At 38.9% G+C, this 46,883-nt stretch carries 52 protein-coding genes (1 of these 52 running past the window's edge); 17 read left to right on the plus strand and 35 right to left on the minus strand.

Annotated features, from left to right (window positions below; genetic code table 11):
• On the plus strand, positions 1–568 hold the 3' end of the coding sequence (gene serA, locus U8D43_RS04525; protein WP_335869857.1) for a phosphoglycerate dehydrogenase. It extends 1,019 nt beyond the left edge of the window; 568 of the gene's 1,587 nt are visible here — the last part of the coding sequence; its start codon lies beyond the left edge, outside the window; the stop codon is at positions 566–568.
• A 117-nt stretch (positions 569–685) separates the two neighbouring features.
• On the opposite strand, the gene U8D43_RS04530 is transcribed toward serA, so the two are convergent.
• The 6 genes from U8D43_RS04530 to U8D43_RS04555 form a co-directional block, all read right to left on the minus strand.
• Positions 686–1,819, minus strand: a complete 1,134-nt coding sequence (locus tag U8D43_RS04530) for an HAD family hydrolase (RefSeq protein WP_335869803.1) — start codon at positions 1,817–1,819, stop codon at positions 686–688.
• A 340-nt stretch (positions 1,820–2,159) separates the two neighbouring features.
• The gene (locus tag U8D43_RS04535; RefSeq protein ID WP_335869804.1) at positions 2,160–2,678 is read right to left on the minus strand and encodes a GrpB family protein; all 519 of its coding nucleotides are present in this window, start codon (positions 2,676–2,678) and stop codon (positions 2,160–2,162) included.
• Positions 2,675–2,932 carry a YqkE family protein gene (locus tag U8D43_RS04540; RefSeq protein WP_335869805.1) on the minus strand — a complete coding sequence of 86 codons (258 nt, stop codon included), beginning with the start codon at positions 2,930–2,932 and terminating at the stop codon, positions 2,675–2,677. The genes U8D43_RS04535 and U8D43_RS04540 overlap by 4 nt, the downstream gene beginning before the upstream one ends.
• A 309-nt stretch (positions 2,933–3,241) precedes the next feature.
• Positions 3,242–3,910, minus strand: a complete 669-nt coding sequence (locus U8D43_RS04545) for a 3-oxoacid CoA-transferase subunit B (RefSeq protein WP_335869806.1) — start codon at positions 3,908–3,910, stop codon at positions 3,242–3,244.
• 9 nt (positions 3,911–3,919) lie between these two features.
• Positions 3,920–4,612, minus strand: coding sequence for a CoA transferase subunit A (locus U8D43_RS04550; protein ID WP_335869807.1), 693 nt, complete (start codon positions 4,610–4,612; stop codon positions 3,920–3,922).
• Positions 4,613–4,625: 13 nt separating this feature from the next.
• Positions 4,626–5,813, minus strand: a complete 1,188-nt coding sequence (locus U8D43_RS04555; protein ID WP_442893551.1) for an acetyl-CoA C-acetyltransferase — start codon at positions 5,811–5,813, stop codon at positions 4,626–4,628.
• 143 nt (positions 5,814–5,956) lie between these two features.
• On the opposite strand from U8D43_RS04555, the gene U8D43_RS04560 reads away from it, so the two are divergent.
• Positions 5,957–6,850, plus strand: a complete 894-nt coding sequence (locus U8D43_RS04560) for a hydroxymethylglutaryl-CoA lyase (RefSeq protein WP_335869808.1) — start codon at positions 5,957–5,959, stop codon at positions 6,848–6,850.
• Positions 6,851–6,906: 56 nt separating this feature from the next.
• Positions 6,907–7,035 (plus strand): hypothetical protein, encoded by a 129-nt coding sequence (locus tag U8D43_RS04565; protein WP_335869809.1) that lies wholly within the window; start codon positions 6,907–6,909, stop codon positions 7,033–7,035.
• Between the two features lie 305 nt (positions 7,036–7,340).
• Here the strand turns inward: U8D43_RS04565 and U8D43_RS04570 are convergent, their stop codons facing one another.
• A complete protein-coding gene (locus U8D43_RS04570) occupies positions 7,341–7,544 on the minus strand; it encodes a hypothetical protein (RefSeq protein WP_442893552.1) in 204 nt (67 codons plus the stop codon).
• A gap of 102 nt (positions 7,545–7,646) precedes the next feature.
• Positions 7,647–8,102, minus strand: a complete 456-nt coding sequence (locus tag U8D43_RS04575) for a GNAT family N-acetyltransferase (protein ID WP_335869810.1) — start codon at positions 8,100–8,102, stop codon at positions 7,647–7,649.
• A gap of 597 nt (positions 8,103–8,699) precedes the next feature.
• Between U8D43_RS04575 and U8D43_RS04580 the strand changes: the two genes are divergently transcribed.
• Both U8D43_RS04580 and U8D43_RS04585 read left to right on the plus strand, forming a co-directional pair.
• Positions 8,700–9,626 (plus strand): alpha/beta hydrolase, encoded by a 927-nt coding sequence (locus tag U8D43_RS04580; protein WP_335869811.1) that lies wholly within the window; start codon positions 8,700–8,702, stop codon positions 9,624–9,626.
• Position 9,627: 1 nt separating this feature from the next.
• Positions 9,628–10,530, plus strand: coding sequence for an aminoglycoside phosphotransferase family protein (locus U8D43_RS04585; protein ID WP_335869812.1), 903 nt, complete (start codon positions 9,628–9,630; stop codon positions 10,528–10,530).
• Positions 10,531–10,901: 371 nt separating this feature from the next.
• On the opposite strand, the gene U8D43_RS04590 is transcribed toward U8D43_RS04585, so the two are convergent.
• From U8D43_RS04590 to U8D43_RS04605, 4 genes are all read right to left on the minus strand, one after another.
• A complete protein-coding gene (locus U8D43_RS04590; RefSeq protein WP_335869813.1) occupies positions 10,902–11,669 on the minus strand; it encodes a class I SAM-dependent methyltransferase in 768 nt (255 codons plus the stop codon).
• A 107-nt stretch (positions 11,670–11,776) separates the two neighbouring features.
• The gene (locus tag U8D43_RS04595) at positions 11,777–12,577 is read right to left on the minus strand and encodes an ABC transporter ATP-binding protein (protein WP_335869814.1); all 801 of its coding nucleotides are present in this window, start codon (positions 12,575–12,577) and stop codon (positions 11,777–11,779) included.
• A gap of 27 nt (positions 12,578–12,604) precedes the next feature.
• Positions 12,605–13,663, minus strand: a complete 1,059-nt coding sequence (locus tag U8D43_RS04600; protein ID WP_335869815.1) for a FecCD family ABC transporter permease — start codon at positions 13,661–13,663, stop codon at positions 12,605–12,607.
• Positions 13,660–14,661: a FecCD family ABC transporter permease gene (locus tag U8D43_RS04605; RefSeq protein ID WP_335869816.1), complete on the minus strand. Its 1,002-nt coding sequence runs from the start codon at positions 14,659–14,661 to the stop codon at positions 13,660–13,662. The genes U8D43_RS04600 and U8D43_RS04605 overlap by 4 nt, the downstream gene beginning before the upstream one ends.
• 172 nt (positions 14,662–14,833) lie before the next feature.
• Between U8D43_RS04605 and U8D43_RS04610 the strand changes: the two genes are divergently transcribed.
• Positions 14,834–15,811, plus strand: a complete 978-nt coding sequence (locus tag U8D43_RS04610) for an ABC transporter substrate-binding protein (RefSeq protein WP_335869817.1) — start codon at positions 14,834–14,836, stop codon at positions 15,809–15,811.
• 740 nt (positions 15,812–16,551) lie between these two features.
• Here U8D43_RS04610 and U8D43_RS04615 read toward each other — a convergent pair.
• Together U8D43_RS04615 and U8D43_RS04620 are read right to left on the minus strand one after the other, a co-directional pair.
• Entirely contained in the window at positions 16,552–16,899 is a 348-nt protein-coding gene (locus U8D43_RS04615) for a hypothetical protein (protein ID WP_335869818.1), read from the minus strand.
• A gap of 884 nt (positions 16,900–17,783) precedes the next feature.
• A complete protein-coding gene (locus tag U8D43_RS04620) occupies positions 17,784–18,116 on the minus strand; it encodes an iron-sulfur cluster biosynthesis family protein (RefSeq protein ID WP_335869819.1) in 333 nt (110 codons plus the stop codon).
• Between the two features lie 146 nt (positions 18,117–18,262).
• Between U8D43_RS04620 and U8D43_RS04625 the strand changes: the two genes are divergently transcribed.
• Positions 18,263–18,472 carry a CDGSH iron-sulfur domain-containing protein gene (locus tag U8D43_RS04625; RefSeq protein ID WP_335869820.1) on the plus strand — a complete coding sequence of 70 codons (210 nt, stop codon included), beginning with the start codon at positions 18,263–18,265 and terminating at the stop codon, positions 18,470–18,472.
• Between the two features lie 296 nt (positions 18,473–18,768).
• On the opposite strand, the gene U8D43_RS04630 is transcribed toward U8D43_RS04625, so the two are convergent.
• From U8D43_RS04630 to U8D43_RS04645, 4 genes are all read right to left on the minus strand, one after another.
• Positions 18,769–18,909, minus strand: coding sequence for a hypothetical protein (locus U8D43_RS04630; RefSeq protein WP_335869821.1), 141 nt, complete (start codon positions 18,907–18,909; stop codon positions 18,769–18,771).
• A 152-nt stretch (positions 18,910–19,061) separates the two neighbouring features.
• On the minus strand, positions 19,062–19,376 hold the full coding sequence (locus tag U8D43_RS04635; protein WP_335869822.1) for a hypothetical protein: 315 nt from the start codon (positions 19,374–19,376) through the stop codon (positions 19,062–19,064).
• Between the two features lie 481 nt (positions 19,377–19,857).
• Positions 19,858–20,862: a GTP 3',8-cyclase MoaA gene (moaA, locus tag U8D43_RS04640; RefSeq protein ID WP_335869823.1), complete on the minus strand. Its 1,005-nt coding sequence runs from the start codon at positions 20,860–20,862 to the stop codon at positions 19,858–19,860.
• Between the two features lie 103 nt (positions 20,863–20,965).
• The gene (locus tag U8D43_RS04645; protein WP_335869824.1) at positions 20,966–21,556 is read right to left on the minus strand and encodes a molybdenum cofactor guanylyltransferase; all 591 of its coding nucleotides are present in this window, start codon (positions 21,554–21,556) and stop codon (positions 20,966–20,968) included.
• Positions 21,557–21,711: 155 nt separating this feature from the next.
• On the opposite strand from U8D43_RS04645, the gene U8D43_RS04650 reads away from it, so the two are divergent.
• Positions 21,712–22,437, plus strand: a complete 726-nt coding sequence (locus tag U8D43_RS04650; protein ID WP_442893555.1) for a Crp/Fnr family transcriptional regulator — start codon at positions 21,712–21,714, stop codon at positions 22,435–22,437.
• Positions 22,438–22,888: 451 nt separating this feature from the next.
• Positions 22,889–24,193, plus strand: a complete 1,305-nt coding sequence (locus tag U8D43_RS04655; RefSeq protein WP_335869826.1) for an MFS transporter — start codon at positions 22,889–22,891, stop codon at positions 24,191–24,193.
• A 76-nt stretch (positions 24,194–24,269) separates the two neighbouring features.
• Here U8D43_RS04655 and mobB read toward each other — a convergent pair whose 3' ends face one another.
• On the minus strand, positions 24,270–24,794 hold the full coding sequence (mobB, locus tag U8D43_RS04660; protein WP_335869827.1) for a molybdopterin-guanine dinucleotide biosynthesis protein B: 525 nt from the start codon (positions 24,792–24,794) through the stop codon (positions 24,270–24,272).
• 164 nt (positions 24,795–24,958) lie between these two features.
• Here mobB and moaC point away from each other — a divergent pair, with 164 nt between their 5' ends.
• Entirely contained in the window at positions 24,959–25,444 is a 486-nt protein-coding gene (moaC, locus tag U8D43_RS04665) for a cyclic pyranopterin monophosphate synthase MoaC (RefSeq protein WP_335869828.1), read from the plus strand.
• Between the two features lie 276 nt (positions 25,445–25,720).
• Here the strand turns inward: moaC and modB are convergent, their stop codons facing one another.
• From modB to U8D43_RS04680, 3 genes are read right to left on the minus strand one after another with little or no spacing between them, the layout of a single operon-like run.
• Positions 25,721–26,383, minus strand: a complete 663-nt coding sequence (modB, locus tag U8D43_RS04670; RefSeq protein ID WP_335869830.1) for a molybdate ABC transporter permease subunit — start codon at positions 26,381–26,383, stop codon at positions 25,721–25,723.
• Positions 26,384–26,391: 8 nt separating this feature from the next.
• Complete coding sequence (gene modA / locus U8D43_RS04675) at positions 26,392–27,162, minus strand: molybdate ABC transporter substrate-binding protein (RefSeq protein WP_335869831.1); 771 nt, start codon at positions 27,160–27,162, stop codon at positions 26,392–26,394.
• Positions 27,159–27,674 carry a MogA/MoaB family molybdenum cofactor biosynthesis protein gene (locus tag U8D43_RS04680; RefSeq protein WP_442893556.1) on the minus strand — a complete coding sequence of 172 codons (516 nt, stop codon included), beginning with the start codon at positions 27,672–27,674 and terminating at the stop codon, positions 27,159–27,161. Before U8D43_RS04680 ends, modA begins: the two co-directional genes overlap by 4 nt.
• A 195-nt stretch (positions 27,675–27,869) precedes the next feature.
• On the opposite strand from U8D43_RS04680, the gene U8D43_RS04685 reads away from it, so the two are divergent.
• Entirely contained in the window at positions 27,870–28,403 is a 534-nt protein-coding gene (locus U8D43_RS04685) for a hemerythrin domain-containing protein (RefSeq protein ID WP_335869833.1), read from the plus strand.
• A gap of 322 nt (positions 28,404–28,725) precedes the next feature.
• Here U8D43_RS04685 and moaD read toward each other — a convergent pair whose 3' ends face one another.
• The 4 genes from moaD to U8D43_RS04705 are packed head-to-tail and all read right to left on the minus strand — an operon-like array spanning position 28,726 to position 31,752.
• Positions 28,726–28,959, minus strand: coding sequence for a molybdopterin converting factor subunit 1 (moaD, locus tag U8D43_RS04690; RefSeq protein ID WP_335869834.1), 234 nt, complete (start codon positions 28,957–28,959; stop codon positions 28,726–28,728).
• Complete coding sequence (locus U8D43_RS04695) at positions 28,959–29,423, minus strand: molybdenum cofactor biosynthesis protein MoaE (RefSeq protein ID WP_335869835.1); 465 nt, start codon at positions 29,421–29,423, stop codon at positions 28,959–28,961. The genes moaD and U8D43_RS04695 overlap by 1 nt, the downstream gene beginning before the upstream one ends.
• 18 nt (positions 29,424–29,441) lie before the next feature.
• Complete coding sequence (locus U8D43_RS04700) at positions 29,442–30,716, minus strand: molybdopterin molybdotransferase MoeA (protein WP_335869859.1); 1,275 nt, start codon at positions 30,714–30,716, stop codon at positions 29,442–29,444.
• Between the two features lie 22 nt (positions 30,717–30,738).
• A complete protein-coding gene (locus U8D43_RS04705; protein ID WP_335869836.1) occupies positions 30,739–31,752 on the minus strand; it encodes a thiazole biosynthesis adenylyltransferase ThiF in 1,014 nt (337 codons plus the stop codon).
• A gap of 152 nt (positions 31,753–31,904) precedes the next feature.
• Between U8D43_RS04705 and U8D43_RS04710 the strand changes: the two genes are divergently transcribed.
• Positions 31,905–32,441, plus strand: coding sequence for a hypothetical protein (locus tag U8D43_RS04710; protein WP_335869837.1), 537 nt, complete (start codon positions 31,905–31,907; stop codon positions 32,439–32,441).
• A 150-nt stretch (positions 32,442–32,591) separates the two neighbouring features.
• Here U8D43_RS04710 and U8D43_RS04715 read toward each other — a convergent pair whose 3' ends face one another.
• From U8D43_RS04715 to U8D43_RS04735, 5 genes are read right to left on the minus strand one after another with little or no spacing between them, the layout of a single operon-like run.
• Positions 32,592–32,783 (minus strand): hypothetical protein, encoded by a 192-nt coding sequence (locus tag U8D43_RS04715; protein WP_335869838.1) that lies wholly within the window; start codon positions 32,781–32,783, stop codon positions 32,592–32,594.
• Positions 32,776–33,303 (minus strand): QcrA and Rieske domain-containing protein, encoded by a 528-nt coding sequence (locus U8D43_RS04720; RefSeq protein ID WP_335869839.1) that lies wholly within the window; start codon positions 33,301–33,303, stop codon positions 32,776–32,778. The genes U8D43_RS04715 and U8D43_RS04720 overlap by 8 nt, the downstream gene beginning before the upstream one ends.
• 24 nt (positions 33,304–33,327) lie before the next feature.
• Positions 33,328–33,870, minus strand: coding sequence for a 4Fe-4S dicluster domain-containing protein (locus U8D43_RS04725; RefSeq protein WP_335869840.1), 543 nt, complete (start codon positions 33,868–33,870; stop codon positions 33,328–33,330).
• Between the two features lie 33 nt (positions 33,871–33,903).
• On the minus strand, positions 33,904–36,027 hold the full coding sequence (fdhF, locus tag U8D43_RS04730; RefSeq protein ID WP_335869841.1) for a formate dehydrogenase subunit alpha: 2,124 nt from the start codon (positions 36,025–36,027) through the stop codon (positions 33,904–33,906).
• Positions 36,024–37,205 carry an MFS transporter gene (locus U8D43_RS04735; RefSeq protein WP_335869842.1) on the minus strand — a complete coding sequence of 394 codons (1,182 nt, stop codon included), beginning with the start codon at positions 37,203–37,205 and terminating at the stop codon, positions 36,024–36,026. Before U8D43_RS04735 ends, fdhF begins: the two co-directional genes overlap by 4 nt.
• Positions 37,206–37,385: 180 nt before the next feature.
• Here U8D43_RS04735 and U8D43_RS04740 point away from each other — a divergent pair, with 180 nt between their 5' ends.
• The 4 genes from U8D43_RS04740 (at position 37,386) to ric (ending at position 41,384) form a co-directional block, all read left to right on the plus strand.
• Positions 37,386–38,129, plus strand: a complete 744-nt coding sequence (locus tag U8D43_RS04740) for an Mrp/NBP35 family ATP-binding protein (protein ID WP_442893553.1) — start codon at positions 37,386–37,388, stop codon at positions 38,127–38,129.
• Between the two features lie 218 nt (positions 38,130–38,347).
• A complete protein-coding gene (locus tag U8D43_RS04745) occupies positions 38,348–39,457 on the plus strand; it encodes a TIGR04053 family radical SAM/SPASM domain-containing protein (RefSeq protein ID WP_335869843.1) in 1,110 nt (369 codons plus the stop codon).
• Positions 39,458–39,715: 258 nt separating this feature from the next.
• On the plus strand, positions 39,716–40,411 hold the full coding sequence (locus U8D43_RS04750; protein WP_335869844.1) for a Crp/Fnr family transcriptional regulator: 696 nt from the start codon (positions 39,716–39,718) through the stop codon (positions 40,409–40,411).
• 271 nt (positions 40,412–40,682) lie between these two features.
• Positions 40,683–41,384 (plus strand): iron-sulfur cluster repair di-iron protein, encoded by a 702-nt coding sequence (ric, locus tag U8D43_RS04755; protein WP_335869846.1) that lies wholly within the window; start codon positions 40,683–40,685, stop codon positions 41,382–41,384.
• Between the two features lie 1,139 nt (positions 41,385–42,523).
• Here the strand turns inward: ric and U8D43_RS04760 are convergent.
• Entirely contained in the window at positions 42,524–42,856 is a 333-nt protein-coding gene (locus U8D43_RS04760) for a YolD-like family protein (RefSeq protein WP_335869847.1), read from the minus strand.
• Between the two features lie 15 nt (positions 42,857–42,871).
• On the minus strand, positions 42,872–44,134 hold the full coding sequence (locus U8D43_RS04765; RefSeq protein ID WP_335869848.1) for a Y-family DNA polymerase: 1,263 nt from the start codon (positions 44,132–44,134) through the stop codon (positions 42,872–42,874).
• Between the two features lie 312 nt (positions 44,135–44,446).
• Between U8D43_RS04765 and U8D43_RS21155 the strand changes: the two genes are divergently transcribed.
• The gene (locus tag U8D43_RS21155; protein ID WP_503626972.1) at positions 44,447–44,539 is read left to right on the plus strand and encodes a YqzH family protein; all 93 of its coding nucleotides are present in this window, start codon (positions 44,447–44,449) and stop codon (positions 44,537–44,539) included.
• 250 nt (positions 44,540–44,789) lie between these two features.
• Here the strand turns inward: U8D43_RS21155 and U8D43_RS04770 are convergent, their stop codons facing one another.
• Positions 44,790–45,572 (minus strand): SDR family NAD(P)-dependent oxidoreductase, encoded by a 783-nt coding sequence (locus tag U8D43_RS04770; RefSeq protein WP_335869849.1) that lies wholly within the window; start codon positions 45,570–45,572, stop codon positions 44,790–44,792.
• A 17-nt stretch (positions 45,573–45,589) separates the two neighbouring features.
• On the minus strand, positions 45,590–46,555 hold the full coding sequence (locus U8D43_RS04775; protein ID WP_335869850.1) for an MBL fold metallo-hydrolase: 966 nt from the start codon (positions 46,553–46,555) through the stop codon (positions 45,590–45,592).
• Between the last annotated feature and the right edge of the window lie 328 nt (positions 46,556–46,883).

The following is a 46,883-nucleotide window of genomic DNA, read 5'->3' on the forward strand; positions in this document are numbered from 1 at the left end:
TCAATTATTAAATACCGCTCCAGATCGAATTGACATTGCTTATTATGGCGATCTCCTTGAAGAAGATACCGATTTGTTAACTAGATCCATGGTGAAAGGCTTGCTCTCCCATCATTTGAGTGATTCTGTGAATTTGGTCAACGCCTTCCACCTCCTCAACGAACAAGGAGTCACCCATAATATTCAGAAAAACACAGGAAATAACGGATTTGCAAATTTCATTCTCTTAACGCTTCAACATGGCTCAGAGAAGGCTGCCATTGGGGCGACGGTCTTAAATGGATATGGCGGCCGGATTATGAAAATCAATCATTACCGAATCGATATTAAACCGGAAAACTATTTATTAGTAATACAACATCAGGACGTTCCCGGCATGGTTGGAAAGGTCGGCTCCATGCTAGGCATGCACAAGATTAATATTGGTACGATGCAAGTTGGTCGAGCTGATATTGGTGGAGAAGCCATTATGGTTCTGACACTAGATAAAAAGATTGGTAGTGAAATATTGGCATTACTGAAAGAAATAGATGGACTTGAAGGGGCGCAACTACTTGAACTGACTTAATCACCCACCTTCCAAAAAATGATTATTTTTTGCTATCAAAAACCCACCGCTTGAAAGCGATGGGTTTTTGATATTTAAATGAGATTGCGTAAAAATCCAAGCACACCATAGCCTTCCTCAGTTGTTATCTAAAAGAACCTCTTTCACTTCTAAAACATCATTGAGGATAAAATTCGCTTCTTTCTCTTCAAATTGTGCTCTCGCTTTTTGTCCAGAAAGTCCCGTTAATACAGCAGCGAACTTACAGCCCATTTTCCTTGCTGCCAACAGATCAGCTAAAGAGTCACCCACGATTAAAATCTCCTCTGCCCCCTCAACCGGGAGTTTGGTATTCAGACTTTCAATAGCTCCGGAACTTCTACCTTTCAGGCCCAGAACATACGTAAACGGGTTCGGTTTAGCCAATGGTCTATACTCAGGAAAGGCACGCTCCGCCTTTAAGACATCATCCGCTGTCACAATAAAGTTTTCATCGAAATGGTTGATCCAACCAAGATGAGTAAACGGTTGAATCGTTTCGAGCTCTGGTCGTCCCGTTCCAATTCCTATCTTGATTCCTCCGGCCAATAAATTGTGGAAGAGCTCGTCAATTCTTTCTGGTGCGCATATGGTTTTTTCATTTGCTAAAAATCCCTGCTTACCGGTTTGCACAGAAGGTCTTCCTGTTGATTTCTGAACGTGATCATCCCCGACGTACCATTCTTGAGAGATGTGCTCTCCTACCGACCACAATGTACGATCCTCTGAAAAAACAGTCGTTTCGACACCTAGTTTTTTCTTAGCAAGTGTATTTAAATGTTGAAATAATCCCAGTTTAGTAGGCTTAGATCGGTTAAAGGCTGAGACAAACCCACTAAAATTAAGCAGCACCCCTTCTTTTCTAAAAGCAATGCCCATTTCCTTCAATGCATTCCGATCGATTTCTGCCTGTAGCCACTTATTCACTTGACTCTTATCACTCAATTGCGCAAGTAAATGCACGAGCTGATAGCTTACTGTTAAATAAATCATATCCCAATTCGCGTTCAAGCCATTCGCTTTTAACATTCGGAGTATACTATCTTCTTCAAAAACCTTTGATCTAATTTCGCCAATCTCCTGCAGACTATAGTCGGTTTTAAATGCTTCAGGTAAGAGTCCCACATATTTTTCACTTATCAACAATTCCCATACCGTAAGAGCCGATGCATCAAAGTAATGTTCTTCACTTAATAAAACACCATCGACATCAAATAATATTTTTTTAATCATCACTTCTCCCCCATTGCCAATTAATCTTTCAATCACTTTATCATAATAAAGCAGAATAATCCAAATATTTCGGTTTGAGTCGAGGTTCTTTTTCCATACGGCTTTTAAGGAATAGATTATCATATGAATTTTTAACAATTTGCTTAGAGAATCTTTTCAGAATTAGTAAGAAATAATTACGGGCGGTAGGGCAAAGGGAGACAAAGGAATATATCTTGATTCGACTAATATCTCTAAGGAGTTTCCAACAAAAAAGGAAAAGAGCCTATTTTACTCCTTTCCTATCTTGTCTAAAGTACTAGAATTTATGGGTCTGTAACCTATCTCGTATACACTGAATTTAGTAATTTTCTAGCCACTGTAACGCACGTCGCTCAAGAGCCTTCACAAACTGATCTTTCCCCTCGATATACGAATCCATGTCATTGGGGAATTTCCGGGCAAGATTTACTTTGATTTCCCCATAAGCCTTAGCCTCTTCGGAATGATTGCGCAAGTAGTCTCTAAAAGCTAAGTGCCTCGTTAGGTTCGAATCACCCGATTCAAAGAAGTGAAGATGCGATTCCCTAGCTCCTTTTACATTTCTATAAAAGAATCTGCGATTTTTTATGCCATTTTCACCTTTCGCAATAAAGCATATAGTCTCTAAGGCTGCTTCTTGCTGATCAATTAATTTTAAGGAAGGAACTTCAATGAGAAAATCAATAATCGGCTTGGCCGTTAACCCTTCCACAGAAGTTGAACCGATATGATGAAAAATAATCGTAGGATCCGGGAAAATTCTACGGAGTTCTTCTTCTACATTTAGAAAGTTTGCTTTCCATTTTTCTTGATACTGTATAACTTCTACTTTTCTCATGAATCCTTAAACGTTTTCCAGCTAAGATTACTTTCATTTAGCAATTCTTCAAAACTCTTATTTTTTTCTTTTTGTTTTCGTTCTTCTTCTTTGCGTTTGGCTTCGGCTCGTTTCTGTTCGTTTTCTTCTGTTTCTAACGCCTTTTTAGTTTGTTGTAGTTGCTCTAGTAAGGAAGCATCTAGAGTATCTTTCAACGTCGCGCCTTTGTCTTCTTTTGCTTTTTTTGGCTGGGCATTCTTTTTCTTTTTGCTCATTTTCATCGTCCTTTTGCTTTTCTATTTCTCGCAGTGGAGTTTACTTCCGAATACGGCTATTGTAGCAAAATTCATTTTAATCAGTCAAAATCAAGCAAAACGGATAGAAAAAACAGCCCTCAAAGAGCTGCTTTTATTCTAATAGGCTGTTTTCGCAAAGATTGTGGCTTTTCGAAATAGTTCTCAATTCGTGATGAAGATTGACTTCGGGCATCTTTTCACATCATTTTTAACACGGAATGAGGAATGAAATTAGTGTTTCCATCCTTTTTTGTATGCTACAGCAACAAAGCATGCGAAAAGAGCCTTCTAATAAGCTTCTGTTAGTACACTCTCGCACACAGTTAGTTCTGGTTCAGTAGACGTGATGACATCTTCAACTTGAAATCCTTTGGCTACTTCTTTTAGTAATAATCCTTTTTCAGTTACGTCAATAACCGCTCTTTCCGTAATAATTCGATGAACCACGCCTTTTCCCGTCAAGGGAAGCGTGCATTTTTTTTTGATTTTTGGCGAGCCATCCTTACTTACATGGTCCATGATGACAATGATTTTCTGGGCTCCATGAACGAGATCCATTGCTCCACCCATTCCCTTAATCATTTTTCCGGGAATCATCCAGTTGGCAAGATCTCCATTTTCAGCGACCTCCATGCCTCCAAGAATAGCAAGATTAATATGCCCACCTCGAATCATCGCAAACGACTCAGCACTATCGAAGTATGCAGCACCCTCAATAGCCGTTACCGTTTCTTTCCCAGCATTGATTAAATCGGCTTCAACCTCCTCTTCCCTTGGATAAGGTCCAATTCCGAGTAGTCCGTTTTCTGATTGAAGGACAACTTGCTTGTTTTCTTCGATATAATTAGCAACGAGTGTTGGCATTCCAATTCCTAAATTGACATAGAATCCATCTCTAATTTCTTTTTCTGCTCTTCTAGCAATTCTCTCTCTTACTTGTGCACGATCCATAATCATCTCCCCCTTCTACGCTTTTTGTACAGTTCGTCTCTCAATTCGCTTTTCTTGCGTTCCTTGAATGATTCGCTGAACATAAATACTCGGGGTATGAATCTCATTCGGATTTAATTCGCCCGTTTCATAAAGCTCTTCTACTTCAGCTATGGTAACTTTCCCCGCAGAGGCAATCATCGGGTTAAAATTGCGAGCCGTTTTGTTGTAAATGAGATTCCCCATCCTATCTCCTTTTTCTGCCCGTACAATGCTGTAATCCGCTATTAACGCTTCCTCTAACAAATATTCTTTGCGTTGGAAGACCCGCGTTTCTTTTCCTTCTGCAATAGGTGTCCCCACCCCAGCTGGCGTATAAAATGCTGGTATCCCAGCTCCACCTGCTCGGATTTTTTCAGCAAGGGTCCCTTGTGGAATTAATTCCACTTCAAGTTCTCCTGAAAGCACTTGTCGTTCAAACTCTTTATTTTCCCCAACATATGATCCGACCATTTTTTGAATTTGTCGATTTTTCAAAAGCAGTCCTAAGCCCCACTCATCAATTCCACAATTATTACTAATGACGGTTAAATTTTTCACTCCTGATTCAGCCAAAGCTAGAATCGCTTTTTCTGGGATTCCACATAACCCGAAGCCACCAACCATCAGTGTACTACCGTCTTTAATATCAGCAACCACGTCTTGAAAAGATGTAAAGATCTCCTTCATCTCGATTCCTCCTTTACTTTGTTCGTTCAACTACCGTGGCAACACCTTGTCCACCACCTATACAGAGCGTGGCCAGTCCCCTCTTGGCGTCACTCTTGATCATCTCATGAATAAGGCTAACTAAAATCCGCGCCCCACTTGCTCCAATTGGGTGTCCAAGCGAAATCGCTCCTCCGTTAACGTTTAATTTCTCTGCATCAAATACAAGCTCACGACCGACTGCTAACGACTGAGCAGCAAAGGCTTCATTCGCTTCAATGAGATCCATTTCTTCCAACGACATGGCCGTTTTCGCAAGCACTTTTTTGACTGCCGTGACCGGTCCGATCCCCATCACACTTGGATCGACTCCACCACTAGCATTGCCTTTAATGGTGACAAGAGGTGTTACTCCTAGTTCATCTGCTTTTTCTTTGGACATGACAACTAGCGCCGCAGCACCATCATTGATCCCTGACGCATTTCCAGCCGTCACACTTCCATCTTTTTTGAAGGCTGGACGCAATTTTCCTAATCCTTCTGCAGTCGTTCCTTTTCGTGGAAATTCATCTTCTTTAAAGAGGATTGGCTCTCTTCTACGTTGAGGAATTTCAACTGCTACAATTTCCTCTTCAAATTTCCCCTGTTCGATCGCGTTTACTGCTTTTTGTTGAGAAGCTGCCGCAAATTCATCTTGCTCCTCTCTCGTCAGTTCATAGCGACTGCATAGGTTTTCAGCTGTTACGCCCATATGATAATCATTAAATGCACACCATAATCCATCCGTAACCATACTATCGACGATTTTTTGATCGCCCATTTTAAAGCCACTTCTTGCTCCATTTAATAAATAGGGAGCTTGGCTCATATTTTCCATTCCACCTGCTACAATGACATCCGCATCACCTGCTAAGATTGCTTGAGTTGCCAAGTGAACGGCCTTTAGTCCTGATCCACATACTTTATTAATTGTCATCGCCGAAACGCCTACAGATAATCCAGCTCCGAGTGCTGCTTGACGGGCCGTATTTTGTCCCAAACCAGCTTGGAGAACATTGCCCATAATCACTTCATCGACCGTGTCGATCGGGACCCCTGCTTTATGTAGAGCTTCTTTAATTACGATGCTGCCTAATGCAGGTGCCGAAATATCCTTTAAGGCACCGTTAAAATTTCCTATTGCTGTTCGAACTGCACTTACAATGACAACTTCTTTACTCATTATGTATTCCTCCCCTAAATCTGCTAATCTTCTACTGTATTCGATGTAAGCGCTTTAAAATCCTTTTTGAATTTTTTAAAAATTTCAGTTGCTTATTGCTCAGTCTCTTTCTACAATAAAAGAGACTACGGGGAGGGAGAAGTATGAATCTACCACAAAAAGCCACGATTATTGAGGTTGGTCCGCGGGACGGACTGCAAAATGAGAAGCAGTTCGTACCAACAGAAGTCAAAAAAAACTTTATTTCTTTACTAAAAGAAGCGAATATCGAGGAAATGGAGCTCACATCGTTTGTGTCACCGAAATGGGTACCACAAATGCAAGATGCGAATGAAATAGTGACTTCTTGTATAGATAAAAATCGAAATATCGTCCTTGCTCCTAATACTAAGGGCATCTCACGTGTGATGGAAACCGACTGCCGGGCGGTTGCTGTCTTTGTTGGGGTCAGCGAAACTTTTAATCAAAAAAATATTAATAAATCGACAACAGACAGTTTGCTTGAGCTTGAACCATTGATTGATTCATTAAAACAACAAAACTATTTTGTGCGAGCCTGTGTCTCTACCGCCTTTCATTGTCCTTATGAAGGGAAAATGGACCCTAAATCCACACTTCATTTATGTAAGGCATTCGCAGACATGGGAGTCGATGAGTTAAGTGTCGCTGATACAATTGGCATGGCTACACCAACAGAATCCTTTTCACTCTTCTCTTTCTTAAGAGAGTCCCTAACGTCCGTACTCTTAACCGCTCACTTCCATGACACACGCAAAATGGCTATAGCAAATGTATTGGCTTCGCTACAGGCTGGGATCACTCGTTTTGATACTTCAGCTGGAGGTCTAGGCGGTTGCCCATTTGCTCCGGGAGCATCTGGAAATGTGGCAACTGAAGATGTGGTCTATATGCTTGAACGAATGGGCGTATCAACAGGCGTAGACCTTGAAAAAGTTTGCGAAGCTATCGATATCATTCAACCGCATCTGTCCAGACCAATTGAAAGTGGCTATTATTCCTTAAGATCTCGTACATAGCCGCTCCTCTTTTCGCGTAAGCTATGGTTACTCTTCAGAAGAAAGGGGGAGTTTCCATGAGTAAACGTGATAAAGGATATAGCCAAAAAGGACAACCCAATGCCAATAACGTGAAGCAGGTCATGGCGGCTGAAGATGTAGAAACAGCTACCCATCCAGCTAAAAAGCAAAATGCTCGTTCGTAAAGACAAGGAAAAGGTCGTGCTAAGTTGCACGACCTTTTAAAGTGGAACAGAGCTCTAAGTCACTCGACACATGTTATTGGGTCCTTGCTCTTATTTCTTAGGGTTTCTTATTGAAAGACTGTCTTCGCAAAGATTGTGGCTTATCATATTAATTTATCATCTATGATATAGCTCTATTTCGGGCATCATTTCGTCTATTTTTGAAGAAAATCAACAGTGAAATAGAGGATTTAGTCAAAAACCAGATGAAATAGCCACAATGAATACGAAAAGAGCCTTCACAAATGATGAGCTATTTAGATATTCTATGTCTTTAGCCCAACTTCTTCAAAGATTTCACTTTCGAGGGTTCTCTCAAGAATATCCGATGAATCACCTTCTTTTCCAACTTCCCCCCCACCCCAACTCAAAGAAGGGGTTCCACCTTCATGCTCCTCTTTAAAGCTACGTTTGATTAATAGCCATTTTCCCGCTTTACTAATAGTTGCTTCCACATTATCAAGAAACATTTTGTCCCCCACCTTTAATCATGGCTGTTTTTCGAACGAAAAAAAAAGAAAGTTATCCTTATATATAGATTAAAAAGCCACAGTGTTTACAAAGAGCCTTAATCATTTCAATTCTAGAGATAACTGGACTCTGTCTCGACACCAAATTCCGTTTTCGAAGATTTTTTCCTCATAATGATTAACGAAATAATTAGCCTCCACACCTGTGATCCTAAATCCGCATTTTTGATACAAAGCTAGTTGCCCTATGCTAGAATTTCCTGTTCCGATTTCAATCTTGTTAAAGCCTACTTCTGTAGATTTTTGAATCGCATGCAGGATTAACTGTTTCCCTATCCCTTTACCTTGTTTATTCTCAGAGACCGCAACATTCACTAGTTCAATCGTCTCTGGCCCTGTCGCTAACAACATATAAACGCCGATTATTTCATTCCTGCAAACCATTACATAGCAGTCTCCACGATCTAGATACTCTTTTACCTTCATCCGCGAAGGATCTGCCGTTAATAATAAATCCATAGGTGGGTTCTCATGAACATCCAATTTTCTAATTTCCATGTCGTCTCTCCTCAATAAATCATTCACATTTAATCAAGCGATTTCACATTTTTCTCCAAAAACAAAGAATCTGCCCTCTGATTTACCGAAGAAATGCATTCATTACAATTATTTCAAATTATCAAAATTCACGCAATTATTTTTTATTGATTATGGGGGGAGCACAAACATTACCGCATTGAAATAATGAATTTCTGTGTTCTTTTTGCAAGGCTGTTTTCGCAAAGATTGTGGATTTTCGAATTGGAAAATATCCCATAATTTCTATGACTTCGTGCTCTTTTCCTCATGAAAACTTCTCCATTTCTAGATAAAAAGTAAGAGATCAGTCAAAAAAAACTTACTGCCTGTTTTTTCTTTGTGCCAATAGCAACAAATAATACGAAAAGAGCCTTTCGCAAAAACAAATGGTAACCCTTCTTGCATTTCGTAAAATTTAACTCTAAAAAAACAATATTAGATTTTCCCTAAACTACTGCAATAAACATTTAAACAGAGAGTAGATTAAAAAGAGATATATAAAGGAGTAGGTTATAATGGTTATAATCGGATTTAGGGACATGGTATCCCTTCGTCCCACAAAAAGGAGTGGCTCTAATGAAAAAGTGGAAGGCGATTACGAGTGGTGCCTTAACGGCTGCTTTGCTGACAGCATTTGGTGTTTATTCGACGAATCGATTATTACATATTCAGAAAAAAGATGAAGAAGAAATCATTAGGCGTGAACGAGTAGCAAAGCGACTGAATCAAGAAGAGTTTGATGCCCTTCCAAAAGAAGAAATGACGATTCCTTCTGCTCAAAACTATCCAATACATGCGTATTTTGTTCAGCCACATGATACGAAGAAATATGTAGTATTTTGTCACGGGGTAACTGAAACGAAGTGGAATTCCATTAAATATATGAACCTTTTCCTTAAACGCGGTTACAATGCCGTAATTTATGATCATCGTCGTCACGGATTATCCGGCGGCGACACTACCTCCTATGGACATTTCGAAAAACAGGATTTAAAAGCGATTGTAGATGAAGTACGTCATCGTGTTGGTGAGGATGCGTTTATCGGCATTCACGGAGAATCTATGGGTGCTGCAACCCTACTTTTATACGCCGGTAGTGTGGAAGATGGAGCTGACTTTTATATCGCTGACTGCCCTTACTCTGATTTCCAAGAACAATTTTTGTATCGGGTAAAAGTGGATACGAAATTAAACATGAAATGGCTCGCACCGGTTACAGATCTCTTTCTCAAGCATCGAGGCGGGTTTACGTTTAAGCATATTGCACCTCTAGCAGTAGTCGATAAAATCTACAATCCAGTGTTGTTTATCCATAGTAAGGATGATGACTTTATCTTACCTTCGATGACGAAGGCACTTTTTGAAAAAAAACAAGGCGAAAAAATGCTGTATATCTCAGAAAAAGGCGCTCACGCTCAATCTTACAATGAAAACCCTACTGAATATGAAGAGGTCATAGAGGAGTTTCTCTGCACCTATGTCCATGAAAAGGAATTTTCTTAAAATGATTTCATCTGATCTCAAAAAGACATTAATAGGCGTTCATGGGGAGCAAAAAGCTTTGAAATGGGTGAAGGATTTCCCTCGACTTGCCTCGACCATTGAAACCACCTATGAAGGGAAAATAGGCACCCATTTTGAGTTGAGCTATCATTTTGTAGCACCCTTTCACTTAGATGAAGTCCGCTCACTTGTTATCAAAGCAGGTGTGCCATCACATGCTTTTAACCTCGAGGTTCAGGCGTTAAAGGATTTTGCATGCAACTCGATTGTTCGTCTTTTCGAAGAAGATTCGTCAGAAGGATGGATGCTGATCGAGCATCTCACACCAGGATATTCTCTCCGGGAAGTGAAAGAAGAAGAAAAGAGGTTAGATATTACCGCTCGTCTGCTTCAGGAATTATGGCGCACCCCGCCAGAACGTCATAGCTATCCATTAATGAAGCAATGGGCATCTGGATTTGAGCGAATGAGAAAGACATTTGATGGTGGAACCGGGCCATTACCCGCTTCAAAAATAGAAAAGGCTGAAAAGCTATTTCGGCAACTGCTACACTCTACTGATACACCTACTCTTCTCCATGGGGATTTGCATCACGGAAATATACTCTATTCCGAACGTCGCGGATGGATAGCGATTGATGCAAAAGGGGTCGTTGGTGATCCTGCCTCTGACTTATACCCCTATCTTTCTAATGAACTGTTGAATGTAGAAAATCCGCTGACACTACTGCAGCAACGGATCGCATTTTTTTCTTTTGCGCTTACCATTGATCCTAACCGTATCATTCAGTGGGGATTTGCGCGATCCGTACTTTCTGCCGTTTGGTGTGTAGAAGATCAGGTGGATTGCTGGAAAGACAGTTTAATTATGGCTAATTTATTCGAGACACTAAACGAGCACTAGGACACCTAGTACTCGTTTTTTTGATTGCTTTCGACTGGCGATTTCCGCAAAGTTATTGCTTTTCGAAGCGATATATAGTTTGTTAAAAATGCCCGGTTTTGAGGCATATTTTCGTCTATTTTCAAGGCTCTTTTCGCATCATTTGTTGCTGTAGCATACAAAAAAGGATGGAAACACCCTTTTCTTTTTCCTCATTTCGGGTTAAAAATGATGCGAAAAGATGCCCGAGGTCTTTCTTCATCACGATAGGGAGGGCTAATTCGAAAAGCCGCAATCTTTGCGAAATCAGCCAATTTGAAAGGTATCAGTAGAAAAAAGAAGATTCCGCCGATTATTTATTTGTTCTACAACAATGTATACGAAAAAAGCATTTATTTTTTAGCCACAATCAACACTGATTGCCCATTGAAGCTCGTCACTCTCCCATTCTCTTCCTGGATCTGAAAATGGTGCTTCGTGTCTCCTGATGCATTCAGCATATATTCTTCTAATTCCTCCTTGTCGTTTTCTGGCATCCTCATTCGTGCGAACCATGATTCGAATGAAAAGGTTTTGGAGAAAACAATTAGTTGCTTTACTTGAAACTCTTTTTCCTCGATTAGCTTCAGCCATTCTGTTTTTTTCCATGCTCGGTAATGACTAGGGTCACGTTTTTTCTCCACAGTATTATAAAAAACGTCCCACTCTTCTTTTTCAGGAGCGACATTATCAATCAATAGTAACGTACCTTTCTCTTGGAGAACACGTATACTTTCAGCAATGAATTGTTCAATGTTTGGGAAATGATGCGGAGCGATTCGACAAGTAACTACCGAAAAGGCTTCATCAGGAAAAGGAAGTTTTTCAGCATCTCCCACAATGAAACTCACATTTGTATAGCCATTCCCTCTAATAAACGCCTCCGCCTTCTGTAACATTCTTTCTGTCAAATCAAGCGCAACGACTTCTTTCACCAGTGGTGCAAGTCCATTGGCTACATGGCCTCCACCTGTAGCAATATCTAATACTCGATCTTTTTTGGTCACATTAGCCAACCGAATTAATTCGTGCAAATCTTCGCCATTTGCATGAATTTCACTCTTCACATAACTACCAGCAGACTGACTAAACTGCTTTTGGACTTTTTTCTTAATATCCATTCGTATCCTCTCCCAACTCTTCGATACTTATAGGATATGCTACCTCCGTCCATAAGAAAATTCGATATATCTTTTCACTAATAATAAGATTTTCTTATCACTCTGCACTATCTCTCTCCAATACATCTTCCTCTACCAAAAGGAATACACAGCGGCGTACCGAAAATCGGATCCTTCGCAAGCTTGCAATTCATCCCAAAGACTTCTTTGACTAGTTCACATGTGATAATTTCTTCAGGTTTACCTTGGGCATAAATATTTTTATTGCGAATGGCGACAATATGATGTGCATAGCGGCAGGCTAAATTTAAATCATGAAGAACCATCACAATCATTCGATTCTCCGTTTCATTTAATTGGAATAATAAATCCAAGATATCGATTTGATGAGTCATGTCTAGATAGGTAGTCGGTTCGTCGAGCAAAATGGTTTCAGTTTGCTGAGCAAGGGTTAACGCAATCCAGGCCCTCTGTCTCTGTCCACCAGATAATGAATCCACTCTTCTGTCCGCTAAATCCATTAAACCCGTTGCATTTAAGGCGTCCTTTACAATCTGCTCATCTTCTCGGGTCCACTGTTTTATCCAGCTTTGATATGGATATCGACCTTGTTTTACGAGCTGAAGAACTGTAATTCCTTCTGGAGCAATTGGTCCTTGTGGCAAAATGGCCAAATTCCGGGCAATCTCTTTTGTCGATTGTTGATCAATCGACTTTCCGTCCAGTAAAATAGAACCTTCCTTTGGTTTCAATAACCGGGCAAATGACCGGAGGAGTGTCGATTTTCCACAGCCATTACTCCCAATGAACACGGTAATTTCTCCTTTAGGAATATGTAAATCCAAATTCTCAATAATGGTCGTTTCTCCATAGCCTATCGTGAGGCCTTTTCCTTCCAATGCATGCATATTTCTTCCTCCCATATTTCTTAGGTGTTAGGCTGATTTCTTCGATTTCACTAGCAAATATATAAAATAAGGTGCCCCAATAGAAGCCGTAAAAACTCCAGCCGGAATTTCAAGAGGAGCAAACAACGTTCGGCCGATCAGGTCTGAAATGAGGACCAAGATGGCACCAATTAAGGCCGCGGTAGGCAAAAGCAATCCGAATGCTGACCCGACCATTTTCCTTGCAATATGAGGAGCCATTAATCCGACAAACCCTATCCCCCCCGCCATGCTGACTCCAACTCCAGTAAGCGCTGTACATAAGACTAGGAGAGAAATTCGTTGCTTTTGAACGTTACTTCCAACTCTAATGGCAACCTCTTCACCTAGATCTTGAACGTTCACATGACGAACCATTATAAAGCTAAGAATAAGCAAAATAAGGGTCACAGGTGCAAACAAAGACACCTCTTCCCAGGACGAGCCATGAACGGTCCCTGTAATCCAAATATTTGCTTGACTTGCGCGGTAAATCGGACCAATTAACATAAATAAAGTTGTTAACGCCTGCATTAACGCTGAAATTCCAATGCCTATTAAGACAAATCGAAGTGAAGATATTCCATTTTTCCACGCGAGCATATAAAGAAGCAAAGCCGTTAGGGCTGCGCCAACGAATGCACTTAATGGTAACCACTGAATACTAACCGTTAATGCATTGTTTTCATCACTAAATAAAGCTAAAAAAGAAACCACTGCAACCGAAGCACCGCCTGTTAATCCAATAATATCGGGAGAGGCAAGGGGATTTCGAATCATTCCTTGTAATAATCCACCCGCCACCGCAAGACTCATTCCGACTAGAATAGCAATAAGAATTCTCGGTAAGCGAAAGGCTTGAACCACCAGCACTTCTATTTCTGTTCCCCCTCCAAAGAAAACGGATAACACGGTTAGTGGACTGATTTTCATCTCGCCCATTCCCATGCTAATGATTGTGAATAGTAAAAGGATACAGCTTAGCCCTATCAACACAATACTCCCTTTTACGTCGAGTAAAAAAGAAACTCGCTTTTTTCCCATTCTTACGGCTTTATACTTCTTCACGATGAAAAACCTCCTTTACGCGCAATGAGAATAAAAAAAGGCACGCCTAGAAAGGCGGTAATAATTCCAACCGGTACCTCTTGAGGCATTATGATATAGCGGGACCCAATATCAGCCACCACTAATAAACTCCCGCCAAGTACCCCGCAGTAGGGAATGACCCACCGATAATCATTGCCAACAAAGAAGCGCGCCAGATGTGGAACGACAATGCCAATAAATCCAATTGGACCTGCTATTGCCACACTTCCACCCGCTAAAAGTATGACTATGACAGCGGACAATGCTTTGACCCAAGCCGTTCGTTGTCCTAACCCTTTTGCTAGATCTTCCCCCATAAGAAGAATATTGATTTTTCCGCCGATCAAGAGTGCACCCAACCAGGCTACTGCTAAATAGGGTAAAACCGATTGTAATATGTCTAACTTTCTACCTTGAACAGAACCTGCTAGCCAATACAGTACTACATCAAGAGCCGATTCATTCAACACTAAAATGCCTTGTGTGACTGATGAAAGCAAGGCGGCAATAGCCGCTCCTGCTAAGGTTAATGTTACCGGAGTGACTCCTTGTTTTCCTGCGGCTCCTATGAGGTATACACATACTGCCGCCACGCCTGCTCCAAGAAAAGCAATCCATGCGAATGATTGCAGCGAGGTTATGGAAAAGAACGAAACGGCGATCACAATGGCCAAGCTGGCTCCTGCATTCACACCAAGTATTCCAGGTGAAGCCAACGGATTTCTGGTTAGCGCTTGCATAATTGCCCCTGCAATTCCTAAACTGGCACCAACTGCCGCACCAATTAGGGCCCTTGGAAGTCGTACAGTCTTAATAATAATATGTTCGTTGGATCCATCGAAATGGCGAAACGCATCAATAGCCAACATCCAGGGGGTTTGTGTATAGCCATACACGACACTCGAACAAATAAATATAAATAAGAGGATTATCCCGGAGCCTAACCCTATGTATCTACTCTTTTTCGTTGTTAACATCTATTTGTACTCCTTCTCTCTATTTCTCTACCAGTTTATTTTAATTGAGAATAAGTGTCAATGATAGTGAAAATCATTTTCAATTAGTTGTTGACACAATAAGCAAGAGCAATTATTATTTTAATTGCGAGTGAAAATCATTTTCAATTAAACTTAACGGAGGTAGTATTACATGCATTTACGAAAAAAAAGCTCTTACATATCCCTCTTCCTACTTTTGCTGGCAGTGATGTTTGCATTAGCAGCATGTGGCTCAAATGAAAAAAAAGCCACTACTGATGAAGAAACTAGCAACACAGAATCTAGATCTTATACGGTAAAACATGCGATGGGAACAACGGATATTCCCGAAACACCTAAAAAAATCGTGATTTTAACGAATGAGGGGACAGAAGCTCTGTTATCTCTAGGAGTTACCCTAGCAGGTGCCGTTCAGTCTTGGACTGGTGACCCTTGGTATGATCATATCGCTGAGAAGATGAGTGATGTTAAAGTTGTGGGATTGGAAAGTCAAGTGAATGTTGAAGCTGTTGCGGCTCTAAAGCCTGACTTAATCATTGGAAACAAAATGCGCCAGGAAGAAATTTATGATCAACTGAGCCTAATTGCCCCAACCGTTTTCGCCGAAACGCTTCGCGGTAATTGGAAGGAGAACTTTGAGCTTTATGCTGAGGCTGTCAACCGAACGGAAGAAGGCGAAGAAGTCATCAGTGCATATGATGAACGGATTCGCTCACTCCAGGAATCATTAGGTGAGAAAGTAGATATGGAGGTTTCCATGGTTCGTTTCATGGCTGGTGATGTAAGAATTTACCACAAAGACTCTTTTTCAGGTGTAATCCTTGAACAAATTGGCTTTGCTCGTCCTGAATCTCAAAACGTCGATGATTTTGCTGAAAAAGGAGTAACAAAGGAACGGATTCCAGCAATGGATGGAGATATTCTATTCTACTTCACCTATGAGCCAGGTGACGGAGAGGCAACGAAAGTCGAAGAAGAGTGGCTAGACGATCCACTTTTCAACAATCTTGAAGTGGCACATACAGAATCAATCTATAAAGTAAGTGATGACATTTGGAATACAGCTGGAGGTGTATTGGCTGCTAATCTAATGCTTGATGATTTACAAACCTATTTTCTCGAACAATAATCACCCAAAAATTATTCTATAGAAAAGGTTCTTTTCGTAATAATTGTTGCTTTAAGAAGGAATTCTGTATGAAAATCGTTCCTTTTTTATAATGGCTCTTTTCGTATTCATTGTGGCTATTTCATCTGATTTTTGACTAAATCCTCCATTTCATTGTTGATTTCTATCAAAAACAGACGAAATGATGCCCGAAACAAAGCTATATTACAAATGATTAACTGATACGAAAAGCAACAATCTTTGCGAAAACAGCCTTTATAATTTATCTTCCAGGGTATACAAAAAATGTTGGTTTGGAATAAAGTTTGATCGAAAACACCTCACAAACTAGCATTTTACGATAAATAGAAAGAAGCCATTTTGAAAAAAGATTGATCAAAATGGCTTCTTCTCCTGGAAGTTAAATGTTGGCTTTTGTAAAAAAGATTGATCACTTTCACTTATGATCTTCGACAATCGCGCCCAATACTTGAATATTTGAATTCGAGATAAATTTATGGTTTACTTTCGCAAAAGTCACCGTTACTTTAATAACTACTAATGTCATCTTTATTTCTTCTTGAATTGATAATGAAATAATTATATTTTGTAAGAACTGACTACTAACAAAACAGATAAAAACAAGTAATATTTAATACCTTTTAAATCTCGCTATAAAGAACTAATTACTTTTTGAATATTCCTGCCAAATTTCTGAACACTAGCAGATACGTCCATAACCTTGACCTGCAAATTAAGCGTTACAATAACAGATAATAGCATCCCGATAGAATTGATGCCATAAAAAACATTACAAGACTTATCTTTTTACTTACTTTCCAGATTACAAAAGTCGAAGTTAAAAATCCGACTACTACCATACCTAGTCCAACATACTGTAGAAAAGAAATAGAAGGAACAAATCCAGTAAAGAAGGTCGCCATACCAAATAATTTTAGTGCAACAACTACAAAAACTTGAGGCTTTTTTAATAATTCTCCCTTCATTTGTTTCTTTTCCTCATATTCGAGCTTTCGATATGTGTTAACGGTCATAATGGTAGGAACACCCCATAATAATAATATATATACAATATAAATAAGATTCATTTGCATCCTCCGAGAGTGTATAGAGATAATATTTGGTATCATCATTCTATTCTTGTGTACTCACCTTTAACTTAATACCAATTTTTCCAATAATCCATTATTTAGGTAATCTCTTATTCTAGAATTTGAACCAATTTAGGAAAAGACTTGCTATGCAATAAGCGCGCCCTATACTGGAATAAATGAAATCTGGAGATAGATTTCCACATTCTACATAATGTTTAATAATTGAGCTAAAAGGGCTACACATAAACTTATAAACATTGTTATTAGCCAATTTATTTTTTCTGTCATTTTAAGAAGAATGTTTAATATTGTCCCAATACACATACAAAGAATAAAGACAAATAAAAACATAATTAAAAATTCCAAAACACATACCTACCTTCCAAGATATATTACGGATTTATAAAGACTCAAACTCTATTTTTTCTTCCACAATGTTGGTCTTTGGTTTACTACAATCCATCATACTCTCCACTAATTTTAACATATATCAATGTAACTTCTAGATTGTCTCGAATTTAAGTCTTCCATAATCTGGCCCTTTAACAGTACAACTTATTGTCTCTTAATTGTTCTTAATCGAGTTTTCAATTCAGATGTTCTATCCTTTTCACTATAAAAAATCCCCTTTAGACAACCATGTCCAAAGGGGGAAAACGGTGCAACTTTTTTATAAAAGGTATAACTTTATTGTAAACGGTACATCTTTTTTGTGATCGATACAACTTTATTTGTAATCCACAAAAAAATGACCCTTAGTATAGTGATGTCAAAGAAACTAAGCATATGCGAAAAGCTACAATCTTTGTGAAAACAGCACAGCAGAATTGGCTCTTCTTTTCTAGCGTCAATCGCAAACCATACTAAACAAAACAATATTACGCAAAAAGTTTATTGATAAAACTCATACGACCATTTAATATTTGCCCGGGCGATTTTAAGACAAATGTATTCGCAGTTTTCGAGAAATCGATTTTAAGTGTTTCATCTAAGAAAATCATTTTTGATTTTTCTACAAGGATGGGCATAGTATTCATTTCAATCACAACGTCTTCATCTTGATCAATTTCCTCGACAAGCCAAAGTGTTGGCACGCCACTAACCACACACCCACATCCTTCTGTTTCATATTTCAATTTAAGGAAACCATCTTGGTTGGCGATTTTCTCCGTTAATTTTTCTTGTGCTAGCTTGGTAATCGTAATCTCCACCTTAATTCCCTCCTCTAGTAGATTTTTATTTTAGCATAGTTTCTTTTCCATTGTTGTTGGGACGACTTACCTACTTTCTATTGCTTTTTTTATTTCATGCCCTTACTATCAATAAAGGAACCATTTCAGAGAGAGGAGGATTGTTAATGACAAAAGTACAAATTAAAGTAAACGATAACGGATCATTCCGAGTAACTGGAGATATCGAACTTTTAGACGGACAAGGAAATCCGATTGAAACAAAGCAAGCTTTCTCGCTTTGTCGCTGTGGTCTGTCCCAAAAAATGCCTTTTTGCGATGGTGCTCATAAAGGACAGTTTCAATCGATAGTTCGTGCAGAATCAGAGGCTGAGTAAGGGAACAAGCATCTAAGGTCTCTCATCTTGATTTATGGAAACGAGACTTAAAATCGTTCATAGAAACGCTCAGGCAATTTCGCCCTGAGCGTTTCTAAACTTCAAATTAATTAATTATTCTGTAACTTCCCCCGAGAATGGAACTCCTATTATTGCAATATCCCTTAAAGGTAATTACCAAATATTCATAGAATGAAAGCGATTATTGCCCTGTTTAGAGGGATTTATTCCTCATCCTCACATCTATTAGAGAATCATGATATTCACTTATCATCAAATAAATCCTCATCACCATCTCATTCTTTTATCCCATATTTTTCTTCAAAAAATCGACCAACATTTGACTTATTTATCCCCTCTCTAACTGCTCGTTCAATAATTACGTAAAAAATATACAAACTAATACTACTCCCGATGATAATAAGAAATATTTCCACTAAAGAAACCTCCTTGATCACTCTTAATTCCATTTTGATCATACAATGTTTGTCAACCACAAATATATTAAACAGAAAAAATAAATGGACAGCAATTATCCCAAAATCCAAAGTATAAGTACCGTTATTTGCTTCGCGGTACGCAAGAATTCTTATTTTTCTTCAACTTTGTGTTCAGAATGATTAATTGATCGCTTGTTAGTATTTTCAGTATTTTTCGAGAATGTTAATGGTTCTGGTATGTGTGGCGGATTTATGGGGAGAGGCAAAGGATCGATAACAATTGCGTCTTCATTGGGTAATGGGAGTAATCCGTACTTGAATACATCATTTTCAAATTTATTCTTTTCTACATGTTGGACTTTTCCTTTTATTGTAGCGATATTTTCGCCATTTAAAAGACCGATGTAATCAAGAGAAACGAAACTGAGGATAAGTACTGAACTTAAAGTGACTTTTACTTTCAATAAACCCTCTCCTTTTCACCTAGCTATCTAATTTTTGAGAACTTTACTATACATTCGACTATTAGTTGAAGGTTCCTGTCCTTCTTCTGAATACCATTTTCATCAAGAATTCATATTTGAGGCAACCCTAGATTCAAACTTACGACGATAACAGGAAAGGTCAATTAGGAACAGATACGGTCACAATTGGAGTATCTCTCATTCAATCTAACAAAGACTTTGATGAAAAAAATTTAGCAGCTACCAAGGTAGAGTTGCTGAACTATAATCACGGTGAATCATCGAACTAAGAAAAACTAACTATATGTACGATGTGTTTTGCCTGTAACAGAAAAACGCTGTTGATATTGAAATCGACAGCGTTTTCTTATGTGAGTATTGTTGTGATTTTTCTCTTTATGAGCAGTATTTGCTTGGACGCTTGCCTCTTTAAAGGGGAACGCTACAAGTGTATATTATTTATTTCTACTCAATTTTAAACTTAACCACCAATATAAGACATTTCAATTTTCTGTTTTTGCTGACTTGCTTCTGTCCGAATTTCTGAGTAGCGATCGTCTCTTTTTTCCCAAATGTTCACAATTGCTTTAGTTAATTCATCGTCTGTTACCCCGCTTCGGATGAGCGCTTTTAAGTCTGTTCCTTCTGACGCAAATAAACAGGTGAAAAGCTTCCCATCTGTTGACAGTCTTGCTCGTGTACAAGATCCACAGAATGTTTCTGACACTGAGGAAATAAAACCCACTTCTGTGTTAGAACCTTTATACCGATAGCGTTTGGCCACTTCGCCAAAGTAATCTCGATCGACCGGTTCAAGGGGGAAGTGCTCGTGAATTATATGATAGATTTCTTTCTTGGTTATGACATCCCTTAGATTCCAGCCGTTTGAAGACCCAACATCCATGAATTCAATGAATCGTAGAATGATTCCTTCTTCTTTAAAAAACCGAACCATCGGAAGGATCTGGTCATCATTTAATCCTTTTTTCACGACCATATTTATTTTTACTTCAAGTCCTACTTCTCGTGCTTTAAAAATCCCTTTGAGGACAGCCGATACGCCTGTTCCCATATTATTTATTTGTTTAAATACTTCATCGTCTAATGAGTCTAGGCTCACATTAACTCGACTAATGCCAGCATCTTTCAGCTCTTGCGCGTACTTTGGAAGGAACACACCATTTGTGGTTAGGGCAATATCGTTTATTCCTGGTATTTGAGCCAATTGTTGAACTAAATACGGTAAGTTCTTTCGCAGTAAGGGCTCTCCACCCGTTAGTCTTATCTTTTCTACTCCCAGCGCAGCAAATTGGCGCGCCAATCGGATAATTTCTTCATAGGAAAGAATTTCTTGCTGTTTCATAAAGGGATAATCTATCCCGAAAATTTCTTTTGGCATACAATAACTGCAACGAAAATTACAGCGATCGGTGACCGAAATTCTTAAATCACGTAATGGTCGAGATAAGGTGTCTACAACGTTCATCCGTAATCGCACTCCTCGTACTTTTATTTCTTCTCACCTGCTACCATTGTAAGGGGTTCCTAGTAAGAATGTAAAACACAACTAATAAGGAACCCTTCTATGTCTACGATTTTACATAAGTTTCATAATCTTTTACAGTATTAATATTATGGAAATGGCTCCGCTCACCTATTTGATCTTCTGAAACATATTTAGCCGATAATATTGATAATAAATTCATCATTTTCAAGTCATTGTTTACAAGTTGGTCATATACTTTGCTTTGTATTGATTGATGATATAGCGCAATTAAAGGCTGTTTCTTCCCATTAATCTCTGGAATCACCGCTTCAAACTTATTATCAGCAAACTGCATCAAGCGGTGAATGATCTTTTGATCCATCAGCGGAACATCGACCGGTAGGATCATATACCAATCTGCTTCAACCGTTTGCATCGCTGTATATAGTCCGGCTAATGGTCCACACCCTTGATATTCAAAAACATCCTTCATAACTTGTATATTTATTTTTTCCTTGTAAATAGAGTAAAGAGTCGGGTTTGTCACTAAAATTGTTTGATGCACGCATTCTGCTACCGCCTTTATGGAGTGTTCATAAAAAGGTTTTCCTTGGTAGCACGCAAAACCCTTATTTGCACCGAATCGTTTGGATTCTCCACCAGCTAAGATGACACCAATCATTTTCACTTCCATTCTTTCACACAGCTTTCTTTTCTACAAGTCTTGTAAAGCTCATCCTAACATGGTAGTTTTATAGGTAGAGTGATAAATGTCACATGTCGGTATACAGAAAAGATTTCAATGCCCTAGTATTTATGTACACAAATTGCGAGAATCCAGCACTTGGAGTGATGTTCATGGGATTACCCCCTAGAATTTTAAGAGATGCCGAAATGATATCAGATGAGTTAAATCAATTATTAACCTCCATTAGCTCTTCTAGAAAAGTGAAGGCTGAGCACTTCCTCTTTCAAGAGGGAGAGGATGCATGTGAGATGTATTTAATTAAATCGGGTAATGTTCAAATAAGTAAATTAACCTCAGATGGAAAAGAGTTAAATTTGCGGATTTGTACTACAAATGATATTATCGGCGAACTTACGCTATTTACTAATAACCCTAAATATATGTTAAGCGCATTGGCACTACAAGATAGTGAAGTACTCGTGATCAAAAACGATATACTTGAAGAACACTTACTTCAAAATGCGGCGTTAACTCTTGAATTTATGAAGTGGTTGAACAATCACATGCGTAAATTCCAAACCAAAATCAGAGATTTAGTCATGAACGGAAAAAAGGGAGCTCTTTACTCCACTCTAATTCGTTTCTCTAATAGTTACGGTTTAGAAACAGAGGATGGGATCTTAATAGATATTCATTTAACCAACCAAGAGTTTGCTAAGTTCTGTTCTGCTACTCGTGAAAGTGTGAACAGAATGCTCAATGATTTAAAGAAACAAGAAGTCCTTGCTACCACTTCAGACGGAAGGATTATTATTAAAGATTTAGAGTTTTTAAAGATGGAAATTGGTTGTGATGATTGCCCGATTGAAATCTGTAATATCCATTAATTATTTTCTATACTACTTATCAGCCATCTTTCCAAAAAAGATGGTTTTTTTATGTTGCCCTTTCCTATATTGATAATGCTTTCTTTTTTCGTCACCTCTTCATTTGTGATTCCTTTTCTTACCTGCCTTGTACTGACTAGAATTAGGTTCCTCAAATGAACATTTAGTGTGATGTACTTCACACCAAAGGGGTTTTCCCTTTGGTACTATACGGCTATAAAAGATCTTATTTATTTATTTCACAAAGGCTCTTTCGTATACTTTGTGGCTGCAGCCTACAAAAATGAATGGAACCTCTCATTTTTTCATTCATCCAGTTTAAAATTAATTCGAAAAGATCCCTGATGTTTGAACTAATGTGAAAAGCAACACTTATTACGAAAACAGCCTTTACAAAAGAAGAACTTTTGAAACCTTTAATTGAATTCATTTTGATGTAGGAGGAAGTAGTATGGCGAGAATAACCGATTGGAATCCTGAAGACCCCCGCTTTTGGGAGGATGAAGGAAAAAAACATGCAAAAAGAAATCTTTGGATCTCAGTTTTTGCTCTTATGTTAAGCTTTATTGTTTGGCAAATTTGGTCTGTAACTGCCGTTAGATTAAATGATGTCGGTTTTGATTTAACTGAAAGTCAGCTCTTTACTTTGGCTGCTCTTCCAGGATTAGTTGGAGCAACACTGAGAATCTTTTTCACCTTTATGCCTGGTATTGTTGGTGGACGTAATTGGACGGTCATTAGTACCGCTGTCCTTTTAGTTCCTACGATAGGGATTGGTTTTGCCGTACAAGATCCCAATACCTCTTTTATTACGTTAGTTATTTTGGCTGCTCTTTGTGGTCTTGGTGGTGGAAACTTCTCTTCTTCTATGGCAAATATCAGCCCATTTTATCCTAAAAAAGAAAAAGGAACGGCCAACGGAATTAATGCTGGTTTAGGAAATCTAGGAGTCAGTGTTGTTCAATTCGTTACACCGATGATTATTTTCGTTCCATGGTTGGGTATGATCGTAGGTGGTGCACAAACTTTACCTGATGGAAGCGAAATTTTCATACAAAATGCAGCATTTGTCTGGGTGATCCCTATCATAATCATGACCATTCTCGCCTTTTTTGGAATGGATAATCTACCAGGAACAAAACAATCTTTCAAAGCACAATCCGCTATTTTCAAAGAAAAACATATGTGGATTATGGCTTGGTTATACACCATGTGCTTTGGTTCTTTTATTGGCTACGCAGCCGCCTTTCCATTATTGATTAAATCTGAATTTCCTGAAGCAGGAGCCGCTGGATTAGCCTTTTTAGGGCCTCTGATTGGAGCCGCATTTAGACCTGTCGGTGGATGGATCTCCGATAAATTAGGAAGTGGAGCTCTTGTGACATTTTGGGATACGATTCTAATGATGATTGCAACTGCGAGTGTGTTGTACTTCTTAAATATCGATAATTTCACAGGATTCTTAATTTCATTTTTAATACTATTTTTTGCAACCGGAATTGCAAACGGATCTACCTTCCGAATGGTTCCATTTATTTTCACAAATGAAAAAGCCAAGCTAGCTGCGCCAGTATTAGGGTTTATCGCAGCAATTGCCGCTTACGGTGCCTTCTTGATTCCGAAAGTTTTTGGTTGGTCAATTAAATCTACTGGCGGTGCCGATTTTGCTCTTTACTTATTCCTAGTCTACTATTTTATTAGCTTAGTCGTTTGTTGGTATTTTTATTCTCGAAGCAAAGCAAAGATTGATTGTTAGTAAACTAGTAGAAAAGTACACTGCCGCTGGAATTGGACAAAAAAGCCATTTGACCCTGTCAATGGCTTTTTCATTTCTATTCATCCTCTTTGATGTTCATTTTCGACTCAGTGATATATTGCCTAAACCATTGCAGAAAACGTGGGTGATCACTTCGATCAAAGTAATGAATTCCTTCTTGTGGTCTGATGTTACAATCACCGGGCAAAAGAACGCATACCACTTCATTTAATTCCTCGATTAACTTTAGATCCTGTTCATTTCTAATCAACACAATTTTAGGGTAGAGTTCGTTTTTAAAGCCCTCCACAATGACCCAATCTAACTGTATTAATTTATAAAAAGCTAGAATTCCTTGCAAATCCCAAAACTTTTTCGTTATGGACAGATTAAGCACACCCTCTCCTTCCACTCCAGAAATCACCGCTCCGGCTCGTTGATGTGTAAAGCTATCGGTTCCTTGTACAACATCCGGTACACCGTGTCCATGATGTTTACATGACCCTACCGTTAATCCTAGCTCAGTTGCTTCTTTTATCAACATCGATGAAATCGTCGTTTTTCTACTATTTTTATAACCTACAACTTGAATTATATTCAAATCAAATTAGTCTCCCTTAACCTTTTAATGAATAGCCTGTCTTATGATAAGATAAAGATAATTCATTCTTTTAGTAGGCTCTCCTACTGTGAATGACATATGTCACAACCCTACCATTTAACATCGATTATACTAAACATAATGCAAATTCAGAGGTGAATAAATTGAGTGATTTTACACATTTTAACCAGCAAGGTCGAGCGAAAATGGTCGATATTTCCGAAAAAGGGACAACGAGTCGATACGCAAAAGCTCGTTCTAGCATTTTCGTCACTGAAGAAATCTACTCCAAAATTGTGAACAACGATTTTAAAAAAGGAGATGTACTCTCAGTTGCACAAGTGGCAGGCATTATGGCGGCTAAGCAAACGTCTTCGACGATCCCGATGTGTCACCCCCTCCCTTTAAGCGGAGTAAATATCCTCTTTATATGGAAGGATTTAAAAAATTATTCCTACGAACTGATCATTGAGACAGAAGTTAAAACAAAAGGGAGTACAGGGGTAGAAATGGAGGCTTTAACTGCCGCCTCGATCACGGCTTTAACGGTCTATGATATGTGTAAAGCTGTTGACAAAGGAATGGTTATCGGTGAAACCTACCTCTTGCAAAAATCTGGAGGAAAAAGCGGAGATTATCACCGAACATAACGCTTACCTCAGTGGTTACTCTCACTGAGGTTTTATTGAATAATAGAAATGACCTTTGTGCTCAAACTCTAGGCGGCTTGCACTTTACTTAAGTCAAAGCCGTTTCCACAAATAATTTTGCTTTTCGTAGCTCTCTATAAATTGCATTAAAGATAGATTTCAGGGTTCTTTTCGTCTCATTTTTCATATAGATGACGACTAAATGAACGGTTTCCATTCATTTTCAATATAGACGGCCACAACGTTTACAAATAGAGCTTCATTCAAGTACTATTTTTACTTATCCTTCTCAATCAGTTTGATCAGCAAGAGTAAAAAGAATGACAATCCGATGCTCACCGAAACATACTGCCACGCGAGAATATTTTCTCCCGATTCAATTGCTACATAAATAGCGGTCGAGATGGTTTGTGTTTTTCCTGGAATATTTCCAGCAAACATTAACGTGGCTCCAAACTCTCCTAACGCTCTTGTAAAGCTTAAGATTACGCCCATTAGAAGTGACTTGATAGCAAGAGGCAATGACACATAATAGAATACTTTCCATTCTCCTGCGCCGTCCACTCTTGCCGCTGCTTCAATGTCAGAATTCACCCCACTCAAACCAGTTTTAGCCGCTTGATACATTAGCGGAAAAGCGACAATCGTCGCTGCGATAATCGCCGCTCCCTTTGTAAACAGTAGTGTTTGATTGAATAGGGATTGTATCCATATCCCTATAGGGCTATTCATCCCAAACATAATGAGTAGTAAAAAACCTAATACGGATGGTGGTAATACGAGTGGCAGTAAAAAAAAAGCTTCCAGAACGCTTTTTCCTCTTATTTCGCTTGATTTTAATCTATAGGCAATCAAGACTGCGACACTAAAAGTGATAATTGTTGCCGTAGTTGCAACAATTATTGAAAATTGTATGGGGAACCAAAACGATTGCGTCATAATTACACCTACCGACTTACTTCAATATTAAAGCCCTGCTTTTCAAAAATATTCAATGAGTTCTCTGTTAACAAATATTTTTGAAAATCCGTTGCTATTTCTTGCTGTTCACTTGATGTCACCACAGCTGCATAATAGTCAATTCGACTATGTGACTGCGGATCGAATTCGTGAATAACGGTAAAGTCATTCTTGTTAACTACCTCACTCTTATAAACAATAGCGGCAGTTGCTGCTCCGTGTTCGATCAATGTTAAGACATGGGTCACATCTTTTCCGTACACTAGTCTTGCTTGTAGATTCTCCCATAGATCAAAATATTCCAGTGCTTCTTTTGCGTAGAAGCCCGCAGGAACAATTGTGGGCGTTCCAATCGCTAGTTTATCATCCGAGATAACTACATCTTCAAGCGAGGAAATAGAACTCGAATTCTTTTTTGTTACTAATACGAGTTCATTCGTAAAGAGTAACTCTCCCGCATAGATTGTCTCCATTTCTTTCAGTTTATTATAGTCACTACTTGATGCAGATAGAAAACCGTCGATGGGTGCACCCTGTTCAATTTGCTTACGTAAGGCACCCGTTGAGCCAAAATTATACGTGATTTTCACCTCGGGATATTCTTCTTCAAACGCTGTTTTCACATCTAGTAAACTATCTTTTAAACTCGCAGCAGCCGAAATCGTAATTTCATTGCGTGTATTCGTACCTAAACTACAACTAGCTAAGACCCAACTAGTAAACAACAGCACAATCATTAAGCTCTTCAGTCTACTCATTTCTTATCCTTATTTAATTCCCAGATGAGATGACCCAGTTCTGGTACAATTAGCTTATCCATTGCTAAACGAACTGCACCTGTAGAACCTGGTACCGAAAAAATAACTTTATTATGAGCAACCCCTGCGATTGCTCGTGAAAGAATCGCAGCTGGACCAATGTCTTCTGTATAACTCAAAAATCGAAATAACTCTCCGAAGCCGACCATTTCTTTTTCAAGAAATGGTTTCACCACTTCAATTGTTACATCTCGTTTCGCAATCCCGGTTCCCCCGTTTAATAAGACCACTTCAATCTCATCGCTTTGTATGCCTTCTTGAATAGCTGAAGAAATAAGTGCATACTCATCTTTCACAATTTCATATACTTGGACTACATGACCATTTTTTTCAAGCATGTCTATCATGAGTCTGCCACTTTTATCATTTTCTTCTGTTCTCGTATCACTGACAGTTACTACTTGACACCTTGTTTTTCCCTGTGAATTCTTAATATGATTATGAACCATGATCTATCTCCAATTCCTTTGTATATGACTTATTTTATCATAGTGAAATTAGCGCACTTGTGAAATATATCACCGCTAAAAAAATCTTTTATCCTGTTACATAATCGTGTGATGTCCCTCACAACACGACACCATTTTTTATAGTATTTTTGACATATGAGTGATGGTTATGCTCAATTCAAGGAGGAATAATCTATAATGTCTTGTCACAATTTTATTAATTCACGAGAAGATGTTCCGTTATGTATAGCTTTACAAACGTTAAAAAATGAACATGGGCCCTTAAATGATCAAAAATTTGCTCTCTTTCAAGAAGCCAGTACCATTTTAGAGATCACTTCTGAAAAAGAGAAATTAACTAGACTACAAATGCTTCGTTCTCAGGCTTTTCTATTTTTTGAAAGTCTTGAATCTCATGCTGAAAAGGAAGAAGAATGTCTTTTTACGATGATGGCTGCCTATATTAATCGCCATGAAGGACCTCTCGCTGTAATGGAATATGAACATCATGAAGCAAAAAGATGTATGACAATGTTTTTAACTAATACGGAATCGCTCGATACAATTGTAACACTTGATGCAATTAATACTCAATGCCACCTTGTCATCGAAGCTTACCACATTTTAACTTCTCACTTTTTAAAAGAAGAACAGGTTCTTTTCCCAATGGCTGAAAACCTATTATCGGATGAAGAAAAGAATAGATTACTCGATTTTGTTCATCCATCATAAGAAAAACGCAAGTCTGCTATTGTTAGACTCTCAAAATTTTTTTCAATAGTCCTTTAATAGGGTTCTTTTCGTCTATATTGTTGCTATTTCAACTAACTTTAGATGGAATTCTCCCTATTGCCGTTGATTCCCATCAAAAAGAGGCAAAAAGATCCCCCAATACAATACTATCTCATCGTTTATTGACTGGTTCCAAAAGCAACGATTTTTGTGAAAACAGCCTAAATCAACAATAAAAAGCTCCACTGTATGAATGGCTTTCTCTCATACGGTGGAGCTTTTTTCTACTGTTGCTTGTACAATAAAATAGATGACGCTCTTATTATCCGCCACTAACGGGAGGAATTATGGCCACGATATCTCCAGATACGATCTTATCATCATCGTTTGCGTATTCTTCATTTATTGCAACCATGACATTGCGAGCACCTGATACTTGATAATGGTCTTGTAGCCAATTTTTCAGTTGAACAACACTCATGCCTTCTTCCTGTATCATGATCTCATTTTCTCCTACTTCTTCTTGAAGATGAGCAAATAATAGAACCTTTATCATTATACACCATCCTTTTCATCTGGTTCCCCGTTAGGATACCGTGTTTTCTCTCGTTGGTCTCCAATCCAGGTTTCGCCATCTTCCCAATGTTCCTTTTTCCAAATCGGAACCATTTCTTTAATTCGTTCAATGGCATATTCATTTGCTTCATATGCTACTTTTCGATGAGGAGAAGAAACGGCGATAACAACGGCGATATCAGATATGTCCAGTCGACCGATTCGGTGCGTAATCGCCATCTTTACATCGGGCCACTGCACTTTTGCTTCTTCGCCAATTTGAGCTAATTTTTTTACAGCCATCGGAACATAGGCTTGGTATTCTAAATAAACCGTCCGTTTATCTTGTGTCCATTCTCTTACTGTTCCAATGAACGTGGTGATCGCTCCTGCTTCTCTTCTCTCTACTTTCTTTATCACTTCTTTTACCTCTATCGGTGTACTTATCACTTCAAATTGTTCCAAATCAATCAGTCCTTACATTCATTTTGAGGGCAAATCAAACTTGCTTTGCCCGTCTTGATCCTCTAATAGGTGAATCGCTACTTCCCTACCCCTTTCATATCCTCTTGTTCCACCCGGAAGCTCAATGAAAACGCTGGCATAAGCTAAAGACGACACGACACTAGATTTGTCTAGTCCAGAAGGATAGGCAACTAACTTCCCCTCTTCATAAGCGATGGATCCACGAATAAATCGTGTGAAGGGATTGGGCTTTGTAAAATCGACTCCTAGATACCCCTTGACTTTCTTCAAATAAGGATTTGGATTCCCAATGTAGGTACGAATGATGGGACGAGCAAGTAATTCAAACCCTACATAACAAGCAGAAGGATTACCAGACAACCCAAATAGTAATTTCCCGTCCTTTTCAGCAACGGTTGTCACACTGCCAGGCCTCATCCCAATCTTGTTAAAAAGCACTTTAGCCTTTATTTTTTTATAAATGTCAGGTAGATAGTCATAGTCCCCCACCGACACTCCACCTGTTGTAATCAGTAAGTCAACTTCTTTCAATGCATCCTTTACTTTCTTATAACAAGTCTCTACATTATCTTCGAATTGCCCAAAGTAAATTCCTTCTCCACCTGCACGTTCTATTTGAGCTAAGGCCATATACGTATTGCTGTTTCTAATTTTCCCAGGCTGTAATGGCTCATCAATCGTTAATAACTCACTTCCAGTCGCAATGACTCCTATTTTCGGTCTTTTACCAACAGGAATCTTACTGTAGCCAAAAGTAGCAAGCAAGGCAATGATGCCAGGGTTAATAGGTGTTCCCTTTGGAACGAGAATACTGCCCTTTTTAGTTTCTTCGCCTTTAAAGGAGATATTATCCCCCTTTTTATAGGAACGGTTAATATCCACCCAATTTTGATTGTCTACCTGATAAGAACGGGCTAACTCTAACATTACAACCGCATCGCATCCTGAAGGAATTTGGGCACCTGTCATAATTCTAACTGCTTGTCCTCTTTCCACGTTCCCTTCAAATACGCTACCTGCTCCAATTTCACCAACCACCTTTAATGTGATCGGACTGGTGCTTGAAGCCGATTTCGTGTCCTCTGCGAAAACCGCAAATCCGTCATATGGTGATCGATTAAAGGAAGGAACATCATGATCTGCACGTAAGTCAGTTGCTAAGAACCTGCCAAGAGCGTTATGAATGGAAACTTCTTCTCTTTCTCCCTTTATTGCAAACATCATAACTTGTTCAATTGCTTCATGTACTTTGATGGGATTCCTTCTTTTGATCAAGCTGAACTATCTCCTCTCATTATCCAATTAATTGATAATACAGACTCTTTGCTTTTTCGATATCCTTAATTCCGTGAATAAGCGTCCGGCCATCCTTAAAAAAGACTAAGCGATAGGTTTGATATTGAAGGGATAATAAATAATCGTTTCTCTTCGTTTCTCCGACACTTCTTAGTTTTTTTTCAAGTTCTACTAAATTGATGTCTTGCTGATTCGTTCGTATTTGAACCGCTTCTCTACCACATAGTACGGTCGTTTTGGTTTGATTTTCAACTTTCAAATAGGGATAGGACGGATTTTCTCCACAAGAAGGGCAGTCGATCTTCTTTGCTTTTTCCACATTCATGGTGTAATACTGATTATTCCATAGATCAAAGGTCATGAATCCTTTTCGTAAGGCTTTTTTATCCTCGACAAGAATTTTAAATGCTTCTGTTGTTTGGTGTACTGTGACCATTTGGACGGCAGGTGAAATAATTCCTGCTGTATCACATGTCGCCCCTTGTAATGGCACTTTTTCTAACAAACAATGAAAACAAGGGGTTTCACCAGGCCATATCGTATAGCTCATTCCCGCACTTCCGACACAAGAACCATAAATCCAGGGAATCCCAAATTGATTTGCCAAATCATTGAGAATCATCCGAATGTCAAAGTTATCGGTCGAATCGAGGATGAGATCTACTCCACTTAGTAACGGAGGCAGCGACTGAGCGGTTGCATCCATTACTAAGGCTTCAATGTCTACATTTGAATTCACTTCACGTAATCGGCGTTTCGCTGCAACCACTTTAGGTAATTGCAGTCGTGCATCATCTTCTGTATATAACTGTTGTCGTTGCAGATTACTCCATTCCACATAATCTCGATCGATAATGGTGAGTTTTCCAACCCCTGCTCGTACAAGGATTTCTGCATTTGAAGTTCCAAGCGCACCAGCACCTAATATAAGCACGTGTTTTTTTATTAAATTGGCTTGGCCCATTGTTCCTATTGGTTTAAAAAGGATTTGCCTTGAATAACGTTCATTCAATGAAACTCTTCCTCTCTATTAAATTGATATTTTGATAGCAATCAGAGTAATGTACATCACACCCCGATAGAATTGATACTCTTATAATAAAGAGTAAACAAGCAGTGTGTAGTGATAAAGTTCACAACCTATTTACCAGGAGGGATTTTTCCATGTTTTCAGTTCATTTAGATGTACCATCATCTTCATTCATTGAGGATTCATTAATCAATCAAAAGTTCATCAAAAAAAAGAATCAATATGTGTTAAATGAAAAAAGTACAATTCTTATTAACGCTATCATTGATTCTTCTCGTTGTAAATTAACGTTGGAATTTTCTCCCCAATTGAACCTAGAACAATATGCGAGAATTCACCAAGTTCTTTCAAATTTGATTGAAGACTTGAGCGCAGTTTATGATGACACTAACAGTCTGTTAGGATATTTAAAAAATGGGGAAGGTGCCTATATCCTTACCAATTGGCACAAGTGGATCGACTTTTTACAACAAGCCAAACTGAAGACTTTAGAAGGAAAGAAAGTAAGAATCCTTGATGAAAATCAACTAGAGCTGGCAACTGGCCTGTTTGTCGGTTATCAAAAGAATGAGAACAGTGCTGTGATATCGAAATGTACGGTGATTACGCTCTTTGGAGAACGAACCTTTAAAGGGACTTCATTAACCATCGAAGCGACAAATGAGTGGTAAAATGATCACTCTAGTTTTTTATGAGTCACAAAAAGGAGCGTGTTGGAAAGAGATTCACAATCTCTATCCGACACGCTCCTTTCAGCCTTAATTTATGGATCTTTTCGTATACATTATTACTATTAACCCTATCATTTTGAGAAAACAGTTTTATTTATACTCTTGTTTTCTCCAACCCAAGAAGGCGATAAAACAAACGATTGATGCCACAACACTTACACTAGTATACACCCATACATGCTCGTACTCTTCTCCAAAATACGCTTCAATGGTCCATTGAAGCATCACTACATTGACGGCAAGCGTAAGAAAAATAAGAAGCCAATAGCCTTTCTTACCCATGTCGTACCATCCTTCCGACCGCATAAACAGACCCATCTTTTACTTCTATTGCAATCATTGGTAATTCCCTTTGCGGTGGACCCGCCATCGGGTGACCACTTTCTACGCTAAAAAAGCCACGATGACATGGACACAGCAGAACTGACTCTTCTTTTTCATAAAAAACAGGACATTGTAAATGCGTACATTTGCTGTTATACGCTTTCAACTCCCCCTCTTTTGTATGAACTAAGATAGCGGGTTCATCCTCGGTTGGGTAATTGAAGTTTTTCGAACTATCTTTTGGAATTTCTGATAGTCTGCCAATATATTTCCGATTAACCTCTTCCTCTTTTTCGCTTAATGCCAAAGCAGAGAAAGGAATCGTTGCTAAACCGATGGTAATAGAAGCCCCAACAGCTGATTTCAAAAAGGATCGCCGATTAAATTTGAGGTCTTCATCCCGGTTCAGGTTATCTATTAAATTAATCATATCTCCATTGGTCTGTTTCTGGTCTTTTTTGACTTTTTCCTTCGACATGAGGATACTCTTCCTTTCTTTTCTTTAATCCGTATAAACACCAAAGAATTCCGGGACGAAATCCCATTTGTTTCCTTCTTGTGGTTTTTTCCCCTCTACTAAATTCATTTGCGCACGCTTGCGACGCAATTGCTGCATTTCGTCAAAATCAATAAAGCGGATCGCATCACTTGGACATACCGATGCACACATTGGTGCGATGTCAAACTTGGAACGGTCATAGCACATGTCACATTTGTACATTTTATTTTCTTCAAAATCAAACTTAGGAATTCCGAATGGACAGCCAAATGTACAGTTCCGGCAGCCGATACATTTTTCTTCCATCGCCGATAGTACGACACCTTCTTCAGTTATTTGGATAGCGTTCGCTGGACATACCCTCGCACATGCAGGGTCTTTACATTGCATACACAACATCGGATATGTTTGCCGACTTTCGGTAAAGTCAATGTATTCAACATAGTTACGCTCTTTTGCATCATGATCTCCGCATTCACGACAGGCTGCTTGACACGCTCGACAACCAATGCATCTTTCAAATTCTAAGTACATTATTTTATTCATGATTATTTCTCCCTCCTATTTAACGGTTCACTCCTAGATTTTTTCGAGTTTAAGTGAGCATACCTTAAACTCTGGCATTCTAGACATCGGATCGAGACAATCACTTGTTAATTGATTGACCGCTAACTCTTCTCCCCAATGATAAGGAACAAATACCGTATCTCTTCGAATGGCCTTCGTAATCTTCGTTTTAACAATCATATGAGATCTTGGGGTTGTTAACTTGACGAGCTCTCCGTCCTGTAGTCGGTACTGACTAGCTAGTGCTGGATGCATTTCTGCGAATGGTTCTGGGCACTGCTCCATGAGAAAATCGACTCTTCTTGTTTGATTTCCTGTCAAATAATGAAACACAACACGACCTGTCGTTAAAAACAAGGGAAACTCTTTTGTAGGTACTTCTCCTGCTTCTTTCCACTCCACTGCTGCCAAATTTGCTTTTCCATCCGGTGTTCCAAAGGATTCGATAAACATCGTCGGTGTACCAGGATGATCTTCAGATGGACAAGGCCAGAATACCCCATCTTCTTTGTCAATTCGATCCCATGTAATCCCGTAATAATCTGCTTTTCCACCTTTTGTTGCAATGCGTAACTCTTCATAAATATCGCTTGCATTTTCATAGGGAAAATACTTGCCTCTTTCCATTCTATCTGCGATCATTTGGAATATTTTCCAATCCGGTTGTGACTCACCAAGAGGTTCACTTACTTTGCGGATTCGAATCACACGACCTTCTAAGTTGGTCGTTGTCCCTTCATCTTCTGCCCAGCTCGTCGCAGGTAGCACGACATCGGCAAATTGCGCGGTTTCTGATAAAAAGAAATCACTAACCACTAGAAAGTCTAACTTTCTAAATCCGTTCCAAATATGTTCAAGATTGGGTGCGGATACAGCCGGGTTGCTACAAATGACATGCATACCACGAATGGCTCCTTTTTGAATTTCATCAAACATTTCATATGCGGATACCCCTGGGGCTGGCATTTCACTTGGATCGATTCCCCACACGCTGGAAATATAGTCAACAGCTGCAGGATCAGTTAATTTCCGATAGCCTGGTAGTAAGTCTGACTTTTGCCCATGCTCTCTTCCTCCTTGACCATTTCCTTGACCCGTGAATGTAGCAACACCTGAAGCGAACTTCCCAATCTGGCCTCGTAGTAATGCCATAGATGTATACAGCGAAACATTATCGACCCCTTTGGATTGTTGTTCCACTCCTCGTGCAAACATGACAACGGACCGAGGCGACATGCCATATATATGAGCAGCTTTAATAATTTTTTCTACTGAAACGCCTGTAATCTCCGATGTATAGGCTGGAGTGAATTTTTCCACATTTTGCTTCAATTCTTCAAAATTATTGCACCTCTTCTCCACATACTCTTGATCTACATATCCTTCTTTTATAATGATATGTAGCATCCCGTTTGCTAACGCAGAATCTGTCCCTGGTTTTAAATCTAGATGAACATCAGCTACTCTGGCGGTTGGTGTTTCACGCGGATCGACAACGATTAATTTCGCCCCTTTATCCTTCGCTTTCCAAAGCCATTGGATACTCGTTGGGTGACATTCCGCAGTATTCGACCCTGCGATAAAAAAACAATCCGTATGTTCTAGTTCTGGCCACGGTAAAGTGGAACCTCTGTCCATTCCTAATGTTTTTAAGAATCCCCCTGCTGCAGAACTCATGCAAAAGCGACCGTTATAATCAATAAATCTTGTGCCAAGCGCGACTCTTGCGTATTTTCCTACTAAATAACATTTTTCATTGGTCATTGAGACTCCACCAAAAACGGACAGTGCATCTTTCCCACTTTCTGCTTGTAGCTTTTTAAAATTCTTTTCAATTAAGTCGAGTGCTTCTTCCCAAGATGACTCTACAAATTCACCATTCTTCTTGATTAGTGGTTTTAATATTCGATCCTCATGATCAATCGTTTGATAGGCTGTAACGCCTTTCGGACACATTTTCCCCTTAGTAACCGGCCAATCATAGCGAGGCTCTACTCCCACAACTTTTCCTGACTTTTCATTCACTCGTATATGCATACCACATTGCATGCCACAATAACAGCAATGAGTAGTGATTAGCTTTTCTCCTGGTTTATGAAGGTTTTTGACACCTTCTTTTGCGATAAATTGACTCATTTTTTGGTTCCTCCCACTTCTTTGTACTTTTCTATCTCTTTTTGAACATGTTCAGGAAATTCATAGTAATCTTCGGTTCTTTTCTTGCTAAAGCCCGATAGATGCATACCATTTATCGTAGAGATTGGTTTCTCTTTTTCATTTACCTTCGATGGTAAATTGAGTTGTTTCATCACCCGAATTCTCCTGCGGCAGGCTGGGCAATAATCAGATAAATAACTTCCATCGGAAAGCTGTAAATCGAACTGCTGCGCAGCCAAAATTTCCTGCACATCTAATATTTGGTCATCCGAACTATACGTAGTTCCACATTGTTTACAAGGCTTTGTATCCACTTGCCATTCTTCTTGATAATCCATCGGCACCGCTGTGGCTAGTGGTCTTATCGGTAAATGATACAGTTTCCCAAATGGGAAGTAGACTAATAGAACAACCACTGTAACTTGATGGATTAGTGTCATATAATGATGCATCCATCCATCTAGCAATACATAGGATACGGTTAATAGGAGTCCGGTTACCGTAACCGCTAATAAGATATATAAAGGAAATAAGTCAAATTCAGCACGTTGGGTGACTTTGACATCTTGGTTTACGATACGCCTCGTTAAGGCCATACTAACACCAACTAGCACCATTGTTGCAGTAATATTTAATCCGTTATAGACCATTTCTGCAAACAATCCGTGAGCGGCCATAGTGATCGTTTCTATTCCCATGACGACAATGACATATGTCTCTGGATCTACTAGCTCAAAGTGCATCCAACCAAAGGTAAGTCCAAACGTAATGGCGAATGAACCGATGCATCCCCAAGCAATTAGGAAATGTTGGACTCCCCGATACATGCCTCTTTTAAAAATAAATTTTTGTAGAAAAATATTTTCAAAGGCTGTTTTTCCAATGGAAATCAAATTTCGTTTTTTTCGACTTCTTTGTGTTAAATTGTGAAGACTTCTTTTAATTACCTGTTTGGTAGCCGGTCGCAATAACCACGAACTCATTCTGATTGTTAATCCAACCGCAAAAATAAGGGAAGCAATGAGATACCCCATTAATGCCATGTCAAAATGTGAAAACTGTTCAGTCCCAATCCAAGTCGTTAGCAAGAGAAACAAGATGATAAAAAAGGCTTTTTTGCTCGTTTTAGAATAGAATGAGCGCTCTAATGGTTTCATAATTCCGAAACACCCCCATGTGACTTTTTATACACCACGACAATTCTATCTTTGGTAGATTTTTAATAAGTTGCTGGTGTATCAACTCCATTCATTGTAATGAAACTCTTCCATCTATAGTGTGAAGTACATCACATCGAATGAGACATCATCGCAAAATTTAATAAAGAGGTGTTATTTATGTTATCAAGTCACGTCATCGCAGTAACCAGTGGAAAAGGCGGAGTAGGTAAATCGACCGTATCAGTAAATCTTGCTATCGCTCTTGCACGACAAGGAAAAAGTGTAGCTCTTATTGACCTAGATATCTACGGATTTAGCATACCTAAAATTATGAATCTCACTAATCGTCCCAAAACTTTTAATGGAAAAATTATTCCGATTGAGTCTCATGGAGTGAAGGTAATGTCGATGGGATTTTTAATAAAGGATAATGAACCAGTTATTTGGAGAGGGCCTATGCTAGGGAAAATGGTCGAACATTTTAGCAAGGATGTTATGTGGGGGAAATTGGACTATTGTATATTAGATATGCCTCCTGGTACCGGGGATATCGCACTAGATATGCACCACTATATTCCTCAAAGTAAAGAGATAATCGTGACAACCCCACATGCAACGGCTGCGTTAGTTGCAGAAAGAGCGGGCACAATGGCCATTAAAGCCAAGCATGAAATTCTTGGCGTAGTAGAAAACATGGCTTACTTTCAACCAATAGATAGTGATAAGAAGTATTATTTATTCGGAAAAGATGGAGGTCGCCTTTTAGCAGATGAATTAGGTACGAACGTATTAGCTCAAATACCAATTGAAGAAGCCTCTCATTCATCGGAGACACCAAGTATTTATGAAGAGAGTTCAGAATTATTCAATCATTATGAAAATTTAGCTATCAAAATTGATACTTTCGTAAATGAACGCTAATCAGATTAGAAGAGAGGCAGAGAGAAATACTCTAGTAAATTGCCCCATTCTTCTTCCTTATTGATCGCAGGCAATGGAAAAAGTTTCTCTTACACTCCCTACTATTTGGGCATAATAGACTCATCCTGTCGTTTTCCAATTAGCTATGTGATGTAGTTCACTTACAACTCTCTCGTATTTTTTTACTATAGACATAATCTAGTCTAGGAGGGTTTAGAATGATTGACCGTGATTTTAACGAAAACCCATTTATTGTGATTTGGGAATTAACGAGAGCCTGCGAATTGCATTGTCTTCATTGTCGTGCAGAGGCACAATATAAGCGTCACCCACTTGAACTTAACTTTGAAGAAGGAAAAAAATTAATCGATTCAATATTCGAAATGGATAATCCACTCCTAGTCTTCACTGGTGGAGACCCTTTAATGAGACCTGATGTCTATGATATCGCCTCCTATGCCATCCAAAAAGGGGTTCGCGTATCGATGACGCCGAGTGCCACTCCTAACGTGACAAAAGAGGCCATTCAAAAAGCGAAAGAAATTGGGCTATCAAGATGGGCCTTTAGCTTAGATGGACCAACAGCTGAAATACATGATCATTTTAGAGGCACTTCCGGTTCATTTGATTTAACTATGAATGCCATTGAATATATTCATGAACTTAAGCTTCCACTACAGATCAACACCGTCATATCACGCTACAACGTGGACGTTTTAGATGAAATGGCAGCCCTCATTGAGAAGCTCGACTGTGTTCTTTGGAGCGTGTTTTTCCTTGTCCCTATCGGACGGGGCAAAGAAACGGATATGATTTCACCTGTTCAACATGAAAAAGTTTTCCGTTGGCTCAACCAATTAAGCCAACGCGTCCCATTTGATATAAAAACAACTGCCGCTCAGCACTATCGACGCGTTGTTCTTCAGGATAAGATGCGCAAAAATATAGACCAAAACAAAAGGATTCAATATGAGGATACGTTACATTCTGGTAAAACCGGTCAGATTGATGGTCTAGGTCGTGCCCCTCGAGGAGTAAATGACGGAAATGGGTTCGTGTTTATTTCTCATATCGGGGACGTCTACCCTAGCGGGCTTCTCCCTATTAAAGTAGGGAATGTAAGGGAAACCGCACTACCGGAAATTTATCGTCATTCACCGATTCTAAAACAATTGCGAAATCCTGACTCCTACAAAGGGAAATGTGGGAAATGTGAGTTTCGCAACGTCTGTGGGGGATCTAGGTCGAGAGCCTATGCCCTAACAGGAGATTATTTAGAAAGTGAACCGGCGTGTGTGTATGTCCCAAAAGCTCTCCGCAAAATCTAAGTGATTTTGTCCCAAAAATTAGGAAAGATGACCCGAAATCGATCTTTTTAGCATATAGATGTTGCTGTGAAAAGCTCCTTTCGTATACATTGTGACTATTTCATCTAATTTTAGATGGAAGACCTCATTTTGTTGTTGATTTCCATCTAAAATAGACGAAATGATGCCTCGAAACAATGTGATATCAAAGTTAGTATACTAACGAAAAGCCACAAACTTTGTGAAAACAGTCTTACTATAAGAAAGGATGGTATTGTAATGAGATGGAATGATATCCAGGCCCATTTTCAAGCAGTACCTTTGTTTAAAGAACTCTCAACCGAAGAACTAATACCCTTTGTCGATATTTCGATCACAAGAACCTTTAACCCAAAATCACTTGTTTTTATGCAAGAAGATGTACTCGACCGGGTTTTCTTTATTCATTCTGGAAAAGTAAAAATTTACCGAAATGATGCGGCGGGCAAAGAACAGATTGTATCCGTTCTCCAAGCCGGTGAAATGTTTCCACATGCGGGTTTTTTTCGAAAAGGAACGTTTCCAGCAAATGCTGAAATCATTGAAACGGCTCAACTAATCGTCATGCCGATTGTCGATTTTGAAAAAGTATTAATCAAAAACCCGGAACTTTGCATTAAAATCTTTAAAGTTCTCGGAGAAAAAATCGTGGATCTTCAAAATCGCTTAGAAGAAAAAATTCTTCATAATACGTATGAACAAATCATTATGCTTTTGATTCGGTTATCAAAATCGAATGGTACGCTATGCAGTGTAAACCTTTATAAAATCACCACAAACTTTACCAATCGTGAGCTCGCTAATATGATTGGAACAACGAGAGAAACCGTGAGTCGAACCTTAAATACTCTACGAAAAAAGAAACTGATCGAACTTGATAAACAAGGATGCTATATAATCAATCTTGAAAAATTACAAAATGAGCTTCTTTATTAATGGCTCTTTTCGCATACTTTGTTGCTGTAGCATACAAAAAAGGATGGAAACACTCTTTTCTTTCCTCATTTCGAGTTAAAAATGATGTGAAAAGATGACCCGAAACCAAGCGATATCAACGTTTATAGACTGGTCAGAGAAGCAACAACCTTTGTAAAAACAGCGTTATTAATCGTCGATTACTAATTTAACTTATTTTTTGATACAAATCACATTCCTTTTGTGACTAGCTTGTTTTACACTCATAAACTAAAAAATCGGAGGTATATCCATGAAGCAAGTATTAACTGATTCCCAAACAGTGGCAGAAATTGTAACGAAATTCCCTAAAGCTAGCGACCTATTTAAAACCTATCGAATTGATTTTTGTTGTGGTGGAAATCGTCCCTTAATTGAAGCAATTCAAGAGAAAAATCTTTCCGTAGGAGAAGTACTTGGAAAATTAAACGAACTTTATCAGCAAATGTTTGCTTTAAGTGAAGCCACGATTGATTGGGAACATTCTAGCTCACGTGAATTAATCGAGTATATTATTCAAAAACATCATGCCTATCTAAACGAGGAATTACCACTTCTTAGTCCTTATATAACAAAAGTACACAGAGTTCACGGAGCAACACATCCTCACTTAGTCACAATTCACAAGCTTTTTTATGAACTAAAGGCTGAGTTAGAACAACATACCAGCAAAGAAGAAACGATCGACTTTCCTTTAATTTTAGAATTTGAAGAAAACCCTACTGAGCAAAACCGTCAAAAGCTACTAGCTGTTGTACAAGAATTGGAACATGAGCATACTACAGCCGGCACTATTCTAAAACAAATGCGTGAGATTACGAATGACTATACACCACCGGCAGGTGCTTGCGGAACATACCGGCTCGCTTATCAACGTCTCGAAGCGCTGGAATCCGATTTATTTCAGCATATTCATCTTGAGAACAACATTTTATTCCCACGTTCTGTTTCCTAAGACTGAATTTCCCCTTAAATGGTTTCATTTAGATAGTAACAGTCAAAAAATTGTGATTTTAAGGACATAAGTAAAAAGACAAACGAGTCGTCAATTGGCGGCTCGTTTGTCTTCCAGAAGGCTCTTTGTATGAAAACTCAATTGGTAGGAAGCATAACTAAACTAAGCCCTCAATATTCACATTTTTTGGGGCCAGTGATCTTGTACTAATCCTACAATTTTATAGTACTTACGCTGTCTGTTGTCCTGTTAATTCGAAATTATATCCTTTCTTTTTTAGGTATTGAATCATTTTTCATTCATCATGGCATCCATTTTGTATGAAAACTCAATTGGTAGGAAGCATAACTAAACTAAGCCCTCAATATTCACATTTTTTGGGGCCAGTGATCTTGTACTAATCCTACAATTTTATAGTACTTACGCTGTCTGTTGTCCTGTTAATTCGAAATTATATCCTTTCTTTTTTAGGTATTGAATCATTTTTCATTCATCATGGCATCCATTTTAAGCTTCACCTCGCAATTTATTGACAATACATGTGACAGGATACGTAGTAAAAAAATTTTGTATACGTGATAAAAAACACAATAGGCGGTTCTTCTAAACTGTCACAACCAGTTTTTCGTACAGGGTATCCTCTCTTAGAGATAGATCCACCAAAGAGTCTTCGGACTGGTCGTATTGTTAGTAAACAGTATGGTCAGCTAATTAATGGGATAGACGATTATTCTGTGTCTTTAGGCTGGATTTTCATGATAGGCGGTGGCGGCGTGAAGCGAGCGCTGCCATCGAGTTTTTCGTATACATTGTGGCTCTTTCATCTCATTTTTGACTAAACCCTCCATTTCACTGTTGATTTCCATCAAAAACAGGCGAAATGATGCCCGAAACAAAATTATATCCAAAATGATAAACTGATACGATAAAGCAACAAACTTTGCGACACAGCCATTTATCAAAAACTATTTGTAAGTATCAGCATTACAATATGCAAAGTCTCTTTTTGTATAGTTTGTACCTAATAGCTACTAAAAATGGATCGTTTCAGACATTTTTCTGAAAATTATATATGAAATAATACAAAAGATAACGCAAACCCTATTATTTCTATGATTTACAACCTTGATAGTACATTTCTAATCACTCAAACGAAGATCGATGATGCGCTTGAGCGCAACTTCATGCTTAGCCTCGAAACGATCGATCACCTGAAACGTTTCACTGTAGGCATCCCAGGAGTGAAGCGTGCCCACCAGTAATTCATAGCGCTTGTTAGTGTAGTGGGTAATGGTGACACACTTCCCGTATTCCATCGCTTCCGCAGCAACGATGTTTAAATCCTCTAGCTGCTGTTCATCTATTTCTTTTTCCTTTTCGAAGCTATCTTCCTTTGACCAGTCTCGAAGTAGCTTCACGTGCTCTGGTAGCATCATCGAGGTCCATTTCATTCTTCCGCGATCACGAATCATCCTTCTCTCTCCTTTCTAGGCTCTATGTCCGCCCACTAACCGGGCCCGGTGTCTTGCCGTTCCTGCGTTTGTATACGAAACCGCTCGAAGAATTGCTCCAGAGCCATACCGATTTCGTAATCGATCCATCACATAGCCCAGCTCTCGTTTTTTCGTTAAGTCCGGACGAAATAAATCAAGCTGCAGTGATTCGTCGTCGACAATATTCGAAAGCGATATCGAAATTTGCCGGACGGTTTTCTTTTCGTAATGCTCATGAAACAATTCAAGGCATACCCGGTACATTTCCATCGTAATATTCGTCGGATGCTCAATTGAACGAGAGCGATGAAACCCACCACCAAATTCATCTTGACTATAGCCTAAGCCGAAACTAATCGTTCGTCCGGCCTTTTGATGATTCCGTGCTCGGCGTGCTACTTCTTCACACATCTCTAAAATAACATGCTTAATTTCTTCTTCCTTTTTATAATCTCTGAGTAGAATTTGACTTTTTCCAAAGCTAATTTGCCCTTCCATAATTGGGGCCCCAATTTCCGATAAATCCACTCCCCATGCATGATAGTGAAGCTGATTGCCCATTACACCAAATTTAACTTCCAATTTTTTTAGGTCGTAGCGAGCAAGCTGACCAATTGAAAAAACCCCCATCCGGTTTAACGTTCGTTCTACCCTTTTGCCAATTCCCCACATTTCACTCAGCGGCGTCACAGGCCAAAGCTTCGTTTGAACATCCTCATACGTCCATTCGGCAATTCCTGTTTTTTTCGCCTCTAAATCTAAGCATAACTTTGAAAGCAACATATTAGGACCAATCCCTATGGCACACGGTAACTGAAATTCTCTTTCTATATCTGATCTAATTTTCTCGGCAGTCGTATGAGCATCTCCCCATAAAGTCGACACTCCATCAATCGCTAAAAAGCTTTCATCAACTGAGTACGTATGAATAGCTTCTTTCGGAACGTAGCGGTGAAATAGACGGGTAATCTCTGTCGATATTCGGATGTAGGTCGCCATTTTCGGATTCGCCAAAATAATACGGGGATCATTTGGAATCTCAAAAAGACGGGAACCTGTTTTAATCCCGAATTCCTTCTTCAGTTTCGGAGAAGCTGCTAACACGATACTGCCCTGCCGCTCCTGATCTCCAACTACTGCTAAATAACACTCAAGAGGATTTAACCCCCTCATGACGGCCGAACAGCTGGCATAAAAGCTCTTCATATCGATGCATAAAATCTTCCGTTGTGGTAGCCTACTGTAGTCTACTGTCATGTTCTCCCCCTCAAATAGAACATTTGTTCTAATATTATTTATACCCAAAGTTTATACGAATATATGTTCGTTTACAATAAAAATTCATCTGTTATCTAAATAAATTCATATTGGAAGGCTCTTTTCGTATACATTGTGGCTATTTCATCATATTTTTGATTAAATCTTTCATTTCACTGTTGAATTCCATCAAAAATAGACGAATCTAAGCTAAATCATAGATAATAGACTGATACGAAAAGCAACAAACTTTGCGAAAACAGCCTATTGGAAAGAAAGAAAAATAAGTATAATCAATGTGTGGTGAACAAAATGGAGGGGCAGTTTCTCAAGAAAATGGTGGTGCAATGCTTTCAACAATATGGACATAGTGAGGCTTCTCTCCCTATAAACGAAGAGGATTAGGAGGACTTCTTTCACCACATCGAGAAGCAACTTCAAAGCAAATCACAAGATCTTCATGAAATCATTCAAGGTGTGGTGTATGAATATTTGATTAGCTAAATCATTGCTTAAGTAGAAAAGAATAAATTTATTGGTTAAAATCACTAATCAAAAATTTGATCGTATTAAAAAAATTAGAATAGATTGAATTCTATCGGTTTCAAAAAGAAAACGCCACTCTCATTTTCTGACGTTTCAGAAAAAAGTGGCGTTATTTTTGATAAAAGGATTTGCCTCCTAGTTTTTCAACTACACTCGGCATTATTGTATAAACTTTACTGATCACATTCATCCAGTTAGGCAAGTTGATTTCTCTTTTATTCGTAAACATATAATAAACGATTTTTCCCGCTACTACTTCAGGCTTTAGCATCCATTTTTCTACACTTTTAAGATAATTCCCGTTCCGATCAGCAACATCAAAGAAATTCGTTGCAATGGGTCCAGGGTTAACGGCCATTACTTTGACATCGAATGGCTTTAACTCCAGGCGTAAGGCGTTGGTATAACCAAGGACAGCGTGCTTCGTCGCTGCATACGCACTCGATTTAGGGGTCGCTAGTTTTCCGGCTTGTGAAGCTATATTGATAATTTGTCCGCCTCTTCTTTGCTTCATAAGCGGTAACACTTGCTTTGTACATGAAATTAGTCCGAGTACATTCAAATCAAACATTCCTTTGATGTCTTCAAATTGAGCCTCATCAGCATCATCAAAGACCCCATACCCGGCATTGTTTACTAATACATCAATCGCCGGTAATTCCTGTCGAATTAAGCTAAAAATATTTTCAACCTCATTGATATTAGTGACGTCAACGGAATAAATTTGAACCTTTATCTTATATTTCTCATGAAGGTCTTGTTGAATCGCTTGTAGCTTTTCCTTATTTCGAGCGAGCAACACAACGTTTCCACCTTGCTTGGCACATTCATAGGCAATGGAAGCACCTAACCCACCTGAGGCTCCCGTAATCACTATATATTTCCCTTTCACAGCGGGCTGCCTCCTTTTTAAGCTGAATACATCGCTACCCCGTACTCGTTATGTGTAACACTAACTTCTCCAACATCTAGTAAGTAATCCAATTGACCTAATGTTTCCGACATCGTTAAGCCTAGTTCCTTCTTAAATATTTCTGGAAATAATTTTTGGCAAATGTCAAAACAGCTTTTAGGTTCTTCCACCAGCATATCTCTCACCTTCATGGCGCGTACGTGCTGGCGCTCTAAACGTCTGTTTACAAGTTCATGTACAGCGTTAATCTCACTACCATGACCACTAAAGGCAAGCGAAATATCGTACTCTAGCATTTTACGTAGAGAGGCATTGTACTGTACTTGAGGCATTGGTCGTTCTTGCTCCATTTGTTCCGCAGGCTCAATTAAAGGATTAGAGGAAATATGTGCGATAAGATGATCGCCTGCTATTAACACTCCATCTTTTTCACGATAAAAAGACAGATGACTTTGAGCATGTCCTAAAGTTTCAATTACTTTCCATTCTTGCAAGCCCGGGATAGCATCTCCTTCTTGTAATACACCTGTTAATGTGCGCTGACACATCCATTTCAATGGAGCCCGTAAACGGTCTAAAAAAATAAGAAACTGTTGAGGTAAACCGAGTTCCAAAAATAGCTCAGCATAAAAATCATCATGTCTTTTGAAAAAAGCTTCTGTTCGCAAGAGCCAATCCTGATTATACGAGTGACCATAAACAGGAACCTCATGTGAAAAATAGTCAAGCAGTCCCGCGTGATCAGGATGATGATGCGTTAACACAACCTGTTCAATATCTTCCGGACAATAGCCCAAATGGCTAAGTCCAGATTTCATAGCTTCCCATGCTTCATCTGTTTTCGGACCTGCATCTATTAACGTCAACACATCACTTTTGATTACATACGCATTTACATTGCCCACAGCAAATGGCGTTGGAATCACGATTTTCCCTATATTGCCATACCATTTTGAATTCATAACTAATTCCCCTTACTTTACTAAGACCTTTTATCTTTTAGTTTATCGTTTTTTTAGGAGAATGTCATGGATTACCTGTCGACTCTATCTCCAAGACTTTCCTCCTTATGAAGAAGTTCTAGGTAAAAGACGCATTCATATACTGAACTATTCACTAGTCAATCATCCAAAAATCAATTAAGATATACCAGGCGTGTTGATTATCCATTTTCAGGCAAACTAATCCCGTAGAAAATCCGGGCGTTTTTTAAAACTACACTCATTTCGGATAACCAATCAATTGGGAGATCATTTATTAAAAGAAGTCTTGTAAATGAGATAAATGATA

This window comes from Bacillus sp. 2205SS5-2 (assembly GCF_037024155.1).
GTDB lineage: Bacteria > Bacillota > Bacilli > Bacillales > Bacillaceae_K > Bacillus_CI.

Coding starts and splice junctions, on each gene's coding strand:
- U8D43_RS04740 (WP_442893553.1), top strand. CDS start 37,386: ATGTTATCAAGTCACGTCATCGCAGTAACCAGTGGAAAAGGCGGAGTA.
- U8D43_RS04625 (WP_335869820.1), top strand. CDS start 18,263: ATGACAAAAGTACAAATTAAAGTAAACGATAACGGATCATTCCGAGTA.
- U8D43_RS04715 (WP_335869838.1), bottom strand. CDS start 32,783: ATGGGTAAGAAAGGCTATTGGCTTCTTATTTTTCTTACGCTTGCCGTC.
- U8D43_RS04610 (WP_335869817.1), top strand. CDS start 14,834: ATGCATTTACGAAAAAAAAGCTCTTACATATCCCTCTTCCTACTTTTG.
- U8D43_RS04685 (WP_335869833.1), top strand. CDS start 27,870: ATGTCTTGTCACAATTTTATTAATTCACGAGAAGATGTTCCGTTATGT.
- U8D43_RS04595 (WP_335869814.1), bottom strand. CDS start 12,577: ATGCATGCATTGGAAGGAAAAGGCCTCACGATAGGCTATGGAGAAACG.
- U8D43_RS04560 (WP_335869808.1), top strand. CDS start 5,957: ATGAATCTACCACAAAAAGCCACGATTATTGAGGTTGGTCCGCGGGAC.
- U8D43_RS04720 (WP_335869839.1), bottom strand. CDS start 33,303: ATGTCGAAGGAAAAAGTCAAAAAAGACCAGAAACAGACCAATGGAGAT.
- U8D43_RS04575 (WP_335869810.1), bottom strand. CDS start 8,102: ATGGAAATTAGAAAATTGGATGTTCATGAGAACCCACCTATGGATTTA.
- U8D43_RS04725 (WP_335869840.1), bottom strand. CDS start 33,870: ATGAATAAAATAATGTACTTAGAATTTGAAAGATGCATTGGTTGTCGA.
- U8D43_RS04750 (WP_335869844.1), top strand. CDS start 39,716: ATGAGATGGAATGATATCCAGGCCCATTTTCAAGCAGTACCTTTGTTT.
- U8D43_RS04775 (WP_335869850.1), bottom strand. CDS start 46,555: ATGAATTCAAAATGGTATGGCAATATAGGGAAAATCGTGATTCCAACG.
- U8D43_RS04645 (WP_335869824.1), bottom strand. CDS start 21,556: ATGGAAGTGAAAATGATTGGTGTCATCTTAGCTGGTGGAGAATCCAAA.
- U8D43_RS04545 (WP_335869806.1), bottom strand. CDS start 3,910: ATGATTATGGATCGTGCACAAGTAAGAGAGAGAATTGCTAGAAGAGCA.
- U8D43_RS04585 (WP_335869812.1), top strand. CDS start 9,628: ATGATTTCATCTGATCTCAAAAAGACATTAATAGGCGTTCATGGGGAG.
- U8D43_RS04580 (WP_335869811.1), top strand. CDS start 8,700: ATGAAAAAGTGGAAGGCGATTACGAGTGGTGCCTTAACGGCTGCTTTG.
- U8D43_RS04535 (WP_335869804.1), bottom strand. CDS start 2,678: ATGAGAAAAGTAGAAGTTATACAGTATCAAGAAAAATGGAAAGCAAAC.
- U8D43_RS04550 (WP_335869807.1), bottom strand. CDS start 4,612: ATGAAGGAGATCTTTACATCTTTTCAAGACGTGGTTGCTGATATTAAA.
- U8D43_RS04530 (WP_335869803.1), bottom strand. CDS start 1,819: ATGATTAAAAAAATATTATTTGATGTCGATGGTGTTTTATTAAGTGAA.
- U8D43_RS04570 (WP_442893552.1), bottom strand. CDS start 7,544: ATGTTTCTTGATAATGTGGAAGCAACTATTAGTAAAGCGGGAAAATGG.
- U8D43_RS04555 (WP_442893551.1), bottom strand. CDS start 5,813: ATGAGTAAAGAAGTTGTCATTGTAAGTGCAGTTCGAACAGCAATAGGA.
- U8D43_RS04605 (WP_335869816.1), bottom strand. CDS start 14,661: ATGTTAACAACGAAAAAGAGTAGATACATAGGGTTAGGCTCCGGGATA.
- U8D43_RS04765 (WP_335869848.1), bottom strand. CDS start 44,134: ATGACAGTAGACTACAGTAGGCTACCACAACGGAAGATTTTATGCATC.
- U8D43_RS04735 (WP_335869842.1), bottom strand. CDS start 37,205: ATGAAACCATTAGAGCGCTCATTCTATTCTAAAACGAGCAAAAAAGCC.
- U8D43_RS04540 (WP_335869805.1), bottom strand. CDS start 2,932: ATGAGCAAAAAGAAAAAGAATGCCCAGCCAAAAAAAGCAAAAGAAGAC.
- U8D43_RS04615 (WP_335869818.1), bottom strand. CDS start 16,899: ATGAATCTTATTTATATTGTATATATATTATTATTATGGGGTGTTCCT.
- U8D43_RS04565 (WP_335869809.1), top strand. CDS start 6,907: ATGAGTAAACGTGATAAAGGATATAGCCAAAAAGGACAACCCAATGCC.
- moaA (WP_335869823.1), bottom strand. CDS start 20,862: ATGAACGTTGTAGACACCTTATCTCGACCATTACGTGATTTAAGAATT.
- fdhF (WP_335869841.1), bottom strand. CDS start 36,027: ATGAGTCAATTTATCGCAAAAGAAGGTGTCAAAAACCTTCATAAACCA.
- ric (WP_335869846.1), top strand. CDS start 40,683: ATGAAGCAAGTATTAACTGATTCCCAAACAGTGGCAGAAATTGTAACG.
- U8D43_RS21155 (WP_503626972.1), top strand. CDS start 44,447: ATGGAGGGGCAGTTTCTCAAGAAAATGGTGGTGCAATGCTTTCAACAA.
- moaD (WP_335869834.1), bottom strand. CDS start 28,959: ATGATAAAGGTTCTATTATTTGCTCATCTTCAAGAAGAAGTAGGAGAA.
- U8D43_RS04655 (WP_335869826.1), top strand. CDS start 22,889: ATGGCGAGAATAACCGATTGGAATCCTGAAGACCCCCGCTTTTGGGAG.
- modB (WP_335869830.1), bottom strand. CDS start 26,383: ATGACGCAATCGTTTTGGTTCCCCATACAATTTTCAATAATTGTTGCA.
- U8D43_RS04710 (WP_335869837.1), top strand. CDS start 31,905: ATGTTTTCAGTTCATTTAGATGTACCATCATCTTCATTCATTGAGGAT.
- U8D43_RS04590 (WP_335869813.1), bottom strand. CDS start 11,669: ATGGATATTAAGAAAAAAGTCCAAAAGCAGTTTAGTCAGTCTGCTGGT.
- U8D43_RS04745 (WP_335869843.1), top strand. CDS start 38,348: ATGATTGACCGTGATTTTAACGAAAACCCATTTATTGTGATTTGGGAA.
- U8D43_RS04760 (WP_335869847.1), bottom strand. CDS start 42,856: ATGATTCGTGATCGCGGAAGAATGAAATGGACCTCGATGATGCTACCA.
- modA (WP_335869831.1), bottom strand. CDS start 27,162: ATGAGTAGACTGAAGAGCTTAATGATTGTGCTGTTGTTTACTAGTTGG.